The sequence below is a fragment of the Alicyclobacillus sendaiensis NBRC 100866 genome (assembly GCF_001552675.1).
Lineage (GTDB): Bacteria > Bacillota > Bacilli > Alicyclobacillales > Alicyclobacillaceae > Alicyclobacillus > Alicyclobacillus sendaiensis.
Map to the genome: position 1 here is coordinate 1 of NZ_BCRQ01000006.1, position 57,671 is coordinate 57,671.

Sequence of the window (57,671 nt, forward strand, 5' to 3'; positions counted from 1 at the left end):
CGAGGGCGATGGAACTCGTGCGCGTGGAACGCGGCGTGGAGCTTCGGAACGATGAAGGGGAGCGGATTGGCTACATCACCTGCACTGATCGGGGAGATGGCGTCTGGACCATCGACCACACGGTGGTCGATCCGGCCTATCAAGGTCAAGGGCTTGCCGCCAAGCTCGTCGACGAACTGGTGGCCATGGCCCGCGAGCGGGGTGTGAAGCTCACCCCCGTGTGCTCGTACGCGGTGCTTCGCTTCCGGCGAAGGCCGGACTACGCTGACGTGCAGGCTTGATCGGCGCGCCGGACGGTCACAGAGGGGTCTTCCCCGCCCGATTTCGGGAAGGGAAGACCCCTTGTGTCAGCGCACCAAGGCATCCAGCGCGGGAAGCGCATGCACGCCGTCGCCGATGTCGGTGACGTAAAACGAAGGCGCGCGGCCCGTGGCGCGTTGATACGCCGCCTCCACGTGCGTCGTGAACGCTTCCACCGCATCCTCTCGAACCAGGCTGACGGTGCATCCGCCGAAGCCAGCACCCGTCATGCGCGAGCCGATGCAGCCCTCCGCGCTCCACGCGGCCTCGACGAGCGCGTCCAGCGCTTCGCCGGTTACCTCGTAGTCCTCGCGGAGCGATTGGTGGGAAGCGTTCATCAGTTCTCCGAACGCCTCGATGTTCCCCTCTGCCAACAGCCGCGCCGCCTGCCGCGCCCGGTAGCTCTCCATGACGACGTGCCGCGCTCGGCGCACGAGTGTCTCCGCATCGAATCCCGGTGCGCCCTCGGCTCGCAGGATGGCCTCTACCTCGGCCCACCGGCTCGGCTCGATCTCGGCGAGCGCCTGAACCTCCGGGAAGCGGCGTTGGATCACGGCGAGCGCCGCCTCGCATTCCGCACGCCGCTCGTTGTATTTCGATCCCGACAACTTCCGCGGCACGTTGCTGTTGGCAATCACCAGGCGATACCCTTGCGAATGCACCGGAACCAATTCGTACGCAAGCGTGAGGCAGTTGAGGGAGAGCGCCATGTCCTTCTTCCCCATGGCGACAGAAAACTGATCCATCACACCACAGCTGACACCGACGAATTCGTTTTCCGCCTGTTGCGCAATCACGGCGAGCGTCTCGCGGTCCAAACCAGCGCCCACGAGGTCATTGATGGCGAACGCGGTGACCACCTCGACGGATGCACTCGAGGACAGGCCCGCGCCAATCGGGAGATCCCCGAGGAAATACAGGTCCATGCCCGGCACGTTCACGCCTCGGCGGTTCAGCACGTCGATCACGCCGAGCGGATAGTTGGCGAAGTCCTGCTCCGGGCGGAACCGCACGTCGTCGGCGTCCACCTCAACGACGTGGTGGGAAAACGTCGTCGCGAATCGAAACTGGCGGTCGGCGCGAGGGCGTGCCACGAGCCACGTGCCCATGGTGAGGGCGGCGGGCAGGACGTAGCCGCCGTTGTAGTCCGTGTGCTCGCCAATCAGGTTGACCCGCCCGGGCGCGAAATACGCCCGCAGTTCGCCAGGGTGGCCAGGCGAGAAGGCGAGGATCTGGTCCATCAGGTTAGGCCAGGGGATCGACATGTCGGTTCGCTTCCTTTCGCTTCTGAATCGCTTCCCGCAATTGCGGCGCGGTCGCCTCGACCGCCATCGGGTTGCACGGCGCCCATGCCCCTGTCTCCGACGACGCGAGGTATTTCAGGCGCGTGGCGGTTTGCAGCGGCGGGTAGAACTCGATGTGGAAATGGAAATCCACGGGTTTTTGCGCATTCACCGGGCTCTGGTGAAGCACCATCATGTACGGAAACTCGCGGTCAAACAGCGCATCCATGCCGCTCGTGACGCGCTTCAGGATGCGGGCGAGATCGGTCCGTTCGTCGTCCGTAAACTCCAGCAGGCTGCCGACGTGCCGCTTGGAGGAGATGAACGCACCGTACGGATAGTCCGTGAAGAACGGGATGTACGCGTAAAAGTGCTCGGTTTCTTCCAACATTCGCCGCCCGAATGCGACCTCCTCGCGGTTGATGTCGCACATGAGGCAGCGGCCGGTCTCCTCCCGGTGTGCCGCAAACGACTCCAATTCGACCCGCAGCTTCTGAGGCACGTACGGGTAGGCATAGATCTGCCCGTGCGGATGCGGCATGGTCACGCCGACCTCAGGGCCGCGGTTCTCGAAGATGAACACGTACTTGTGACGTGGATTCGAGGCCAGATGGCGGAAACGGTCCGTCCACAAGTCCACCAGCTTGCGGATGTGCGCCACCGGGAGCTCGGGCAGCGTCGTGGTGTGCTCCTTCGAGTATAAAATGACTTCGCATTTTCCGTAAGCGGGTTCAACGCGATAGAGCTCGGTCGCCACGTCGTCCGGCTGCGGTGGATTCGGAGACAACGCGGGAAAATCGTTGTCGTACGCCAGCACGTCGTAGTCGTCGGGCACCTTGCCCGAGCCAGGGCAGAACGGGCAGTTGTCTTTGGGCAGGTTCGGGCGCTTGTGGCGGTTCGACGCCACCATCGTCCAGTCGCGCAACAGGGGATTGTATCGCAGTTCCGTCATTTGGCATCACCTCGATGAGGGTTTGCGTTCGGCGCGTCGGCGATGATGAGATCCACGTCGGACTCCGCGAGGCTCGCGGCCTCCGCCTCGCCCGGCCATCGGTCGGTGATGAGCGCATCAATCTCGCTGAGCTTCGCGAAGCTCATCAGCGACTCCACGCCCCACTTCGTGTGGTCGGCGAGGACCACAACGCGCGCGGCGCGTTCCATCATCGCCCGGTTGACCGCTGCCTCCAGCACGTTCGGCGTCGATAGGCCGTGATCGACGTGCAAGCCGCTCGCACCGACGAACAGGATGTCCGCTCGAAATTGGCGGATCATGTGTTCCGCCACGGGGCCCACGAGGGCGTCGCTCGGCGTTCGAAACTGGCCACCTGTCAAAAAGATATCGCTGTACCCGTTCTTGGACAGCTCCGTGGCGACGTTCACCGAGTTGGTGAGAAACGTCAGGTCTCGAAAACCCGCGATGTGTTGCGCGAGGACCCACGTGGTGGTACCTGCGGCAATGGCGATGGTCATCCCAGACTCAATCTGACGAAGCGCGGCTTTGGCGATGGCGATCTTCTCCGGGATCTGGAGAATGCGCTTGTCGGTGTAGGGCAGCTCGCGGGCCGCGCGCGCCACCTGACCGCCGCCAAACGCGGTCTCGACGAGTCCCTGCGCTTCGAGCGCTTTCATGTCCCGGCGGACCGTGATCTCCGACACGCCGAGCCTTTCCGCCAATTGGCGGTACGACGCGAAGCCGTGCTGGGCGAGCAGTTCCAAGAGCACGCGCTGCCGCTCCTTCGGATACACCGTCCTCACCTCGCGCCCTATGATCATGGTTTATCATAACATAGTCGACTTATTTTCAACATATGATACTCTGTGAGATTCCGGCGCATGTTTCCACGGTTGGCCTACATACGGCTCGGTTTCCTGCGCATCCTAAGGCCGAAGACACCACAATCGCCTTATAGGAGGTCGAGCCATGCAACAACAGCCGAACATGCAGCCCTCCATGCAGGGCAACATGATGTCGAATGCCCAGGCGGGATCGCAGGGGCAGTCGCAAAACGCGCCCAACGCGCCGTTTGGCGCGCACGAGATCATCGGGATGAACGAGGTGCTGCAGGCCACGTCGGCGAACGCCGAGGTGCTGAACTTCCTCGCGCATCACGCGCAGGACATGCAGGTCCGGCAGCTGCTCGAGCGCCAGGCCCAGGCCATGCAGCAACACTACGTGGAGGGCGTGCGCGTCCTGCAGACCCAAAGCCCCATGGGCGGCCAGGGCTACCAGGCGTTCATGCACGCCCAGCCCAAGCTCGGGCTTCGCCATCCCACGTATCCCGCGCCCAACCTGCAGGCCCAGGCGCCGTCCGATCGCGCCATTTGCGCCGTCGCCCTGAACCTCCACAAGTTCGGGGCGATGATGTGCACGATGTTCGCGTTGGAATGCGCCAACCCGCAATTCCGGACGTTCCTCATGACGAGCGCGAGCCTTTGCGATCGCATGGCGTACGATCTGTTCGCCTACATGAATCAGAAGGGCGACTACCAGGTTGCGACCCTGCAGAAAAACACCACACAGACGATGATCGACTCGTACCAGATGCCCGGGGGGATGGCGCAGCCCGGCATGCCGCAGGCGCCGAACGTCCAATGAAGTGGGCGGCCCGCGCCGGGCCGCCTGCTTTCAATCATGATTCGAGAAATCGCGCGTATGCTGGTTTTTGGGGAATTTCGCGTTCCAGATCTCTCGCGCAAGGAGTCGATCGAGATGCTGACAACCGTGGATCACATGGTGGCGTACTGCTTTGGCAGAGCGGACATCTTGGACCGCGCACACAACCACTTTGAGCAGACCATCGACGAATTGCTGCAAGAAGGGGAGGTCATCTGGACGCGCGATCCCGTCGCAGGCGTGATTGTGCGCGACGGGCGCTGGTACGTGTGGTTCCGCCACGCGCGGGACAATGGGCAGGTCGAGGGGAAGCTCTTCGCCTGCGCGGATGAGATGCAGGTGGTGTCCCTCGTGGTGGAGGAGATCCCTTGGCTTGAGCCCGAGTGCCGCATCAAGCTGCTTCGCGCGCTGCGCGCAGCGCATCAAAGCGCTTGACGCGGCGCGAGACGCGCTCGTTCCCCTCGGCCCTGGGCGCAGGGCTTTTTTCATCGCCATGAAATCGCAGGCCCGATGGCTTTATCTGTCGAGGAGAATCGGATAGGATCGAACCATGTAGAAACCGAGGCTGTGCTTCGGGCCATTGCGAGGGGACGCTTGTGAAGACGCTCAAAGGCATGGACGCACTCGAAGTCGCCGCTCGATACGGCATCACACTTTATGATACATATTATGGTAATGAAGTGACCGTGCAGGAGGCGCGCGAGTTCATCGAGGCCAAGCGGGATCCGGATAGCTTCATTCTCAAGGACTGGCCGGATACCGAGGAAGAGGCCGAAGATGTGCTCCTCATGCACATCTACCAGGCGCTTCGCGACAAAAAGCAGGCGCACGGACGGGTCGATCTCGTCATCGAGCAGACCGAGGGTCCCGTCATCAACGTGGCCGCCGCCGAGCTCGCCGCGCTGCGCCTCGGCAGCCGCCGCATGCTGGAGGTGGACGATCGCGACGACGGCGTCTACTACCACGTGCCGCGGACTGCTCACCTGACGGACGAGTTTCTCGACAAGCTCGGTCAATTTGTCTGCGAGGAGTGCCGCCACTTCGATCTCGCCGGCCCCTATCACGAGGCGTGTCTGTACGCGCTCGTTCAGGCCATCCGGCGCGGCGAATTTGCGCTCGAGGACGTGGTGGAGGAACGGCCTGCGGACGCGAGCCCGCTCGGCCGACTGTTTGGCACCAACTTTGGCACGTGGTCCCGCCGCGTCTCGGAGACGAAATCGCGCTTGCAGCAGGCGTGGAAGAAGAGGCGCCGCGCCGTGTTGTCTCGCATGGAGGACAAGCGCCAGGAGGAGGCGGGCGATGGCCAGGCCCAGGAGCGCGCGCAGGACTGGGCCACCGCCACGATCCACCGGACGCTCGCCGGATTGAAGCGCACGCGCATGGCAGCCAAAGCCACGGCGCCAGCCACGGAGGCGGAGGTCGAGCGCCCCGCAGCGCAGGCGCCGCTTGATGGTGGCGAGATCGTCGATGCACTCAGCGAGCCGGCGCAATCCGGCGCGCGGCGCGAGCGAATCACGAAGCGGGCGCTCATTCGGTACTTGGAGCAAGTGGAGATTGTCGACGAGTCCGGAGAGGAAGCGCGAGAACTCGCGGATCTCCGCCAGCGCTGCATCGAGCTCGAGGCGCTGCTCGACTCCGCCAACACGCGTTACGATCGAGCGCGCGCCGAGATCGATCACTGGAAGCGCCAGTACGAAGCGCTGAAGAAGGACATGGACACCGTGCTGCAGGCGCTCCAAATTGCGCGCAGGCACGCGGGGGACGAGGCGGCGCCCACAGGCCGGGACGAGGCGTGATGAGGGCGTGCTGCATCACGGGGCAGGGGTGTGCGGCGTCTGCTCGCTTCGGGGCAGCAGGCTCGGGTGGCGCATGAGGGCGTATGCGCCCGCGGTGACGCTGGCGAGCAGGGCCCCGGTCACCCAGAACACACCGTGGATGCTCGTCGCGTCTGCGATGGCGCCGCCGACGAGTGGTCCGACCGTGTTGCCAATTTGGTTTGCCGTCTGATTGAGCCCGAAGGCGCGCCCGCGGAACGAGGCGTCGGTCGACCGCACAATGAGCCCGTTGATGGCCGGGTACACCGCGCAGAAGAAGGCGCCGTACACGAAGCGGACGGCCGCGAAGGCAATCACGCTGTGAAACGGAATCTGCATGAAGGTCCACACTGCGCCGCCCGCGAGGCCGATGGTGAGCACCCTGGCGAAGCCGATGCGGTCCGCGTATTTCCCCCAGAGTGGCGCAAAAACCACGCTCGCGATCCCGGCGAGCGAAAACACGAGGCCCGCGAGAAAGGACGCGTTCTTCGCGCTCACGGACGGATCGAGCTCGGCGATGTAGAGGGTCAGGACCGGCTCGATAGTCATGATGGAGAACGAGACGACCATATTGAGCGAAAGAGCCGTGATAAGTGGCTTGTTGTGAAGCGCACCGCCGATGGCCCGCACCACCGAGGGCCGAGAGGTGGCGCGCTTCTTGTTCACCTCGCGCACGAAGAAGAGAGCGAGCAGGGTCGAGATGAGCACGAGCACGGAAGCGCTCCCAAACGCCACGCGGTTTCCAAACAGGCGCGCGATGGTGCCGCCGACGAGCGGCCCGACAATGCCGCCCGCGGAACTCGCGGCCGAGATGGTTGACAGCGCATAACCCACCTTATCCTCAGGCGTGTTGCTGCCGACGAGCGCCACGGAACCGGGAATATAGCCCGACAAAAGGCCCTGCAGCGTGCGCAGGACGAGAAGCTCCCACGGGTGTTGGACAAACGCCGTGAGGCCGTAGATCACAAACAGCACAAAGCCCGCCCGGACGATCATCGGCTTCTGGCCGTATCGATCTCCGAGCGAGCCCCAGTAGGGCGCGGCAATGGCGCCGGCGACGAACGCCGCGCTGTAGAGTGCGCCGGACCAGATGTCGGTGTGCTGGTGCACCCCGATTTTGAGCAGAAACAATGGCAGGAACGGGATGACCATCGAGTAGCTCGCGGACGTGAGCAGCGTCCCAATCCACAGGACCACGAGGTTTCGTTGCCAAATTGCCATCTGCCATCACCAACGTTTTTCTTTTTATCTTACCGCTATCTCGATGACGCGGGGCAACGAATTTCAGCTTCTCGAAATGTGGTTCTCAATTCAGGTGGAAAGCGGTATCATAGGTCTAACATGATTAGGAATTTCATCGAAAACGTTGGATGGAAATTGTGCCTATAAGGGAGGGCGCCTGATGCCGCAGATTCGCCAAGTCATCAGCACGCTGAGTAACGACGGCAAGGAGATCATGGGTCCGGACGTGTTGGCTTATCATTATCCGGACAACAGCATTTTGAATGGCTCGCTGCTCACGGTGGAGTCGAATCACTTTGCGGTGTTGAAATCGCGTGGCGCCATTTTGAACGTGTACGAGACGGGGCAGTACGTCATCCAGACGCCGGATCGGCCCATTATCGGCGCCTTTCAGCAGGCGTTCTTCGGTGGCCAGAGCCCGTGGCAGTACGAGGTGATTTACATCAATCGGGCAAAACTCATCCTCGAGGTGTCGGGTGTGGCCTACTCGAAGGAGATGGCGGAGATGGGGTACCACGTGAGCTGCTATGTGCACGTGGACACCAAGGAGGACGCGTTAAAGCTCGTCCAGCACATGCCGCTCGTCGAGCTCGCGCGGATGGACGGCGAGATCGCGCAAAAGACGCAGGCGCTCTCGCCGGAGACCATCGGCGAGGTGGAACAGCTGCTGCGAACGCGGAACGAGCGGTGGCACGCGCTGGTCCAGCCCTGATCACAGGAGGCGCGGGGGCGTGCGCGGGATCATCGACTCCGCGAGCGCCTTCGCGGTCTCGTCCGCCGCGCCGCACGCTTCCAGGTAGAACTGCATCTGCGACGCTACCTTCGGTTCGCCAAGCTTCGGCTCGACCTTCTGGTACTGCCCGTTGGGTGATAGGATCCACCGATTGACATTGTCCCGGAGCTGCACATCCAGGATGTGCTTCAGTCGCTGTTTCAGGTTGTCCTGCAGCACCGGAAACAGGATCTCGACGCGGCTGACCATGTTGCGCGTCATCCAGTCCGCGCTCGAGAGGTAGTACTCCTCCTCGCCGCCGTTCAGGAAGTAATAGATGCGGCTGTGTTCCAGGAAGCGCCCGACGATGCTCGATACGCGGATGTGATCGCTCACGCCGGGGATGCCGGGGCGAAGGCAACAGATGCCGCGCACCAGGAGATCGATCTCGACGCCGGATTGCGACGCCGCGAACAGGGCGAGAATGAGGTCCTTGTCGGTCAGCGCGTTCATCTTGGCGATGATCCGAGCGGGCCGCCCGGCGCGGGCGTGATCGATCTCCCGTTGGATGAGCTTGAGAAACGCATCCTTCAGGCCGTGCGGGGCCGTTGCGATGCGCCGCCACGCGGGCGGATCGGCAAAACCTGTAAGGTGGTTGAAAAAGAGCGATGCATCTTCCCCGAACTCTTCGCGCGCGGTGAACATGCCGAGGTCCGTGTACAGGCGCGCGGTGTTGTCGTTGTAATTGCCGGTGCTGAGGTGGACGTACCGGACAATGCGCTCACCTTCGCGCCGGACGACCAACGCAATCTTGCTGTGGGTCTTGAGTCCCACGAGGCCGTAGATCACGTGGCAGCCGGCCTCCTCGAGTTTCTTCGCCCAGACGATGTTGTTCTCCTCGTCAAACCTCGCCTTGAGCTCCACCAGCACGGTGACTTGCTTGCCATTTTCGGCCGCCCGCGCGAGCGCCAGCACGATGGGCGAATTGCCGCTCACGCGATACAGCGTCTGTTTGATGGCGAGGACTTGTGGATCGTTCGCGGCCAGGTGGATGAAGTGAACGACGGGATCGAACGATTCGTAGGGGTGAAACAGCAGGATGTCCCGCTTGGCGATGGCCTCGAACAAGCCGGTTTCCCCGATGAAGTCCGGCGGCACCTGCGGCGAGATGGGCGGGAAGCGGAGGTGGGGGTATTCAGGCATCGCCGAAAAGCGCATGAGAAACGTGAGATCCAATGGCCCGTCGATGCCGTAGATGTCCTCCGCCTCGAGTTCAAGCCAATCGCGCAGGGTTTCGACGAGCTCGGACGACATGGAACTCTCGACTTCAAGCCGTACCGCGGCCCCACGGTTCCGCTTCTTGACCTCACGTTCGATCTCCTCGAGCAGATCTTCCGCACTCTCTTCGTCCACCGTGATGTCCGCGTTGCGCGTGATACGGAAACAGGCATGCTCAAGCACGGTATGGCCCGGAAACAGTGTGTCGATGAACATCTCGATCACGGCCTCAAGCAGCACGAACACGCGCTTGCGCCCGCCTGTGGGCAACTCCAAGTATCGCGGAAGGACGCTCGGCACTTGAACGACGGCGAACAGCGGAGACTCGTGAGGCAATCGAACGGCGACGGGTTCCAAGAGGACCGCGATGTTGAGCGACCGATTCGCGAGAAGCGGAAACGGGTGACTTGCGTCGACTGCAAGGGGCGTCAGGACAGGGAAAATATGGTGATGATAGTATTCTTCAAGATGCGCGCGTTGCGCGTGCGTCAGCTGGTTCGGTTGGACAAAGTCAATGCCTTCCTTTCGTAGCGCAGGGAGCAGCGTTTTGTTCCACAGGCGATACAGGTGAGTCACGTGGACGTGGGCGCGGTTGGCCACTTCGGCCAGTTGTTGCGCGGCGGTCATGCCGGTTTTATTATCAGGGCGTCCCACGCCGAGCTTGAGCTGGTCCTTGAGACCGGCGACGCGCACCATGAAGAATTCGTCCAAGTTGGACGCGCAAATGGCGAGAAACCGAAGCCGCTCGAACAGCGGATTGTCACCGCGGGCGGCCTCGTGCGCAACGCGCTCGTTAAAGAGCAGCCAGCTCACTTCTCGATTGATGAAATGGGTATGGTGGTCCAAGTTCATGGTGGTCCCCATCCTCGTGGGCATGGTGTGGGTTGGTCCGAAAGTTGGCTGTGGATGTATTGTGAGGGCAAACGCGGAGGAAATGCAATGGGGAAAATGAAAAAGCACGCCCGGAGGGGCGTGCGCTGCCATTTACGACACAGGCCACGGATCTTGCACCGCAACGTTTGAGGTAACTCCAGAGTGGGTGACGCTTGCGCTTGCAGCCGCAGGCGAGGCAACGAAAAGCGCTCCCATAGCCATAGCGGTCATCAAGAGTTTCTTCAATCTCCTCACGAGTCGTTCCTCCTAATCTTTCTCGAAGATATCTACGACCTTTAAAAACGCGTCTACGACGCGTGGGTCGTACAACTTACCTCGAAGAGCACGGATTTCATCAATGGCCTCTCGCTTGGACTTCGGATGCTGATAGGGTCGGTGAGAGGTCATCGCGTCGTAACTGTCCACGACAGCAACGATTGCAGCAGGCAGACTGATTTGGTCTCCTCTGAGGCCGTAAGGATATCCACTACCGTCATATCGTTCATGATGTTGCTCTGCGACTACGCTTCCCACGTGCAAGAACGGATGCTCCGGGGAGTTCATCATGTCGCGTCCGTAGATTGTATGCATCTTCATAATATCAAATTCTTCAGGCGTAAGTCTACCAGGCTTCCTAAGAATTTCGTCTGGTATACGAGTCTTTCCAATGTCATGAAACAGGGCCCCGCAACTGAGAGACAGTAATTCCCTTGCCGGTAGGTTCAATTCGCATCCTATGAGAACTGAGTACTTCCTGATTCTTTCGCAATGAGATGCGGTATCCCCATCTTTTTCTGCAATTTCGGTGGCAAGCTGATGAAAGTGGTCCACCCAATGTTTATACGATTCAAATATGCTCGTAGACGTGATGTAGAGAAATTCAACGTCGTTCATTGCGATGATACATACAGGCTCCCGCACTGGAGCCATGTGGACGAGCGATCCAGGCTGGAGATATTCGGTACGCGTATTCCATGTTACCCGGAGAGTGCCCTTGGTAAGCAGTATGGCTTCAAAATAATCTTGATTTGTAGGCGGATTAAACCCCATCAACCCATAACGCTTCAATTCGTGGCGAATGAGTTCCACGCCATCGTACGACCCAAGCAGCGTGATGGTCATGTTGTCCGTACTCGCGCTGTCCAAGCCTTCGCCGTCTCGCATGATTCGGAGCCACGGTGTGAGCCCTTGGTTCTCGAAGTTCAACGTTTGCACCCGCTTTGCGACAGATGTAATGGTCCTGCGACCACGACAATTGTAGACAACGTGCGACATCTCAAGCTTAAGGACGAGCTCGCCATTTCGTCAATAAGACGAACCGGCGAAGACTTGGCGTCTTTCAGTTTCTCATGTGGCGAGCGCGAGCACGTCAGGTGTACTCGCGCGACGACAGGAACGCGACCTCGACGAGAATCAGCAGGAGGTCAAACACGCCGTACATCGTCGAAAACCAAAGCTGCGTTCCCCCGTTGCCGAGGCCAATGATGAACAAGCTCACGACCGCAATGAGCACGATGAGCGCAACATGCACGGTCTGCGTGAAGCCGCTTGTGGTCCGCATGCGATAGACGAGAAGGAGGATGGTCAGTAGCGCCACGACCGTCAAGACCATGCCCGGATGGGTTGACAGATGGACCATCAAGGCCGTAATGATGATAGCGGCCATCAGAATATAGATAATCGCGAACGAACCAGCGGTAAACGGCTTCTTCATCATGTGTTATCCCTCCCCTAGGGCTTCCCGTTCGTGATCGACCGTACTTAGCCTAAGTATAGCCAAGATTTGCTCCACGGAGACAAGCTTTTTCTCATTTGCCTACCGCATGGCCTCAAAGGTTCGCGAGGTATACCGCAAGCGAGATATGCCGCACGAAAAAGCGGCAACGGTTGTTCCGTTGCCGCCTGCAGTGCCTTCTTGTCAGTGGACGTGCCCGGCCTTGCAGAGATCGTGGCACTTGCTTTCAAGGCTGCAGCAGAGTGAGCAAATGGGCGCCTTGTGGAATGGGCAATAGAGCATATCCATTTTCTCGTACTCAAAGCCGCAAGAAGCGCAGGTGAATTCGGTCGGTAACTCGGAGTGGCGGTGCGCCTCATGGTGCCGATCCGACTTCTCAAATGTGTTCTCCCGAGCAATGTAGTACTTGCCGCGCGTGACGATGGCAATCACGGGGGCCAGCACGAACGCCAGCACCAAGGAAAGGAAGGGCGAGTAGGCCTGAAGCACCGGCCCGAAAGCCCCGAAGAATGCGGCGATGGACAGCCCTGCCGCAATGATCATCGAGCCAAAGCCCACGGGGTTGAAGTTGTACAGATGGCCCCGCTTGAACTCGATGTACGAGGGGCTGATTTTGAGCAGCCCTTTGTTGATGACGAGATCGGACACCACCGCGCCAATCCACGCGACGGCGAGGTTCGAGTAGAATCCGAGCACGGTGTTCAAGAACCCGAAAACGCCGGCCTCCATCAAGCCGAGGGCGATCCCGACGTTCAAAAACAGCCACACCACGCGCCCTGGATGGGTGTGAAAGATGCGCGAGAAGAAATTCGACCACGACAGCGAGCCGGAGTACGCGTTGGTCACGTTGATCTTGATCTGCGAGAGAAGGACAAAGAAGGTTGCGAGCGCAAGCGCCGCATAGCTGCTGCCCAACACGGTGTGGAACGCCTGCGTGTACATATTGATGGGTTCGTCCGCGGCCTTCGTCCCCATGGTCGGTGCAATCCACGAGGCCAAGAGGGAACCACCGAGTTGCTTGATGGCTCCGAGAATCACCCATCCCGGCCCTGCCAACATGACGGCCCACCACCACTTGCGGCGGTTCTGCGGCGTCAGGTTGGGCATGAAACGGAGATAGTCGACCTGTTCGCCGATTTGCGCGATGAGGGACAGGGTGACGCCCGCCGCGAGCCCGAACTCGATGGCATTGAAGTGGCTGCCCGAAGCGGACGCGCCGCCAAAATGCGTCCACTGGCTGAAAGCCTGCGGGTCTCGGAGGGCAATAGCGATGAACGGGCCGAGCATGAGCACCAGCCAGATGGGTTGCGTGACGACCTGCAGCTTCGAGAGAGCCGTCATGCCGAACATCACGAGCGGAATGATGACCAAGGAACAGATCAAGTAACCAATAGGCAACGGGATGTGGAAAAATTCCTCGAGTGCCTGGGCCATGACGGACCCTTCGAGTGAGAAGTAGATAAACGTGAACGACGCGTACACCAGGGACGTCAGCGTGGACCCATAATAGCCAAACCCAGCTCCTCGTGTGAGAAGGTCCATATCGATGTTGTACTTCGCGGAATAGTACGCAATCGGGATACCTGTAAGAAAGATGATCGCGGCGACCACCAGGATGGAGGTCACGGCGTTCGCGAATCCGTACGCCAGGACGACAGAACCGCCGATGGCGAAGTCGGCCATGTAGGCGATCCCGCCAAGCGCCGAGTTCATGACCGTCCACTCGCTCCACCGGCGAAACGACTTGGGAGCATACCGCAGCGCGTAGTCCTCGAGGACGGGATTTTGCACCCAGCGATTGAAGGTGCGCTTGGGCGTGGGTCGCCCGCGTTCAGGTTGCAGGACGGACATCGAAACCCCTCCAAACTCCTCTGAAAATCAAAATTGTCTGTGTTTTGAACCGTACCACGCCTCCGCCCGCGCGAGCAACCTCTTTTGTCATACAAACTTACGCACTGCATGAAGTAACCGTTATCATTTTGGCGTGTTAAGAAATATACATTGACATAAGCTGTGTTCCGCACGCGATAATGAGGCTGTTCCTTCACACTGAAGCGAGGTGAATGTTAGGTTGTCGAACGTCTTGTTTCGCGTCGACTTGACCAAGCCGATGGATCAGCAGGAGATCCCGGGGCACAACCGATGGCACCCTGACATCCCTGCGGTCGTGAGTGTCAAACCCGGTGACGTGTTTCGCATCGAGATGAAGGACTGGACCGACGGTCAAATTCAAAACAACGACGACCCGTCCGACATCCGCGACGTGGACCTGTGCAGAGTGCATGTCCTGAGTGGGCCCATCTATGTCGATGGCGCCGAGCCAGGCGATCTGTTGGTGGTGGACTTGCTGGATATGGGGCCCTTGCCGGGCGCGGAGTGGGGATTTAACGGCATTTTTGCGCGGGAGAACGGCGGGGGATTTCTCGTCGACTACTTTCCAGAGGCGTGCAAGTCCATCTGGGAGTTTCAAGGGATTTACGCGGTGAGCCGCCACGTCCCGGGCGTCCGCATCCCGTCGTTGATTCACCCCGGTCTTATCGGCGTGGCCCCATCCGTGGAACTGCTGGACCGCTGGAACGCCCGCGAGCGAAAGCTTGTGGCAAAGGACCCAAATCGAGTACCTGTGCTCGCGAATCTTCCGGAACCCCGCAGTGCGGTGCTTGGCACGCTGCGCGGCGCCGAGTTCGATCGCGTCGCCAAGGAAGCCGCTCGCACCGTCCCGCCGCGCGAAAACGGCGGCAACTGCGACATCAAGAATCTGTCGAAAGGGAGCCGCATCTACTTCCCCGTGTTTGTCAAGGGCGCCAAGCTTTCCGTCGGCGATCTTCACTTCTGCCAAGGCGACGGAGAAATCACGTTTTGTGGCGCCATCGAGATGAGCGGTTGGATCGAGATGAGTGTCGACGTGATCAAAGGCGGGATGGCGAAATACGGGATTGTTCACAACCCGATCTTCGAGCCTGGGCCGATGGAGCCTAGGTTCTCGGAATATTTGGTGTTCGAAGGCGTGTCGGTGGATGAGCGGACGGGCGAGCAGCTGTACCTGGACGCGCACGTGGCCTATCGGCGCGCGTGCCTGAACGCCATCGAATATCTGCAGCGGTTCGGCTACACCGCAGAGCAGGCCTACATGTTGCTCGGCGTGGCGCCCGTCGAAGGGCGCATCAGCGGCATCGTCGACGTGCCAAACGCCTGCTGCACGCTCGCCATCCCTACCGCCATCTTCGATCGCGACATTCGCCCGAAAGGATGAGGCCAGGATGCCAACCTACCGGTTTGCGTGCCCAACCTGCGGAACGTTCGATCGCGACCTCCCCATGAACGAAGCGAGCTCTGCCGTGCGCTGTCCCTATTGCGGGTTGATGGCGCTTCGCCAGTTCACACCCTTTTACGTGGGAGCCGCTTCATCGGCTCACCGCGGCGCGCGCCCGATGGGCGCGGGGAGCGAACCCGTTTGCGTGGTTCGAGAGCGTGCGCCTTCGGACACCGTGCACCGGGGGCACCGGCACGCTCGAGCGAGCACAGGACGCCCCTGGCAGTTGGGACACGTGCACGGATGAATCGACGGGAATTTCAAGGAGGGCTGAATTCATGCGGCATGGAGACATCGTGAGCAGTCGAGATACTGTCGGCATTGCGGTCGTGAACTACAAGATGCCCAGACTTCACACGCGCGAAGAGGTGCTCGACAACGCCAGGAAGATCGGCGAGATGATTGGCGGATTGAAGCTCGGCTATCCGGGACTCGATCTCGTCGTCTTCCCCGAATACAGCCTCCACGGCATCATGTACGACGAACAAGAGATGTTCGAGACGGCCGCTTCCATCCCCGGACCCGAGACCGACGTGCTGTGTGAAGCGTGTAGGGCACACGGTGTGTGGGGCGTGTTTTCTGTGACGGGGGAGCGCCACGAAGAACACCCGCGCAAGTGGCCGTACAACACCGCCATTCTCGTGAACGATCGCGGCGAGATCGTGCAAAAGTACCGAAAGATCATGCCGTGGACGCCCGTGGAACCCTGGTATCCGGGGCATGAGACCTTCGTCTCTGACGGACCGAAGGGGCTCAAGATGAGTCTCATCATCTGCGACGACGGAAACTATCCCGAGATTTGGCGGGACTGTGCCATGAAGGGCGCTGAACTCATCGTGCGGCCTCAAGGCTACATGTATCCGGCCAAGGAGCAGCAGATCCTGATGGCCAAGGCTATGGCCTGGGCGAACAACTGTTACGTCGCGGTCGCGAACGCCACGGGGTTTGACGGTGTCTACAGTTATTTCGGTCACTCGGCCATCATCGGCTTCGACGGCCGGACGCTCGGAGAATGCGGGACGGAGGAGTACGGCGTCCAGTACGCGGAGATCTCCATCTCCCAGATTCGCGAGTTTCGGAGAACGGCACAGGCGCAAAACCACCTGTTTAAGCTCTTGCACCGCGGGTACACCGGTTATCTCCTTTCTGGGGACGGCGATCGCGGCGTGTCCGAGTGTCCGTTCGACTTCTACAAGACGTGGGTGACTGCGCCGGACGTTGCCCGGGCCAACGCCGAAGCGCTCACGCGTCCCTCGCTCGACACGGACGATTGTCCATATGCGCCTATCCGCGCGAAGACATCCGGCGTCGCGGTGGGGTGATGTCATCCCCGTCATTCAGGGCAAGGGATTGGCCAGGTCGGCCTGCTTCAAAAGCTGCATGAACTGACTCACATTCCCGGTGTTGATGAGCATCGTGATGGCTTGGGCTGCCGCCTGTTCGAACGCAGGATTGGCAGCCTCGCCGTTTGCAAGACTTGGCACTAGCGCATCTCTGCGAAACGCAGCGGCGGACGCCTGGCTGTAGGCGTCAAAGCCGGCGAGGGGCACGTCCGTGCGAGGAGGGATGGATCCCTTCCATAAATTAAACCGCTTTTCCGCTTCCCGAGACGCCACCACGCGCAGGAAGTCGAGTGCGCCTTCCGGGTTTTTGGACCCCTTCGGCATCCCGAACGTATCGATGACGTACTCGAAGTCTCCGCTCGTACCGGGGAACGGCGTCCAGCCAAAGTCTCGCCCTTCTTTTAAACCACTGGCCACGAAGTAGGCCTTGGCCCAGTCGCCCATTGCGTCGAACGCCGCTTGGCCCGAAGCCACGAGCGCGCATGCGCCGTCCCACGATAACTGCGCGTGATCCGCGTTGGTGTAGGGTAACAACTGCAGGAAGTTCTCCGACGCCTTGCGGATGATGGGTGACGAGATAGGCACGGTGCCGTTCCAGATGCCCTCGTACGTCTTGGGCCCCGCAGTCGCGAGCAGCACGTCCTCCCACAGCATCACGGATCCCAGTTGGTCCCGATCCCCGTAGGCGATGGGGATCACGCCGTGCGCCTTGAGGACTTTGCAGTCTTCGAGGAGTTGATCCCATGTCTGGGGCGGCTTGAGCCCGTACTCGTTTAACACATGCGGGTTGTACCATAGCACGTTGCCCCGCTCCACGTCGATGGGCACCGCGTACACGTGCCCTTGGTACGTCACGCCGTCCAGCACGACTTGCGGCAACACTTTGTAGAGATCCAGTTCGCGATACAGCGCGTCAAGTGGTTCCATCTTGCCCGCCTTCACCCACACCATCAGCTCTTGCCCTACGTGGACTTGAAAGGTCTCGGGCGGATCGCCCGCGGTGATGCGGCTCGCGAGGACGGCCTTGGCGTTGTCGCCGCCGCCTCCCGCCACGGCCTCATTCACGATATGCTCGTTCGGATAGCGGGAACGAAACACGGAGATGAGAGCGTTCAAGGCGTTGGTCTCGCCCTTTGCCGTCCACCAGCTGAAAATTTGCACGTCCTGATCCGCCTGCGCCTGAGACACGGGGCGAGGCGCGGCGCCGACGCGCTCGTCCGCTGCGCCACAGCCCGCGAGTGCGAGGCAGAGCGCGCTCCAACCAGCCGCCTGAGCGATTCTGCGCTTGGCCATCCTTGCACCTCCCTGTTCTACACTTCGAAGCTCGCCATCAGCTGATGGAGCTCGCTCGCCCGCTCACTCAGCCGGCCGGCTGTGCGGTTCACCTGCTGCACGGCGGACAGCTGCCCTCGCGCCGTCGTCGAGAGGCCGTCGAGATCGCGCATGACTTGCGTGAGGTCTTCGATGAGCCGGCTCAAGGTTCTCCGCATCGGCTCAAAGTCCGGCTCGCTGGTCCGCGAGCGGCGCGTTTCAGAAGTCGCTGCCGCCGCTTCTGCCATCTGACCGTCCAGCTGGCGCACGTTGGCCATGACGCGGTCGATCCCGTCGCGCACATGCTGCAGCACGTCTGCCATGTGCAGCGCGCCGTGGGCCGTGTAGTCGCCATTGTCAATCAGTTGCTTGAAATCGCTGTAGAGTTCTTCCGCCGTCTCGCCCATCTGCGCAATCAGCTGTTGCAGACTGCGCGCCATGCGCTCGAATCCGCGCGCGAGGCTTCCCAACTCGTCCCTGCGGCGGGACGCGTCGAGCGTGACGGAGAAATTGCCCGCGGCAATCTCATTCGCCGCATCCATCATGGATTGGAGCGGCTTCGACAGCACCTGCCGCGTAAACAGCCACGCGCACGCCACGGCCACGAGCAAGGCGCAGGCGCCAGCCACGAGGATGTCGGTGAGAAGCTCCTTCAGCGATGCCAGATCCGCCGCGATGGACAGGCGCACGTTGGCGCTGTACTGCATCCCGGCGTAGCCCGTGAGAGGCACGACGAGATCGATGGTGGAACCCTCGAGGGAGGTGAGGACCTTTCGCTCGCCCAGCGCGATGGTGCTGGAAGGCGATGCCTGGCTGCCGATCCGGAGCGGATCGGTCGACGCGATGTCGTACAAAAAGTCGTTCAACTTGTAAATATCGAACGAGACCAGATCTGGATTTTGCCGCTTGAGATTCAGAAGGACGGACTCAAATTGGTAATCCAGGACGTCGCTGAGGAGCGCCGAGTCGATGGTCTGGACGATGGAAACCGCTTTCTCCTTCGATAGATCGATAATGCTCTGCCGGCTCTTGAAATAGACGATGGTCAGCGTGGCGGAAAGGGTGCCGAGGATCACGACGCTGAACAGGATGACAAGTTTGCGAAACAGGGTCAAGCGGGCTCCTCCTCCGTCCCACTTCTGTTCAACCGCCGGACGGCGTATACTGATACGTAACGTGCCATTCTCGCATTCTATGACCTTCATGCTAGGGCATTCCGCGGGGCTTTGCAATAGACGGACGCGCGTCCGCCATGCGAGGCAATGGGGCCGCCAATTCGAGGGGTGACCGAGGGTTGCACGCCAACGTCGACGCTTCGGCCATGCGCCGAATGAACCGCGCCACGGTCCTCAAGCTGATTCGCGATCTCCGGACCACCTCGCGCATCGACATCTCGCAAATGACTGGGCTCAACAAGGCCACCGTGTCGAACATTGTGGACGAGTTGATTGCCGAAAAACTCGTCCTCGAGGTCGGGTACGGATCGTCGAGCGGCGGCCGCAAGCCCATTCTTCTTCGCTTCAATGCCAATGCGGCCTACGCCGTCGGTGTGGACGTGCAACTGTCGCACATGACGACGGTCGTGTGCAACATTCGGGGCGAGCCCGTGTATCGGCAGGTTCGTCCGCTTGCGCTTTCCGAAGCGCAGGATGTGCGCCCGGTGCTGCTCGAGGCGATTGAAGAGGAGCTGAGGAAGGCCATTGCGGCGGCGCCCCCGAGCCCATACGGACTCCTCGGCGCGTGTATCGCGTTGCCGGGCATGGTGGACTTCCGCCGAGGTGCCGTGTACTATCTCCCCAGCGCCTTTGTCGGCGAATGGGACATCCTTGCCGATCTCGGCCGGATCGTCGACATCCCACTCTTTCTCGACAACGACGCCAACTGCGGCGCCTGGAATGAGTACATGGCGCAGGCCATGAAGCTCAAAAACCTCGTGTTTGTCAACATGGGGCTCGGCATCGGGGCCGGGATCGTCATCGAGGGAAAGTTGTATCGCGGCCGGGATGGCATCGCGGGCGAGGCGGGGCATATGACCGTCAACCCGATGGGCTCCGCGTGCATGTGCGGCAGTTACGGATGCTGGGAGGAGTACGCTTCCGAGCGCGGCCTGATGCGGTATCTGCGCGAGGCCGGCGCGGATTTGTCCGCGTTAAATCCGCGCGAATCGCTGCTCGAACAGGCGCTGGAAGAGGCTCAGAACGACAATCGCGCGTGCATCCGCGCGTTCCATTCGCTGGGGCAGTATCTCGGCCTTGGCATCGCCAATCTGTTGAATCTGCTCAACCCCGACGAGGTGATCCTCGGGGGCAGTGTGGCGCGCGCCGCCACGTTCGTGCTGCCCGAAGTGGAGCGCGTCATCAAGCACCGCGCGCTGTTGCAAAACAAGCAAATCCCGGTGCGCGTGGGGAGTCAGCACGCCGTGGCCATCGGGGCATCGCTCCTCGCCGTGCACGAGACGTTGTTTGCTTCTGCGATGGAGCCGATGCCGACGTGATGGCGCACTGTGGCCATCGAAGTTCTTGGTCACCTGGTCTGCAAGGCAAGCGCCGAGCCAACGAGAGAAAAGGAGTCAGCGGGAGATGAGAGTATCGCTCTTCGTCGATGGCGCGAACTACTACTACATGCAGCGAGACAAATTGAAGTGGACCATCGACGCGCAGAAGTTATTGGAGTGGGCCAAGAGCAAGGGCGAACTGGTCGACGCATTCTACTATATAGGAAGAAGTTCGCCGAGCGATGTCAGGGAGCAGAAGTACCTCGACATGCTCGCGTACAGCGGGTACTCCATCGTCACCAAGGATATTAAGGAAATCGTGCAGGAGGATGGGTCCATCACGAGGAAGGCCAATCTGGACATCGAGATTGTGCTCGACATGTTCAACACCATCGACAACTACGATATGGCCATCCTCGTCAGTGGAGACGGCGACTTTGAGCGGGCCTTGCAGCTCCTGCGGGCCCGGGGCAAGAAGTTCATCGTGCTGTCTACCGCGGGATTCATCGCGTCCGAGCTGCGGATGGTGGCCGGGATGCACTTCATCGACGTGAATACGCTGCGGGATCAGCTGGAGCGCGTGACCACTTGACGCGCCGATCGCCCGGGCGCGAGCGCGAACGTGAGCGCGCAGGCGACGGCGCTCGTCGCGGCCACGGCCAGGAAGCCGCGGTTTAGGCCGACGTGATCGCCCAGCCATCCGACCAGCGCGGGCCCGCCGAACATGCCGACGGCGTAGATGGCCTGGTAAAAGCCCATCGCCGTCGCGCGGCGGCCCGCCTCGATGTGCCGGATGGCGAGGCCCATGAGCACCGGCATGCAGAGCCCTTGGCCAAAGCCGTTGATGGCTTGGGTGACATACAAAAGCGGCAGGGTGTGGCAGAGCGGAATGGCAGCGGTGAAGATGGCCGCAATGGCGAATCCGCTTGCCACGACGTTCCGCTCACCGATCCAACGCGAGAACAGGCTGCCGCTGAAGTACGAGGCGACGGCATTGGGGAGCGTGGCCGCGAGCGTGAGCCAGCTGAGATCGGCCTTGTTCGCGCCGAGGTGCGTGGCCTGCTCGGGCGTGAAGCCGAACATCGTGGTGAACGTCACCACTTGCGCGAGCACAGCGAGGAATGACACACCAAGCACGATGCGATCCCGCCCGACGGTCAGCATGTCGGCAACGCGGATGCCGCCGTGATCGCGCGCGGGAGGCTTGTCGACGACGAAGCAGGCGAGGAGGGTGGCCGCGAGTCCACCGAGCGCACCGAGCCAGAATGCCGCATGCCAACCATCGTGTTGCGCCATCAGGCCGCCGAGGGTTGACGCGGCGAGCTGGCCGATGGACGTATAGAAGCTCAGGATGCCCATGGCCTTCGGCGCCTCGTGCGGTTGGTGGTAGCTCGCGTAGAGCACGGTGAAGACCACCCAACAGCCCGCCGCAATGCCGGCGAGGAGGCGGAAGACGAGCGCCCATACCACGGCGTGGGTGACCGCGAAGCCGAGGCTCGACAGCATGCCGATGGCGCCGCCCGCGATGACGAACGGTTTGCGGCTGCGGATCTTGTCGGACCAGACGCCGATAGGGACGCGCACGAGCATCTGCGAGAAGCCGTACGAGCCCACCACCATCCCCGCCATGCTGAGCGAACCGCCGAGGGCGACGACGTAGGGCGACAGAAGGGGCACGTACGTGTAGGTTGAAAACCAGTAGAGCGCCGTCACGGCGTAAAACAAAGCGATGCGGTTGCCCACGGTGGCGCCATCCTTTCTATCGTTCTATTCGAGGTGTGTGCCATGCAAACCATGTTTGAACTCCTGGGCCTCGCACTGCTGGGTTGTTTTATCTGGCGAAGTGCGCAAGCGGAGCGCGAACAAAGAAAGAATCGGCGTTCATGACCCGCCCCATGGCGGGTTTTGTTGATCATCCCCGCGTTTCCGCTTGCGCTCGCCGATGCCAAAGCCCCACTGGAGAAATGCAGGCGTGATGCACAGGAACAAAAGGCCCCAGCGAGCCGTGATGGCCGAAACCACGAGGCAAGCCACCGGTACGGCGATGGAGAGAATCCGTAACCAATTGCGATTCATGGGTCTCACCTCGATATCGGTAACGGTTTCATTATAGCGCGGGATGGGAGGAGAATCGTGTTCTGTCCGCGAATACGCATGAAGAAGTCTCACGTCCTCATGAGGATGACGCGTTCCCCGAAAGGCGGAATCGAGCTTGGATCAAGCAATGGAGTATGAGAACTCCCACATCCTGCTCGCCCCCGATTCCTTCAAGGGCTCGCTCACCGCGCGCGAAGCGGCCGAGGCGATGGCCGAGGGCGTGAGCCGGGCGTGTCCATCCGCCCAGTTGGCACTTGTCCCCATCGCGGACGGCGGCGAAGGCACGCTTGCGGCCATCGCCACCTCGACCCGCGCGCGGTGGCTGTCGACCGAGGTGACAGCGGCAAGCGGCCAACTTAAGCAAGGCCGTTTCCTTGCCCTCCCCGACGGCACCGCCGTCGTCGAGTGCGCGGAGGCCGTCGGTCTGCCGGAGGCCCTTCGCTCGGGCGTGGACGTCTGGCACCGGACCACGCTCGGCGTTGGCGAGATGATCCGGCACGCGCTCGAGACGGGGCATCGCCGCATCGCGGTGGCGCTCGGGGGATCCGGCACGAACGACGCGGGTCTCGGTATGCTCGCGGCACTCGGTGTGCGTTTCCTCGATGATGCGGGCCGGGACGTGCCCCCGGTGCCGGCGGAGTTTCACCGCGTGGTGCGCGTCGACGTGTCTGGCCTCGACGAGCGCCTCCGTGGCGTCGAGATGCTTGCCGTGTGCGACGTGGACAATCCGCTCACGGGCGAAAACGGGGCCACCGCGGTCTTCGGGCCGCAGAAGGGCGTGTCGACGCACGACCTGTCCCACCTGGACGCTGCGCTGGCGCACATCGCGGCATTGTGCGAGGCTGCGTTCGGGCGCCAGGCGGCGGTGCTGCCCGGCGCGGGCGCCGCAGGCGGCTTGGGCTTCGCGCTCTACCTGCTTGGCGCCTCGCGGATCTCCGGCATCGACTTCGTGCTCGACGCGGTCGGGTTCGATCACGCCCTCGAACGTGCCGCGCTCGTCCTCACCGGCGAGGGCCGCACCGATGCCCAGACCGCGCGTGGCAAAGCCGTGGCCGGTGTGGCGCGCCGGGCCCAAGCCCGCGGCGTGCCCGTGTTCTGTATCTCCGGGGCCATCGGCCCGGGCGCCGAGCGCCTGTACCATCACGGCGTCACCGCCCTCTTCTCCATCGCGCCTGGGCCCATGGCCCTCGAGGACGCCATGGAAAACGCCCGGGCGCTTCTCGCGGCGGCCGCCGAAAACGCCGTGCGGGCATGGCTCGCGGGCCGTGCGGGGGTCTGCCGCAGCGGTGTCTAGGCGGGGCACTCGAGCCCCGCGTGCGGCGCCTAGATGGCCGCACACGCCGTACGGCGACGTTCGCCGCACAGGCTGCGCGCCATCCAACCGGCGACGGGCCGTAACCGCAAAGCTTGGGCGACGGCCGAACCGAAGCCGCCGCGTTCGTGTTACAATGTCCCTGTGGGCGATCTCGCCCGCATTCTTTCACATCTTCTAACACACAAGTATACAAGAGCTGGCACGGCGAAACCCGCGGTGGCTCAATCCTCGGTGGCCGCCGCGGCGGAACCGGACCACGTGGATGAGGAGGAGCGAAGTTTGGAGGAGCATCGCGAACGCGCGCGGCGCGTGCTGACCTTTGGCGAGCCGCTCGTGGTGTTTGTGCCGGATCGGCCGGGGAAGCTGCATCAGGTGCGGGGGTTCCACGCGGCCTGTGCTGGTGCGGAGTTGAACACGGCGGTGGGGATCGCGCGGTTGGAGGTTCCCGTCGCATACCTCGCCAAGGTGGGGGATGATCCTTTCGGCGAGCAGATCCGCCGCGCGCTGCGCGAGGAAGGTGTGGAGGATCGGCTGGTCACCGTGTCCCACCGGTTCCCGACGGGGATTTACTTCAAGCAGTGGTCGGGCCTCGATGGGCGGACCGAGGTGTTCTACTACCGAAACCAGTCCGCCATGGCCCAGGAGGGCTTTCCCACCGAGCTTGCCGAGGAAGACCTCCAGGCGGGCGACATCGGCTGGGTGCACGGCACCGGCATCACCTGGATGATTGGCGATCCGGCGCGTGCCGCGAGCGATGCGCTCGTGGAGGCGGCCGCCCGGGCGAGCGCGACGGTTTCATTTGACATCAACGTCCGGCTGAAGCTGGCGCCTGCGGACGCGTGGCGGGCGCTGCTCGCGCACATGGCGCCGAAGAGCGGCTGGCTTTTCATCGGGGACTCCGAGGCAGAGTTGCTCCTCGGCACGTCGCGCGGGACCGACGTCTGGACCGCCCTGCGAGACATGGGCTTTGCCGGTGAGGGCGTGATCGTCAAGCGGGGCGCGGAGGGCGCCGAGTGGCTGTCGGAAGAGGGCGCGCTTCAGGTCCCGGCCTGGCCCGTTTCGAACGTGGTGGATGCGGTGGGCGCCGGGGATGGGTTCAACGCCGGGTTCATCGCCGGACGGATGAAGGGCTGGAGCGTGGCGGATGCCCTGCGATTGGCGGCGCTCGTCGGCGCGTGCGCGGTGACGGCGGAAGGCGACTATGACGGCTATCCGACGTGGCGAGAGGCCATGTCGTATCTCGAGGGCCAGGGAGGCGTGGAGCGATGAACGTGGTGGAGATGCTGCAAGAGGAGAAAGTGGTGGCCGTCCTGCGGCGGCTGCCATCGGAGACGTTTCTCGATGTGGTGAGAGCGCTTGCGGAGGGCGGCGTGCGGGCCATCGAGGTCACCATGGACGCGCCGGATGGCGCGGAGCTCATTCGTCGGACGCGGGAGGTTCTTGGCGATCGCGTCCTTCTCGGCGCGGGCACGGTGTTCACACGCGAGCAGATGCAGGCCGCGAAGGAGGCGGGCGCCACCTTCTTTGTGTCGCCACACCTCGATCCCGACCTGATGCACGCCGCGCGGGAGTGGGGAGTGCCCATGGTCCCCGGCGTGCTCACGCCGACGGAGGTCGCGGCCGCGCTTCGGCTCGGGGCAGAGGCGGTCAAGATCTTCCCCGGGAGCCTCGTCGGCCCGGGCTATCTGCGCGATCTCCGCGGCCCGTTCAAAGACCTGAAGGCCATGGTGACGGGCGGCGTCAGCGAGGACAACGCGCGCGCCTTCCTCAACGCGGGTGCCGTGGCCGTTGGCGTGGGCAGCTCCCTCTTCCCGAAGGCCGACCTCGAGGCCCGCGACTTTGCGTCCATCACAAAGCGCGCCGAGCGGCTGGTCCGCGCCGTGCGCGGTTGAGAGGAGGATCCGTGGATGCAGCTCTCCTTTCGCTGGTACGGCCCGGATGATCCCGTCACGCTCGCGAAAATCCGCCAGATTCCCGGCTGCGTGGGCATTGTCTCCGCGCTCTACCACGTGCCGCCGGGCGAGGCCTGGCCCGAGGACGAGATCCGCGAACTGGTTCGGCAGGTGGAGTCCTTCGGCTTCCGCCTGACGGTGATCGAGAGCGTGCCGGTGCACGAGGACATCAAGCTCGGGCGGCCCACCCGCGAAAAGTACATCGAGGCGTACCAGGAGACGCTTCGGCGCCTTGCGAGGGCCGGGATCGACACGGTCTGCTACAACTTCATGCCGCTCTTTGACTGGATGCGGACCTCGCTCGCGTATCCGCTGCCGGACGGATCGAATTCGCTCGCCTATTTCCACGACGAGGTGGACGAAGAGGCGCTCCTCTCGGGGCGGGTCAAGCTGCCCGTCTGGAACATCGACGAGGATGGCCAGAAACTGCGCCGCCTGCGTGACGAGTACCGCGAGCGGGGCGACGAGGGGCTCTGGGACAGCCTCGCCTACTTCTTGCGCTCCGTGGCGCCGGTGGCGGAAGAGGTGGGGATTCGCCTGGCCATCCATCCGGACGATCCGCCCTGGCCCATTCTCGGCATCCCGCGCATCATCGGGCGGCACGCGTCGTTTGTGCGCATGTTCGAGATCTGCGACTCGCCCGCAAACGGCGTCTGCTTCTGCTCGGGCTCGCTTGGCGCGAGCGCGGAGAACGACCTGCCCGCCATATTGCGCGATCTCGGCGCGCGCAATCGGCTACACTTCGTCCATCTGCGGAACGTGAAGCGCGTCGGAGAGAAGTCGTTCTACGAATCCGGGCACCTGTCGCGGGACGGATCGGTCGACATGGCGGAGCTCGTGGCCATCCTGGCGCGGCTCGACTACCGTGGCCCGGCGCGGCCGGATCACGGGCGGATGATCTGGGGTGAGACGGGCATCCCGGGATACGGGCTGTACGATCGCGCCCTGGGCCTCACGTACCTGAACGGCCTCTGGGAGGCGTCGCGGGCCTTCGTCGCGGGCCGCGCGTAACCTCATTCTCCATGGATCAATGTGCGCTCATCCGGGCGGCACTTTACACCTCGGCTATAATGGAAAACGGGTACGAATCGGCGCACGCAGTGCCACACCATTTGGAGGAGTGCATGGAGAAGGCATGGCTGGATGGCCTGGCGGCGGTGGTCGCAGAGGCCGGTCGCTTGGTGGAGGACATCGCCAGGCAGGGCTTTGACACGCAATTCAAGAATCCAGACGAGCGGCGAGATCCGGTCACCACGGCCGATCTCGCCTGTGATGCGTTTCTGAAAGAGCGGCTGCTCGCGCTCCTTCCGGAGGCCGGCTGGCTGTCCGAGGAGACGAAGGATCGGCCGGATCGCCTCACGAAGCGCTGGGTGTGGATTGTAGATCCCATCGACGGGACGCGGGAGTTCGTCCGCCGGATTCCCGAATACGCCGTGTCGGTGGCGCTCGCGCGGGACGGTGAGCCGGTGGCGGGCGCGGTGGTGAATCCCGCGACGGGGGATCGATTTCTCGGCGCGGTGGGCGTCGGCGCGTGGCGGAATGGGAAGCCCATCACCTGTTCGCGCGATCGCGGCGAGCGCCTCATCATTCTGGGCAGCCGGTCGGAGATGAACCGCGGGGAGTTCGAGCCGTTTGCGGATGTTCTCGACGTCCGCGCGGTGGGCTCCATCGCGTACAAGCTGGCGCTCGTCGCAGCGGGCGAGGCGGACGGCACGTTCAGCCTCGGGCCCAAGCACGAGTGGGATATCGCCGCGGGTGTCGCGCTCGTCCTGGCCGCCGGGGGACAGGTGCACGACGGGGCCGGGCTCCCGTTTCGATTCAACCGGCCGAACACGCTCACCCACGGCATCCTGGCGGCCACGCGCGAAGCGCACGCGGATCTCGCCCTGCTGCTCGAGCGGCACGCGCCGCGGCGCGCCTAGCCGTGGAGGTGGAGGCGCGCGGCGAGGATGCCGAGATCTTCGTGCAGCGCGGCCGCCGTCTCGTCGAGGCCTGTCTCGGAGGGCAGGAGTGCGTGCGCGAGGGGCGTGGGCACCTCGCTCACGGTGTAGCCCACCGGATAGGGCGTCACGACAAGCCCCACGCGCCGAAAGTCCATCACGGCCCGCGCCATCTGCGCCGCCGATGCGACGAGAATGGGGTGCGACCGATGCAGCCTGCGCAGGATGAGGGCGGTGTGTTCGGCGTTCTCCTCCGTGGTGCGGCTTGTCGGGTCCACGTACATATCGCGCCGCGGCACGCCGAGTGCGGCGAGATCGCGCGCGGCGATGAGCGCAAACGCGTACGATTTCCCGTTTGCGCGGATGAGCGGACCGCCGGAGAGCACGATGGGGAGACGCTGCTCGGGGTACAGCGCGGCGGCGGCGAGGACGCGCTCGCCCGAGTCGCCGTACAGGGTGCCGGTGTCAAGGCCGGGATCGGCAAAGTCCGGCGTGGCCGCGGAAAAGCCTGCGCCGAGCACGACGATGACGTCGCCCACGGGGCGGGCGGGCGGCGCGTACGCGCGTTCAAGGGGCGCGAGCAGGAGATTGCCGACGGCCGGGGTGCACATAGCGGCGAAGGACAGGGACACGGCGGCCAGTGCGAGGGCGAAGCCGCGGCGATGGCGGGCGAGGAGCACGGCCAAGAGAAGCGCGAGGGTGGCGAAGAGGCCCGGCGGCAAGGCGAGGCTCTCCGCCAGCTTGACCATCCACAGCATGGGAGGCGTCAGTCCTCGTCGTCCTCAAACAGCTTCAGGTATTCGCCGTACCCTTCTTTTTCGAGGTCCTGCTTCGGGATAAAGCGGAGCGCCGCCGAGTTGATGCAGTAGCGAAGGCCACCTTTGTCGATGGGGCCGTCGGGGAACACGTGGCCGAGGTGTGCGTCCGCCTCACGACTGCGGACCTCCGTGCGGATCATGCCGTGGCTGGTATCGAGTCGCTCCATCACCGCATCTTCGGAAATCGGCTTGGTGAAGCTCGGCCAGCCGCAGCCGGAGTCGAACTTGTCTCGAGACGAGAACAGCGGCTGCCCGGAGACGATGTCGACGTACAGGCCCTCCTCGTGGTGGTTCCAGTACTCATTGCGAAACGGCGGCTCCGTCGCGTTCTCCTGGGTCACGGCATATTGAAGCGGAGTCAGGCGCTTGCGCAACTCTTCCTGGGTCCATTTGCGCTTGGATTCGGCCATGGCCATCCCTCCTTGGTGTCAGGCGGGGCGATCGCGCCCGTGTGGCCGGACGCGATCGCCAAAAGGCTCAATGGTGGCCGTGAGACTCGTCTTTGCCGAGTTCCTCGAGCATCGCGGAGACGATGCGGAGGTTCTTCTGAACCACCGGCTCTTTCAGCAGTTTCAGCAAACTGAACACGCTGTACGTGGTGGTGTCGTGTTCCGCGCGCTCCTTGGCCACCTTGTACGCGTCGAGCACCTTCTTCGCGGGGCCCACGGCGGGCTCGACCATCTGCTTGGCGAGCTTGCCGAACCCTTCGAGCGAGTCGCCATCCGTGATGACGTCCTCCACGGCCTGGGAAACGCGGCTCACGAGGTAGACCAACTTTGCGAGTTGGGGTAAGTGCTCGACGATGGCGGTCAGGCTTTCGAGCGTGCGCTCATCGGCCGTCAGCGCCTCCACCAATTGGGCAATCTTGGGCAGCCGTTCAAGGACATGGTTCAACGACCGTTGAACGGACGGATCCAGCAGAATGTCCGACACATCCAGCGTCTCTTGCATCTGTTGCGTCTCACTCACGACGGATGAGCCTCCTTGCGCCTTGCACCATAGAACTGCGTGCTTGGTTGTGATTGTCTGGGACTCTCGATTCCACTGCTCAGTATAGTGGACGCGAGGCCCGATGTCTAATAGAGGATGAGACGAAACGGGCGAGGTCCGCATGGTGAGATGGCCTCGTTGGAGGAGTGAATGGCTTCGTGTCTTTTGGAAATGGCGGAAGCCGAGAGCCGGAGGCGTGGCTCGTCGGCGCAGGATTTGCGGAGCACGATACGCCGTTCGTGCAGGCGGTGCATCAAGGGCTCGACTGCTATCTGTTTCGCCTTCAGCTCGACGGTCGCGCCGTCGTCACGACGTCCGGGACGTCTGTGGTGGTTGGCGCGGGGGATCTGCTCCTCTTTCCGGCCGGGGAACCGTACGAGCTGCGCATCGAACCGGATGACAACCATCGGCCGGGCGAGCATTTGTCGACGGATCTCTATCTGTTCTGCAACGGCCCCTGGGTCGATCAGTGGTGGAATCATCGGCCGAGAAAGCGGCATCTGCGACTCGCGCTGCACGAAAACTGCGTGTACCTCTGGCGCCAACTCATCGAAGAGTACCGGCGGCCGGGCCAGCCGGATGGCGAACTGTGCGACTATCTCCTCCGAGCGCTCTGCCTCACGTTTGACAAATACGGGTACGATCCGAAGCGCGCCACGCCGGTGCCCATTGCGGCGGAGCGGATCCGAGCCTACATCGAGCGGCACGCGGCGGAGGATCTGTCGCTGGCCGACATTGCCGATGCCGTCGGGCTCTCGGTGTCGCGCGTGGTGCACATGTTTAAAGAGGCTTATGGTCAAACGGTCGTCCAATACTTGCAGAACGTGCGCCTGCAGATGGCGTGTGACCGCATGCGCTTCAGCAACCTGAACTTAGAAGAGATTGCCGATCGATGCGGCTTTCACTCGTACTCGTATTTCTATCGCGTATTTCGCCAGAAATATGGTATTTCGCCTCGGGAATTTCGAAAGCGCGCGACGTGATCGGCGCGTGAGCCGCCTGTGGCAATGGGCACCGTGTGTTCGTTCTGGTCCAGATCGGCGGTGTTTGCGCGCCAGCCACATCCGGAAAAAGATGACCAGATTCGTCATCCCGTTTCGCGGCCGACTGTGATTCAATGTCTGGCGTGCGACTGATCCGGCTCCGGCCGCGAAAAAGGGAGAGACCTGATTTGGCTGGCGTGTATCGACGATTATCTCGCTTTTATCGGCCGTACCTGTCGCTCCTTTGGGTGAGCCTCGGCTTCCTCGTCTTGACGGCCCTCTTGCAGCTCGCGTATCCCTATTTGCTGAAGGCCATTGTGAATCGCGTGATCCTCGGACACCGCGAGGAGCTCCTCTTCCCGCTCTCGGTTGCCATCCTCCTCGCGTCCTTCGTCAAGGGCGTCTGCAACTTCACGCAGGCGTATCTGGCGCAGGTGTTCGGCGCGCGCACGGCCTTCGATTTGCGCAACGAGCTCTACCGGAAGCTCAACCAACTCTCCTTTCGGTTCTACGACGAAATCCACACGGGCGACCTCATGTCTCGCCTCACGGCCGATCTCGACGCGTTCCGCATGTTTTTTGCCTTTGGCATCAACAATCTTCTGAACTTATTCCTGACCATCGTGTTCAGCATTGGCATGATGCTGACGCTCGATGTCCGGCTGGCGCTCCTCCTCTCTATCGTGATACCGGTGCTCGCCGCCATCGCCATCCGATTCGATAAGAAGGTGGGGCCGGTCTTCATGGCCATCCGGCAGACGCTCGGTCGACTCAATTCGGGCGTCCAAGAGAGCCTCATGGGCGTGCGCACCGTGAAGTCGTTCGCGCGTGAGGCGCACGAGATCGACAAATTTCGCGAGCGGAATCAGGCGTACTACGACGCCAACATCCGCGCGACCAAGCTGTGGCGCGCCTTCTTTCCCGCCATCGAGCTGACCGGCAATCTCGGTGTCGTGCTGATTCTCATCGTCGGCGGATGGCTCGTGATGTCGGGCCACATGAACCTTGGCGATCTCGTCGCCTTTCTCTCGCTCATCTGGTACATGATCTGGCCCATGTCCCAGCTCGGCTTCTTCCTGAACAACTGGACGCAGGCCACCGCCGCCGGCGCACGCCTCCTCGAGATCCTCGAGCAACAGGACGATCTCGACGCGTCTCAGGAGGAGGTGGACCGCCCGATGGAGGGGCTCGTCGAGTTTCGCGGCGTGAGCGTGAAGCTTGGCGGCGAATACGTCCTGCGCGACATCACGTTCACCGCGCGGCCCGGGCAGACGGTGGCGATTGTCGGCCTCACCGGAAGCGGCAAGTCCACGCTCGTCTCGCTCATTCCCCGCTTTCGCGACGTCGACGAAGGCGCGGTGCTCGTGGACGGCGTCGACGTGCGCCAGTGGAAGCGCGCATCGCTAAGGCGGCAAATCGGCTTCGTGTTTCAGGAGGCGTTTCTCTTTTCCACGACGCTTTTCGCCAACATCGCCTACGGGCGCCCGGACGCGGATCTGGCGCGCGTGGAAGAGGCGAGCGAAGTGGCCGACGCGGCCGAATTCATCCATCGGCTGCCCGAGGGGTATCTCACGCTCGTCGGAGAGCGCGGGCTTGGCCTTTCCGGCGGCCAGCGGCAGCGCGTCTCCATCGCCAGGGCGCTCGTGCCCGAGCCCCGCATCCTCATCCTTGACGACGCGACGAGCGCCGTCGACATGGAGACGGAGGAAGTGATTCAGCAGCGCCTCGCCGCTCGCGCCGGTCGCGCCACGACGTTTCTCATCGCCCAGCGACTGAACGCCGTGAAAGATGCGGATGAAATCCTCGTGCTCGACGGAGGCCGGATCGTCGAGCGAGGCCGTCACCAGGAATTGCTCGATCTCGGCGGCCTGTATCGGCACATCTACGACATGCAGTTTCGCGACCTCGAGGCCTTGCGCCAAATCGAGAATCCCTGTCTCGCGGAAGGAGAGCGCTGAAATGGCACAGACGCAAGACGCACAAGGCGGTGGCGAAGCGCTCCTTCGGGCGCCGTTTATCTACCGAGATGACGAGGCGCTCGAGAAAAAACTGCAACTGTCGCTCATCCTGCGGCTTGCCTCCTACATGCGGCCCTATCCAACGCTCATCGCGTTTGCGCTCCTCGCCACAGGCGGCAACCTCGTCGTGACGCTCGTCGCGCCGTATCTGGTGGGCCAAGCGGTCGACGCGCTCGTGGGTCATCGCCACGCGCACCTGCTGTTCGTGTACGCGGGGGTGCTCATCGCGCTTTATCTCCTCAACTTCGCCGCGTCGTTCTTTCGGATTGATCTCACCAATCGGCTCGGGCAGCGCGTCATTCAACGTCTGCGGGATGAGCTGTTCGTCCACGTGCAGGGGCTGTCGTCCGACTTCTTCGACGCACGCCCCGCGGGCTCCATCCTGGTCCGCATCCTGAACGACGTGAATTCGCTTCAGGATCTGTTCACAAACGGCGTCATCAATTCCATCACGAATGTGTTCACGTTGATCGGCATCATCGCCATTATGTTTTCGCTCAACTGGCGTCTCGCCACGGTCGCGCTGGTTGTCGTGCCGTTCATGTTCCTGCTCTCGCTGCGGCTGACCGTGCAGATCCGGCGGGCGTGGCAGCAGGTCCGCCTGCGCCTCAGCCGCCTGAACGCGCATTTGGCCGAGGCCATTCAGGGCATGCGCGTGACGGAGGCGTACGTCCGCGCGGACGAAAATCAGCGATTTTTCGAGGCGATGAACCGCGATTACATGCGCACCTTCCTGCGCGCGCAGCGCTTCAGCATTCCGTTTGGCCCGCTGGTGGACCTCACCGGTGCGCTCGGATCGGCGCTTCTTTTCTGGTACGGCGTTCACCTCGTGCACACGGGCGCGGTCACCGTCGGGCTTCTCGTCGCGTTTGCGAACTATCTGGGCAGCTTTTGGACACCCATCAGCCAGCTCGGACAGCTGTACAATCAGGTGCTCGTCGCCATGGCGTCATCGGAGCGGATCTTTCAATATCTCGACACCCGGCCGACGGTGACGGATCGCGCGGTTGTGCGCGAGCTGCCGCCTGTCAAAGGACACGTCGAGTTCTGCCATGTCACCTTCGCCTACGAGCCGTCCCGCCCCGCCATCGAGGACGTCTCCTTCGTCGCCCGCCCCGGCGAGACCATCGCGCTCGTCGGCCACACCGGGGCCGGGAAATCCACGGTGGTCAACCTGCTCGCGCGCTTCTACGATCCGACCTCGGGCGAGATCCGAATCGACGGGCACGATCTCCGCTCCGTCTCGCTCGCCAGCCTGCGCCGGCAGATGGGCATGGTGTTGCAAGAGACGTTCCTCTTCTCGGGGACCCTCATGGACAACATTCGCTATGGTCGGCCCAACGCGACGGACGAGGAATGCATCGCGGCGGCGAGAGCCGTGTACGCGGATGAGTTCATCCGTCGCCTCCCAGACGGTTACTTTACCGAGGTGCAGGAGCGCGGGGCCAGGCTTTCCCAGGGGCAGCGCCAGCTCATCTCGTTCGCTCGCGCCATCCTCGCCGACCCCAGGATCTTGATTCTCGACGAGGCCACGGCGAGCATCGACACCTACACGGAGCACCTCATTCAGCGGGCGCTCAAGGTCCTCCTCGAAGGGCGCACCTCGTTCGTCGTCGCGCACCGGCTGTCCACGATTCGCGAGGCAGACCAAATCCTTGTATTCGATGCAGGTCGCATTGTCGAGCGCGGCCGCCACGACGAGCTCATGCGCCGCCGCGGCGCCTACTACAAGCTCGTTCAGGCGCAGTATCGAAGCATGGTGAACGGTTGACGCTGGGCCGCGCGGAGCCCGTGCGGCCGGCCCATGGGGCCCGGCTGATGGCGGTCGCCTAAGGTTTCTTTACGCGATGGATCCTGTTCTGTCTCCTTGAGTCAAGGATGCAAGGACGTCGTGTAAATATGACGAGATCGGCGTATGCTGTCAGTGTGCAAGGAAGGGGGCGCACACCGCATCGCGTTCCTTTTCTTTTACGGATTGAACATTGTATACTGTCGTTGGCCCGGCGAGACAGGCCGGGCCTTATGCGTTCATGACGGACTCATCCATCCGCTTCGAGACAGATTGCGGGGGGCGAATGATGCAGAATCACGCACAGGTGAACGAGCGCTTTTCTCCCTTTTTGACGCTGTCGCGCGAGGAGTGGAGCCGGCTCCGGGACTCCACGCCGCTTCTTCTCTCCGAGGACGATCTCGCCCAGCTTCACGGCTTGAACGAGCCCGTGTCCCTGGAAGAGGTGGAGGAGGTCTATCTGCCACTCTCCAGGCTTCTCAATCTGTACGTCGCCGCCACGCAGAACCTGTACGAGGCCACGCACGCCTTCTTGGGCCATCAGTCGCGCAAGGTCCCGTACATCATTGGCATTGCGGGCAGCGTTGCCGTCGGCAAGAGCACGACGGCCCGCATCATCCAAGCGCTCTTGTCGCGCTGGCCCAACCATCCGAAGGTCGATCTCGTCACCACCGATGGCTTTCTCTACCCAAACGCTGAACTCGAGCGGCGAGGCTTGATGCAGAGAAAGGGCTTTCCAGAGAGCTACGACACGCGCCGGTTGATTCGGTTTTTGGCCGACATCAAATCCGGCAAACCGCGCGTCGAGGCCCCCGTGTACTCGCACATTGAATACGACATTGTGCGCGGGGAGCGCATCGTGGTGGAGCAGCCCGACATCCTCATCCTCGAGGGCTTGAACGTGCTTCAGACGCGCATGGCTTCGAGCGGACGCCCGATGACTATTTTTGTCTCTGACTTCTTTGATTTCTCCATCTACGTGGATGCGCCGGAAGACCTCATCCGCGGCTGGTACATCGATCGGTTTTTGAAGTTGCGGGAGACGGCGTTCCGCGATCCGAAGTCGTACTTTCGCCGCTACGCGGATTTGTCCGACGAGGAAGCCGTGGCGACGGCGCTGCGCATCTGGGAGGAGATCAACGCAAAAAATTTGCGAGAAAACATCGCACCGACCAAATCCCGGGCCGACCTCATCCTGGCGAAAGGCGCGCATCACCGCGTACAGGAGGTCCATCTGCGCAAGATATGAACGAGCCAGGGCGCACGGCACCTGGACTGCCAATTCCCCCGGGACGCATTGCGCCTGTGCTGCAAACGCGCTACACTGAAAGTGATGGGACGGTATGAGGAACCCTCGGGACGGAAACTGTCCCTTAGGATCCTCCCCGACGATAGGCGTTGTGGCGACACGACCGACCAGTGACGATGAGGAGAAGAGGCATGGAGTGGACGGTGTGGGCCGCGGTTGAACGGGTCGCGCCTGAGTTGGTCAGGGCCATGGAACACCGCGTGCGGGTGATGCAGCGCATTGACGCACACGCGCCCATCGGCCGACGAGCGCTCGCGCACGCCATGGGCCAGTCGGAGCGCACGCTTCGAACCGAACTGGAGTATCTCAAGCAACTCGGGCTCGTGGCGACGTCCTCGTCCGGGGTGTCGCTGACGCCGGAGGGCAAGGCGCTTTTGACCGAGCTCGAGCCGCTCGTAGCGGAAATCGCCGGGCGCTCCGATTTGGCCTGGCGCGTCTCTTCGCTCCTTCGCATTCCTCGGGTCATCGTGGTGGAAGGCGATGCGGACGAGGACGCCTGGGTGACGGACCGCATTGGTCAGGCGGGCAGCGAGGTGCTCGCCGAGGTGCTCCAGGACGGGGATATCATCGCTGTGACGGGCGGCACCACCGTCGCAGCGGTCGCGAAGGCCATGAGTGCAAAACCGCTTCGGCAGGGCATCACCGTGGTTCCGGCGAGAGGCACGGTCGGCGAAATCGTGGCGTACCAAGCCAACACCATCGCGTCCGAGCTTGCGGCGAAACTCGGAGGCTCGTCCATTCTCCTGCAGATCTCCGACAGCCTGTCGCAGAAAGCGCTCGAGCAGTTGCTGGACGATCCGTACATTCAGGAGCGCTTGCCCATCATTCGCCAGGCGACCGTCGTGGTGCACGGCGTCGGGGACGCCCTTGCGATGGCCCGGCGGCGCCACGCGACGGAGGAGGAGGTCCAACTCCTTCAAGCGCGCGAGGCGAAGGCTGAGGCCTTCGGGCACTACTTCAACGCGCGAGGAGAAGTCGTCTACGCGATGCGCACCATCGGGCTTCGGCTCGATGACGTCGCTCGGGCGAGGGTCGTGATCGCGGTGGCCGGCGGACAGAGAAAAGCGCAGGCCATCGCCAGTGTGGCAAACGCCTATCGAATTGACGTGTTGGTGACGGATGAAGGCGCAGCGCGCCGCATTTTGCAACTCGAAACTCCAGCAGGCAAGGAGAGGGTCGAACATGGCAGTGAAGGTTGGCATTAACGGCTTTGGCCGCATTGGCCGCAACGTGTTTCGTGCGGCGCTTCACAATCCGAACATCGATATCGTGGCGGTGAACGACCTGACGAACGCCGAGACGCTCGCCGCACTCCTCAAGTATGACTCGGTGCACGGCATCCTGCCCGAAGATGTCCGGGCCGAAGGCAACGATCTCGTCGTCGCCGGCAAGACGGTCAAGGTGTTCGCGGAGCGGGATCCGGGTGCGATTCCCTGGGCCGAGATCGGCGTGGACATTGTCATTGAGTCGACGGGGCTGTTCACCAACCGCGAGAAGGCCGAGGTGCACATCACCAAGGGCGGCGCGAAAAAGGTGATCATTTCGGCGCCGGCCAAGAACGAGGACATCACCATTGTGATGGGCGTCAACCACGAGATGTACGATCCGGCCAAGCACCACGTGATCTCGAACGCGTCCTGCACGACGAACTGCCTCGCGCCGGTGGCGAAAGTCATCGATGATGAGTTCGGCATCGTGAAGGGCCTCATGACGACGGTGCATTCGTACACCAACGACCAGCGCATCCTTGACCTGCCGCACAGCGATCTGCGCCGCGCCCGCGCCGCTGCGCTCAGCATCATCCCAACCACCACGGGCGCCGCGAAGGCCGTGGGCCTCGTGCTGCCTCACCTGAAGGGGCGCCTGAACGGCATGGCGATGCGCGTGCCGACGCCGAACGTGTCGCTCGTCGACTTCGTCGCGCAGACGAAGAAGCCCGTGACGGTGGAAGAGGTCAACGCCGCGTTGAAGCGCGCCGCAGAAGGGCCGCTGAAGGGGATTCTCGCGTACAACGAGCTCCCGCTCGTCTCGAAGGACTACAACGGCGACGCGCATTCGTCCACGGTCGACGGCCTGTCCACGATGATCATCGACGATATGGTGAAGGTCATCGCCTGGTACGACAACGAGTGGGGTTACTCGAACCGCGTGGTCGATCTCGCCTGCTACATCGCGTCGAAGATGTGACGTTGGCGAACCAGGAGCCCGCGCCCACCGTGCCCGATGGCACTGGCGGCGCGGGCTGTTTCTTTGCACGCGTTTGTGCCGGCGCCTTGAGGCGGGAGGGATTCCGACGCGCCTGACCGAACTTGATGGGGGAGGTGGCGATCTCGGCCGACGACCTGTCGTCTGGGCGAGATCCGGCATTGGCACAGGCGCTCGAACTTCTTGCGAGCGACGACTAAGCACCTGGTGAGGAGGACGACGTTGAGGCTTGTGTCGTGGAATGTCAATGGGCTTCGCGCCTGCGTGAACAAGGGTGCGTTTCTGCCGTATTTCGAGGCCGTCGGGGCGGACGTGTTTTGCGTGCAGGAGACGAAGCTCCAACAAGGGCAGATTGAGCTTCCGCTTGGCGAAGAATATCAGCAAATCTGGAACTATGCGGAGCGCAAAGGCTATTCGGGCACGGCCGCGTTCACGCGCATCCCGCCGCTTGACGTCCGCTACGGGTTGGGCGACGGGATCGATCCAGAGGGGCGGGTCATCACGCTCGAATTCCCGTCCCTGTATGTGGTGACCGTGTACACACCAAACGCGAGGCGGGACCTGTCGCGCCTGCCATATCGCTTGGAGTGGGAGGACAGGTTTCGCGCGTATCTTTGTGCGCTGGATCGCGAGAAACCCGTGATCGCGTGCGGCGATTTTAACGTGGCGCATCAGGAGATTGACATCAAAAACGCGAAATCGAATCGCGGCAACTCCGGATTCACCGATGAGGAGCGGGCTAAGATGACGGAGCTGCTTGCCGCGGGCTTCGTGGACACCTTTCGCGCGCTCCACCCAGACGTGACGGACAAATACACGTGGTGGTCCAACATGCCGGGTGTGCGAGAGCGGAATATCGGATGGCGAATTGACTATTTCTTGGTCAGCCATCGCCTGCGGGATCGGATCCTCGAAGCCCGCATCGACGATCACGTCCTGGGGAGCGATCACTGTCCGGTGGTGCTGGAGGTGGAGGTCTAACTCCGCGGGCTTGGCATGTGAGTTGTTACCTGCGAAGTGCCGGATCAGTGGGTGAGGGACTTTCCCCTCACCTCACAATCGTCTGCTCTCGGCTTGGCCCCACGCTGACGTACCGGATGCTGACCCCCACCTGTTCTTCGATAAACGCGACATACTGCCGCGCCGCGCTCGGCAAGTCGTCAAACGTTCGGCAGTCGGAAATGTCCTCCTGCCACCCTGGAAGGGCGTGATAGACGGGCTTCGCGCGCTCCATGTCGTACGCGGCCGGCGGCCAGTCGAGCCGATGGCCGTCCAGCTCGTAGGCGACGGCGACCTGGATCTCGTCAAGGCCCGACAGGACGTCAAGCTTCATGAGCGCGAGCTCCGTGTAGCCGTTGATCCAGGCGCCATACCGCAACGCCGGGAGATCGAGCCAGCCACATCCACGCGGCCGCCCCGTGGTGGCGCCGTATTCGTGGCCGCGATCGCGCAAAAACGCGCCGTACTCGTCGTGCAACTCCGTCGGGAACGGGCCCTCGCCGACCGCCGTGGTGTACGCTTTGGTGATGCCCGTGATGCGCTCGATTTGGGTGGGCGGTACGCCCGCACCGCTGCACACGGCCCCCGCGATGGGGTTGGACGACGTGACGAACGGATACACGCCCCAGTCGAGATCGCGCATAATCCCGAGCTGCCCTTCGAACAGCACGTGCTTGTTCGCCTTGGCGGCCTCGTACAAAAGCGGCGTCGTGTCCGTGATGTACGGAAGCAGGACGTCGCGGGATGCGGCGATGGGCTCCCAGACGTCTTCCCAGGTGCCGTAGCGGTCGAGGCCGGGCAGGCGCCGGCATTTCGCCTCGAACGCCGCGCGCACGCGCTCCTCGAGGCGGGCGACGTCGCGCATTTCGCCCATCTGGATCCCAAAGCGTCCGACTTTATCCTGATAGGCGGGGCCAATGCCCTGCAGTGTCGTACCGACTTTTTTCGATCTCGCCTCTTCTTCCCACTGGTCCTGCCAGATGTGATACGGCAGCACCATGTGCGCCCGGTCCGAGATGACAATGCGCCTCGTGTCGATCCCGGCCTCCGCGAGCGACGTGAGCTCCTCCACGAGTTTGGGCGGATTGACCACGACGCCAGCGCCAAGCACGCACAGCGTGTGCGGGTGAAAAATCCCCGAGGGCACGAGATGAAGCGCAAACTTTCCATACGTATTCACGATGGTGTGGCCCGCATTGCCGCCGCCCTGATACCGGACGACGATGTCCGCCTCTTCCGCCAGGTAATCGACCATTTTCCCCTTGCCTTCGTCGCCGTACTGAGCACCCACAACTGCATGAAACATCGCGCGTTCCCTCCTCAACACAACTCCAGTGTACGACGCGCCTCTTCTATGTGTAAAATGAATGATATGTATCATTTTCATGCTCATCGTGTATGGAGTGATCACCATGTTTGAATCCCTGCGGGCGCTGGTCACTGTGGTCTCGCTGGGGAGCGTGTCAGAGGCGGCCCGGGCGCTCCACGTGACGCAGCCCACGGTGACGCGCCAGATTCAACAACTGGAGCGCCACTTCGGGCAGGCGCTCTTTGATCGGAGCGGCAAACGGCTCGCGCTCACGCCCGCCGGCGAGCGCGTTCACGCGTACGCGCTTGAGGTGCTTCGGAAGCAGGAGGAGTTGGCCGAGTCGCTCCTCGAGATGTCGAATCCGGAGGCGGGATTGGTGCGCATGGGCGCGGGGCTCTCCCCGACGCTCTATCGCCTGCCTGCGATGGTCGCCCGCTACGCGTCGAAACATCCGCGCGTGCGCTTCCAGGTGGTGACGGGATCGTCCAAAGTGACGCTCGAGCGGCTCGCGTCGCGCACGGTCGATCTCGCCATTGTGACGACGCCTCCGGATGAGGAGGCGGGTGTCGAGCAGGTGGCGCTCTGGCGCGACGAGCTCGTCGCAGTCGCGCCGGCCTACCATGCGCTCGCGGGCAAGCGCGCGACCATTGTGGAGTTGGCCCAGTATCCGCTCGTGGTCATGCACGGCGAGTCGGGCCTGAGGAAGCAGATCGACGACCTCCTGCACGGCGCGGGGGTCGAGCGGCCTGCTCCGCCGGTGATGGAAACGGACAGTCTGGAAGCGATGAACCGTTTCGTGCAGGCGGGGCTGGGTGTCGCGGTGGTGCCTTGGCCGGCAGTGGCGGACGATGTGACCCAGGGCCGCCTGAAACTCGTCCATATCGTGGGTTGCGATCTCGGCCAGCGCACCGTGACGCTCGTCTGGCGCAAGGAATCGCACATCCCGGCGGCTGCGCGCGCATTCATCGAGTGGCTCGCGTCGGCGGGAGCGGCGGCCACCGAATTGCGGTAAGATGAGGGCGGTGATCAAGCGATGCGGGTCCTGATTGTCGAGGACGAGCCCGGGCTCGTGGAGTTTCTGCGCTTAGAATTGCAGTTGTCGGGCGTCGAGGTGGACGTCGCGATGGACGCCGAGACCGCGCTTGAGCGGGCGAGGTTGGAGCTGTACGACCTGTTGCTCGTCGACATCGTCCTGCCGGGCATGAGCGGTGTGGAGTTGTGCCGCGAGGTGCGCAGGTTTTCGAACGTCCCCATCATGATGCTGACGGCGCGCGGCGCGGTGGCGGATCGCGTCGACGGCCTCGACGCGGGCGCGGACGACTACCTGGTCAAACCGTTTGCCATCGAGGAGCTTTGGGCGCGCATCCGTGCCATCAGGCGCCGGTATGAGGTGAATGGCGCACCCTTTCGCTTTGGAGAGGCAACGGTGCACCTCGACGCGCACCGCGTGGTGTACCGCGGGCAGGAAGTCGATCTCACGGCGCGGGAGTATGACCTGTTGCTGTACCTGTTGCGCAACGTGAATCGAACGTGTTCCAGGCAGGAGCTGTTGGAGCGCGTATGGGGATTTCAGGCGCCTGGCGACACCAACGTGGTGGACGTGTACATCGGCTACTTGAGGCAGAAGTTGGATCCTGAGCGGCGATACATCAAGACGGTTCGCGGGCAGGGGTATCGGCTCGAGGTCGAGGAGACATGAGGTTTGGGAATCGTGCGCTTCGGCGCAGCATCGAGGGGACCTTGCTCATCTGGAGCACGGTGTGGTGCGCGGTGGTGCTGCTTCTCTTCACGGCTGTGTTCATGGTGTCGTACGAGGCGACGAGCCTGGTCGGTCAAAAGCGCATCATGGAGCTCGAGATGGCGACGCTTCTCGGGCAGGGGGCGGATCGGCTTGCCGAGGAGGCGGTCACCACGACGTGGGACCGATACTCCGCCGCGACAGACTCGGTCATTCGCCTCACCGACGCCCAGGGGGACGTGTTGTTTCAGATCATGGGGCCGGTGTTCACGGCGGGGGTGGTGGACGACATCGCGGCGCGAGTGCCGATGCCTGCGCAGGGCCCGAACTTCACCAAACCTCACTGGAGTAATCCGTACGCGTGGCGGGACGCAAACGGGTATCACCGGGTGCTTGCGCTCACCGAAGGCGTGCGATTCGAAAACGGAAGCTACGGCCAGCTTTCTATCTTCGCCTTGCTCGATCCGATTCGCCAGGCGGGGCTGCACATGCTCGAGGTGTTCCTGGTCCTGGACGCGGCGGTCATCGCCCTGTTCGCCGTCGGCATGCGCGTGCTCATCGAGCGGGGATTTCGCCCGCTCGCGCGGCTGATGGGGGGCATCCAGCAGGTGGAGTGGCGCAAGGCGGGCAGGCTCACCTTCCCGGATTTGCCGCCCGAGTTGATGCAGCTGCAGGAGTCGGTCAATCAGATGCTGGACCGCATCGACGTGGCGATGGACGAGCAGCGCCGGTTCGTGGCGGACGCGTCGCACGAGTTGCGCACGCCGCTCGCCATCATCGCGGGGCATGCTAACCTCCTGCGCCGATGGGGCAAGGATAATCCGCACGTGTGGGAGCCCGCGGTGCGAAACATTGTGCTCGAGGTCGGGCGCCTGCAACGGCTGGTGGATGAACTCCTCGCTCTCTCGAACCTGGATCAGGTCGACGAGTTGCCGGTGGGTGGCGGGATTGGGCAGGAGGAGATGGACGAGTTGTTTGCGCGGCTGCGCGATGACGCGCTCGTGCTGCGCCCGGATTTGGAGATTGAGGTGAGTGTCCATCTGACGCGCGGCGGGCGGGTCGCGATTCAGTCGGATCGGCTGCGGCAGGTGCTCGTGGGGCTCGTGGACAATGCCATGCGCCACACGCCTGAGGGCGGTTGGATTCGGCTCATGGCTCGCGAGGAAGTCACTACCGCGCGCATCTCGGTATCCGACAACGGCGAGGGCATTCCGGAGGACGTGTTGCCGCACGTGTTCGAACGGTTTTATCGCGGGGAGGCCGCGCGCCGCGAGGGACAGGGCGCCGGGCTTGGCCTCGCCATTTCGAAACAGGTCATTGAACGGTACGGAGGACAAATTTACGTGCGCAGCGCCGTCGGGAAGGGCACGACCGTCGTGATGGTCCTTCCGCTGGTCGGCCAGGAGCGCGCGCTGGGAGGCATAGACACATGACAGCATGGGATTCGCTGTGGCCGCCCGAGGTGGAGGTCTCGGTGGAGGAGGTGCCGGTTTCGCCGCTCGACAACATTCTGCTCGACGATCACCTGGGCCAGCAGGTGGCGCACCGAGAGCGGCTGCCCGTGGTGCGCGTGTGGCGCCATCTGCCCGTGACGGGCCTCGTGGTCAGTCGCCGAGACGTGGCCGGTTCGACTGGTCAGGCGGCGATGGCGCGCATGGCCGCCGAGGGGTGGCCGCTCTTCGTGCGCTCCACCGGCGGCACCGCCGTGCCGCACGGCGAAGGGATGCTCAATCTGTCGCTCATCTTCCCGCGCCAGGCCGAGGGCGCCACAACGGACAGGTACTATCGCATCCTCTGTCAGCCGCTCGTCGAGTGGCTTCAGGCGCTCGGGCTCGAGGCCGAGATGACGGACGTCCCCGGGGCCTACTGCGACGGGAACTACAACGTCGCCGTTGGCGGGCGGAAGGTCGTGGGCACGGCACAGGCGTGGCGCGGCGGCTTGGCTGGCATGGCGTCCCGCCACCCTGGCTATGTGCTCGCGCACGGCTGCATCAGCGTTTCGCCCGATCTCGACGCCGCCATCGCCGCCATGCAGAGGTTCTACCACTACGCCGGGCGAGACGACGTGCGGATTGAGCGCGAGAAGGCGACGACGCTCGCCGAGGCGTCGCGCGAGCCCTGGACGAGCGCCGAGGCCAAGGTCTCCTTGCTGGAGTTTTTCCTGAGGCGCCTGCCGGAGGTGGGCGTCACGCCTCGCTTTTCGCCGTGACGTCGCCCTCGTCCCATCCGGCGGCGCGCTTGGGCGAAAGTGGCAGTTCCACCCGCACGGTGGTCCCCTTACCAATGCCCTCGCTCGCGATGGAAATTCGGCCGCCGTGCGCCTCCACAATCCACTTGGCGATGGACAGCCCGAGCCCCGTCCCTTTCGCCTCTCCATGGCGCGATCGCGCCGTGTCCACGGTGTAGAACCGGTCGAAGACGCGCTCCAAATGCTCCTTCGCGATGCCGATGCCTGTGTCTCGAACCGACAGGACGGCCTGATTCCGGCTTCTCGTCGCCGCAATTTCGACCTTGCCGCCGGCATCGGTGAACTTCATGGCGTTGTCGATGAGGATGACCAGGAGCTGGTGCAGGCGGTCGCGATCGCCCAGCACGACGAGCCCGTCTTCCGCGCGCACGCTGAGCTCGATGCCGCGCATCTCCGCGATGGTCTCGTAGAGATCATGGATGCGCTCGAGCAAGTCGCCGAGCGCCACGGGGCGGCGCTCGATGGGCATGCGCTCGGAGTCGGATCGCGCCAAGGTGAGCAAATCCTGCACGAGTTTGGCCAGCCTGCGCGCCTCGCCGTGCGCGTTGTTCAGCCACTCCAAATTTTCCTCGACGGTTTGGTCGGTGTGTTCCATCACAATGCCGAGGTTGGACTGGATGACGGCAAGCGGCGTCCTCAGCTCGTGCGAGGCGTCGGCGACAAATTCGAGCTGGCGCTGAAACGCGCGGCGAATGGGTTGAAGCATGCGTTCCGACAGAATGAAGCCGACGAGCGTCGCTCCGCAGATGCCAAACAGGCCCACGATCACGATGACGGAGCGCAGGTCGCTCATGGCCCGCACGGTCTGCGTGTCGTCAAGCACGGTGGCCACGTAGGCCGGCTCGCCGGAGCCAGCTGCGATGGGCAAGTCGAACACGCGGTAGTGCTCGCCCTGGTACGTGAAGTTGAAAAACGTCGGCCCGTCCATGGGCCGGTTCAGGCGATTTTCCAGCGCGCTCGCGAGGTCAGGGTCCGCAATCGAGGTGTAGATGCCGTTGTCGGCCAGCACGAAGCTGATCTCGGGCGATCCGGTCGAGGCAAAGCTCGGAATGCCCGTCAGGACGGCTGTATTCGCCACGCGGTAGGCGGCCTGGCGCAGGTTGAAGTCGATGCTTCGCATCACAAACCCTCGAATGATCCCGTAGAGCGCGAGCGACGTGATGCTGTACAGGATCACCAAGAGGACGACGGTCAAGAGGGTCAGCCGGAGGCTCAGTCGCTTAAACAAGCCGCACGTCCCTTCTCACGCCTTGCGGCCCGCTGCCGGATCCGGGTGAAACATGTATCCCACGCCCCGCACGGTCGTGATGTAAGACGGCAGGTCGGGTTCATCGATTTTTTTCCGCAAGAAGTGCACGTAGTTTTCGACCGCGTTGCCAATGACGTCTGCATCCGGGCCCCAGACGCGATCGAGAATGACCTCTTTGGACAACACCTTGTTCGGATTGCGCATGAACAGTTCGAGCAACTGGAATTCCTTCGCGGTCAGCGCCAAGGGTTCCCCGTTGCGCGTCACCGTGCGAGTGTTAAGATCGAGTCGAAACGGGCCCGCCTCAATGGCGTCTCCGCCTGCAAGCTGGCCGGTGCGCCGGGAGAGGGCCCGCACGCGCGCCAAGAGCTCCTTGTTGTCAAACGGCTTGACCAGGTAGTCGTCGGCGCCCGCGTCGAGGCCGGTCACGCGGTCCTCGACTGTGTCTTTGGCCGTGAGGAGCAGCACGGGCGTCTGCAGGCCAGCCTTGCGCATGGCGCGCAGGATGTCGAGGCCGCTCATCTTCGGCAGCATGATGTCGAGGATGGCGATGTCGTAGCTGTCGGTAAGGGCGAGATCGCAGCCGGTTTCGCCGTCGTGGGCGACGTCGACCGCATATTGGTGTTCCTTGAGAAGCTGTTTGAGTGCGGACGCGAGCCGCACCTCATCTTCGACGAGCAAGATGCGCATCGGATGACCTCCCGCGTGGTTCCGTGGATCGGACTGGACCGCTTTTATTGTACACCGCAGGATTGAACGCCGCTTGAATTGCCGCATGCAACGCGGAGGAGAAATTGGGGGCGTGTCCGAATGTTTGCGCTTTCGTAAGATTTCTTACCGCATCGGTCGCGTGATTCGATGTTGCCGAGGCTCCGAGGCTAAGAGAATTCTTACTTTCCTACGAAAGTCGGTGAAAGCGGCGAAAGTTCGCGATTCTCGTCACACCCCGGTGGAAAAACGTGAGGAGCCTGCCTGTCGTGCTCCTTTACACTGGGGATGGCCGTCGATACAATTTGCGCTATACTAGGCACGGTGCGTGCAGGGTACCGACGATTTCGGACGCGCGACGAGCTTTGAATGCACTCATGTGACGTTGTCATACAGGTTCCGAAATCGAACCGTGATTTCGACATTTTCAACAGATGGGAGGGGCAGATCTTGGCCGAACCGCTCCTCGCGATTCGCGACTTGAAGACCTACTTTGTGAGCAAGCAGGCGACGGTCAAGGCGGTCGACGGGATCGACATCGAAGTCGACCGGGGACAGGTCGTCTGCATCGTGGGCGAGTCGGGCTGCGGCAAGAGCATGACGTCGCTGTCTATCATGCGGCTCGTGCCTCGGCCGTACGGGAAGATTGTCGGCGGTCAGATTTTGTTTGACGGCCGGGATCTCCTGCAGTTGAGCGAGCGCGAAATGGCGGACCTGCGCGGCAGCGAGATCGCGATGATCTTCCAGGAGCCCATGACGGCGCTCAACCCCGTGCTGAGCATCGGCACGCAAATTTCGGAAGTTTTGGTTCGCCACCGCGGCGTGCCGAAGCGGGAGGCGCTCGATCGAGCCGTGGAGATGCTCAAGTTCGTGGGCGTCCCGCGCGCGGAGCAGATTGTGCGCGAGTATCCGCATCAGCTGTCGGGCGGCATGCGGCAGCGCGTGATGATCGCCATGGCGATGATCTGCGAGCCGAAGTTGCTCATCGCGGACGAGCCCACCACGGCGCTCGACGTGACTATTCAGGCCCAGGTGCTCGACCTCATGAAGAAGATGCGGCGTGAGACGAACACGTCCATCATCCTCATCACCCACGACCTCGGCGTCGTGGCCGACATGGCTGATCACGTCGTGGTGATGTACGCCGGCCAGGTGGTCGAGTCGGTTGACGCGGATACGCTGTTCTCGGAGCCCAAACACCCCTATACCCGAGCATTGATGGAGTCTATCCCGTCGCTCGACGAGGACAAAGATGTGCTCTACTCCATCCCGGGTACGGTGCCGAGCGCGGCGAACTTCCCGAAGGGCTGCCGGTTTGCTGAGCGCTGTCCCATCGCGAAACCGTCCTGCTTCGAGAAGATGCCCGAGTTGCGCGAAGTGGCCCCGGGTCACTGGGTTCGCTGCGATCTCGTCTGACGGAAAGGAGGGAGCGCATGAGCGAGTACGTGCTCGAAGTTCAGGATCTGAAAAAGTACTTTCCCATCAAGTCGGGCCTCCTGAAGCGCACGGTCGGGTACGTTCGCGCCGTGGACGGCGTCTCGTTTCAGGTGAAACCAGGTGAAACGCTTGGTATCGTCGGCGAGTCGGGCTGCGGCAAGTCGACGACGGGCCGCATGATCATGCGGCTGACGACGCCGACGTCCGGGAAAATCATTCTGGACGGGAAAGACATCACCCATGCCAAGGGTGAAGAACTGCGGGCCAGCCGGCGCAAGTCGCAGATGGTGTTTCAGGATCCGTACGCCTCGCTGAATCCGCGGATGTCGGTCGGCGAGAGCATTGCAGAGCCGCTGATTGTCAACAAGGTGCTGCCGAAGTCCGAGGCGTTCGAACGCGCGGGCGAACTGCTGAAGACGGTGGGCCTTCGGGCGAGCGATATCAACCGCTATCCGCACGAGTTTTCGGGCGGTCAGCGTCAGCGCATCGGGATTGCCCGCGCGCTCGCATTGAACCCGAAGCTGATTGTCGCGGACGAGGCCGTGTCGGCGCTCGACGTGTCGATCCAATCGCAGATCCTGAATCTGTTGATGGATCTGAAACACCAATTCAACCTGTCGTATTTGTTCATCTCGCACAACCTCGCGGTCGTCCGGCACATCAGCGATCGCGTCGGCGTGATGTATTTGGGACATCTCGTCGAGATCGGCCCGAAGCACTCCCTGTACCAGGATCCGCTGCACCCGTACACGCAGGCGCTTCTCTCGGCGGCGCCCGAGCCCAGGCGCACGAAGCGGCGCGAGCGAATCATCCTGCAGGGCGACGTGCCGAGCCCCGCGAATCCGCCGTCCGGCTGTCCATTTCACACGCGTTGCCCGCGGGTGATGGACGTCTGCCGGCAGACGATGCCCAAGCCGGTCCAGGTGCATCCGGATCACTGGGTCGCTTGCCACCTCCACGGGTGAGCGTCGGCGGTCGCCGTGCATGAACTTCTCCCGGTTTCGAGACCCTAGTTTCAGGGTTCGTCAAAGGGGGAAGTGACATGAAGCGGAAAGCGAAGATGGTTTCGGGCGGACTGACGGCGGTGGTGGCGCTCGGCGCCGTGGTCGGCTGTGGCGGCGGCTCTCAAAACGCGGCGGGAACCGGTGGGACCGGCGCACAAAAGGGGGGCACGCTGATTTACGCTCTGCCGCCCGCGACGAACATCACCTGGTACCTGCCCATCACGAACGCGGGCAACGCGAGCCTGTACAACGCGCAGCTGTACACGCAGCTGTATCCAGGCGTCATCTATATCGATCATCGGTACCAGATCGATTACGCCGACAGTTTCGCGCAGAACATTACGTACAACCAGGCGGGCACGGTGTACACCATCTCGCTGAAGAGGAACTGGAAGTGGTCGGATGGCCACCCGGTGACCGCGGATGACGTCGTCTGGGACTACGAGCTCATTCAGGCGACTGACGCCAAGGACGCGCCCCCGCCATGGCCGAATTACAACGCGGGCGCAGGCGGCGTGCCGGACAACGTCCAGAGTGTTGTGGCGAAGGATCCGTACACGGTCGTGATCACGCTGAAGAAGCCGGTGAACCAGCAGTGGTTCATCTACAACGGCATCGGGCAACTGACGGCTTTGCCGAAGCACGCGTGGAACAAGTACCCGAACGACATCCGGCAGGAGATCATTTATCTGGCGAAGCAAGCGACGAACCCAGCGTTCTTCACGGTGGTCGACGGGCCGTTCAAGCTGCAGAGTGCAAAGAACAGTCAGTCGTGGACACTGGTGCCAAACCCGATGTTCGGTGGGCACAAGAGCACGCTCGACAAGCTGATCTTCCAGTATGAGGCGACCAACGACGCGGAATTTGCGGCGCTGAAGACCGGTGCGGTGAATTTGGGATACCTCGACCTGTCGCAGTACGCATCGCGTCAGTCGCTCGTGTCGTCGGGCTATACCATCACACCGGCGTACAATTTTGGGTACAACTTCATTGAGCTCAACCAGCAAAAGGGCTCCCCGATGTACGCGGCATTCAGCGATGTGAAGGTGAGACAGGCGCTCGAGTACGCGATCGACCAGAAAGCCATCAACCAGGACGTCTATCACGGCTTTGCACCGCCGCAGTACGGGCCCATACCGACGATGCCGAGGACCATCTTCTTCGATCCGAATCTCGTCAAGCCGCTCTTTCCGTTCAGCTTGGCGAAAGCGCGGCAATTGCTGGAGTCGGACGGCTGGAAGATGCAAAACGGCGTGATGACCAAAAACGGCTTGCAGCTCAAGTTCCAGGTCATCTACCCGAGTGGCACCCAGTCGACGACGCAGATGATGGAGCTCATTCAGCAGGATTGGAAACAGATTGGTGTCCAGATTTCGCTGAAGCCCATGCCGCTGTCCGAGATCTTCGGGATCATTCAGGACACCTCCAATCCGGGCAAGTGGGCGGCCGCGGCGGGAACCGGCATCACGTACGGCGGATCGTATCCATCCGGTGAGCAGTTGTTTGAACCGGGCGGCTTGGACAGCTTCGGCTATAACGATCCGGTGCTCGACAAGCTGATTGCCGCGACCACATCGCCGGCGCCCTCGCAGCAGGCGTCGCTCAAGGCGTTCTTCGCGTACGAGGAGTACTGTGCGAAGCAGGTGCCGGTGCTTTGGACGAACGGCGTGGCGAGCCTCATTGCCGTGGCGCCGAACGTGCACAACGCGACCGAGCAGTACCTGAATCCGACAACCGGTTATCCACTCTTTAACTATATTTGGATGTCCAGGTGACAGGAATCTATCATGAAGAGCGCGGCTGGGCTTTCTGGCCGCGCAGAAGAAGGGAGGGAAAGGCGTGGTCACAGAAACGCAGGTGGCTAATTCCGCTGGCGAGCCGCGCGTGCAGGCCACGAAGTGGCGCACGTGGAAGCGGTTCTGGCGGTATCCGCTGAGCTCGATTGGCGTGATCGGCATGGTCCTTTTGTTTGCGTTCTGCTTCGTGGGGCCAATGCTCTATCACGTCAGCCCGACGCAAGGCGATTTCACCGCGCTGCTCCAACCGCCGAGCGCCAAGCATCCGCTGGGCACGGACGATGCGGGTCACGACGTGCTCGCCCGCATGATGGTGGGTGGTCAGGCGTCGCTTGAAGTCGGCTTTCTATCTGCGTTCGTGGCAATGGCGTTTGGAACGCTGTACGGCATGGTGAGCGCGCTCGCGGGCGGCTGGGTGGACATCATCCTGATGCGTATCGTGGACATCCTGCTGTCCATTCCGAGCATCTTCATCTTGCTGTTCCTGAACGCAACGTTCAAGCCGAACGTGGGTCTCATGATCTTCGTCCTTGCTGCGACGAGCTGGCTCGGCGTGAGCCGTATCGTCCGCGGTGAAGTGTTGAAGATCAAAAACGAGACGTACGTCGAAGCGGCGCTCTTGGCGGGCGTGCGAACGTGGCGGCTGATGACCAAGTACCTGGTTCCGAACTTCATCGGGACCGTGTTGGTGACCACGACCTTCGCAGTCGCAGACTCCATTCTCTCGATTGCAGGTCTATCATTCCTCGGACTTGGGTTGCCGCCCCCGGCGCCGAACTGGGGTGCCGATCTGTCGGCTGCGATGAACTACATCTTCCAGAACGCGTGGTGGCTGATTTACCCGCCAGGCATTCTGATTCTGTGCTCGCAGCTGTTCGTGAACTTCATCGGCGATGGCCTGCGCCATGCGCTTGAAACGCGCACGGACTGATGGCGCGAGTCGATCACGGAAGCGAGGTGGGCCCGAGTGCTGAGTTACATTGTGCGCCGCATCCTGCAGGCCATTCCGTCGCTCATTGGCATTTCGATTATCACGTTCGTTTTGCTCCATATCGTGCCGGGCAATCCGGTCCGCATTCTGTTGGGCCAGCACTACACGCCGCAGCGGGCCGCGGCGCTGGCGCAGTCGCTCGGCCTGAACAAGCCGCTGTACATGCAGTATCTGATCTGGCTGTGGAACATTCTCCACGGCAACCTCGGATACTCGTACAATTACACGGAGCCGGTGACGTACCTCATCGGGCACGCGCTGCCGAACACGTTGTCGCTCGTGTTGATTGCGACCATCTTCGCGCAGTTGTTCGCGATGCTCATTGGCACGGTGCAGGCGTACTTCGAAAATAGCATTGCCGATCACGTCATCACCGTGCTGAACTACTTCTTCTATTCGATGCCGTCGTTCTGGTTGGGCATCCTGATGGTGATGTTTTTCTCTATCCAGTTGCACTGGTTTCCGTCCGGCGGCGTGGTGAACCCGCAGGATCCGAATCCGGGCTTCTGGGATTGGCTGCACCACCTGGTCCTGCCCGCCGCGACGTTGACACTGGTCACCCTGGCCGGCTACTCGCGCTACATGCGCTCGTCCGTGCGCGAGACGCTTCTCATGGACTACATTCGCACGGCGAGAGCCAAAGGCTTGCGGGAGTCGCAGGTGTTGTGGCGTCACGTCCTGAGGAACTCGATCCTTCCGCAGATCACGCTTTTTGGCCTGTCGTTCCCGGCCCTCTTCGCTGGCGCGCTGTTCATCGAAGAGATCTTCAACTACCCGGGCATGGGGCTTTTGTACTGGAATGCCGTGGGCACACTGGATTATCCGGTGCTATTGGGCGTGACGATGTTCCTCGGTGCGCTGACCATCATTGGCAACCTGCTGGCGGACATCCTGTACAGCCTGGTGGATCCGAGAATCAGCCTTGAGTCGATGTCGTGACGACACGGTGCGGTGCTGGGGCGAAGCGGGCCCTGGCGCCGCACCGTTCTTTGATACCCCTTATTCTTAGAGAATTCTTAGAGTTGGGGCGGAACGCGAGAAATGCAGGCGTGATGCGGCATCCGAGGTTTTCACCACTCACATGGTGGGTTATGTAAGCTGACACGGCCTTTACAAGAGCCCCGAGGGCTCGTAGGATGAGCTTATCGAAAGCCAGAAATCAAACAAAGAGTCTGTGAATTCCGATCCTGTCGGAACACAGACGCCATAGGGGGGTTATCATGACACGTCAACGTCAGCGCAAGTGGTCGTCAAGGCGGCTCGGTGTGGCTGCGGTCACCGTGGCGCTGGGCGCCGGCATCATCGCCGGATGTGGAACGCAACAGAGTACGTCGAACACGACCACCAACAGCACGCAAACCACTACGCAACAACCGCAGAAGGGCGGCACGCTGGTCGTCGCTTTGCCGCCATCGACGAACATCAACTGGTATCTGCCAATCACGAACTCATCTAACGCGAGTATTTACAATGCGGCGTTACAAATTCTGCTCTATCCCGGCGTCATCTACATTGGAAGCAATTATGCGATTGATTGGAACGACAGCTTCGCGAGCAGCATCGACTACAACGCCACCGGTACTGTGTTCACGATTCACCTGAAGAAGAACTGGGTGTGGTCCGACGGCAAGCCGGTGACCGCTCAGGACGTGGTGTGGGACTACAACCTCATCAAGGCGACGGATGAGTCCAACGTGCCGCCTTGGCCGAACTACAACGCGGGTTCGGGTGACGTGCCGGCGAACGTCAAGAGTGTGGTGGCGCTTGACAAGTACACGGTGCAGATCACGCTGAAGAAACCCGTCAACCAGCAGTGGTTCATCTACAACGGCATCGGCCAGCTCACGGCTTTGCCTGAACACGCGTGGAACAAGTATCCGAACAACATGGCACAGGAAATCGCGTACCTGGGCAAAGAGGCCACCAACCCGAGCTTCTTCACCGTGGTGGACGGCCCGTTCAAGCTCGTGAGCGCGAAGCAGGGCCAGGCCTGGGTGTTGGTCCCCAACCCGACGTTTGCGGGCCACAAGAGCACGCTGGATAAGCTCATCTTCCAGTACGAGGGTTCGGCGGACGCGGAGTTTGCCGCGCTGCGCAGCGGCTCGGTCAATCTGGGGTATCTCGATCCATCGCAGTGGAACGCGAGAAAGAGCTTGCTCCAGATGGGTTACAAGATTGTTCCAGCCTACAACTTTGGCTACGATTTCATCGAACTGAACTTGCAGAAGGGTTCGCCGCTCTACAGCGCGTTCAACGACCTCAAGGTTCGCGAGGCGCTCGAGTACGCGATGAACCAGAACGAGATTAACCAGACGATTTACCACGGCTTCGCGCCGCCGCTCTACGGCCCAATCCCTGCCCAGCCGAAGACGGTGTTCTATGATCCGTCGCTCAACAACCTGTTCGCCTACAACCCGGCGAAGGCGAAGCAGTTGCTCGAGTCGGACGGCTGGAAGATGGAAAACGGCGTGATGACGAAGAACGGCCAAAAGCTCCAGTTCACCATGCTCGTGTCCTCTGGCTCTGAATCGACGCTGCAGGAGGCGGAGCTCGTTCAGCAGAATTGGAAGCAGATTGGCGTCGACGTCACGCTTCAGCAGATGCCGTTCAACCAGGAAATCGCGATCATGAGCGACACGAAGAACCCCGGCAAGTGGGCGGCGGCGGCCGGCACGGGCATCACGTACGGCGGATCGTACCCGTCCGGTGAGCTTCTCTTCAAGCCCGGCGGCCTGGACAACTTCGGTTACAACGATCCGACGGCCGACAAGCTGATTGCGAAGACCACCGAGCCGGTCTCTTCGCAGGCCGAGAACATGAAAAACTTCTTCGCGTACGAGGATTACATCGCAAAGCAGCTCCCGGTCTTGTGGCAGAACGTTCCGGCCGGCATTACGGTCATCGGGCCCAACGTGCACAACGCGACGACGCAGGTGCTGAACCCGACGACCGGGTACTCGCTCCTCAACTACATCTGGATGTCCTCCAACAAGTGATTCCTCTCACTCGGGCAAGCCGTCGTCGGCTTGCCCGAGTCCATGTTGGACTACCGCGGTTTGAAGCTCCTGTGGAATCCTCGTCCTTTCTTCATACGTCCTTCCTCGCACGGAATGGTAGCGCATCCGGATCTCGGCGGGTACCATCGCGCGCGCCTGTTCGCGACACCGCGGATGGGCCGTGAGCACCACGCGTTTCGCCTCGGCCGGTGCGAGATGCAGGCCCGTCACTTGGCGTCCGTCCACCAGCGGCGCAACCGGCGCGGCGTCCTGCCCCTCCATCATCCACAACTTGATGTCGAGCGCCGGTCCCGTGCCGTAGTTTCGGATTTGCGCCACCAGATTTCCACCACTCCACGCGAAGTCGTCGATCACGACCATCGGTACGAACATGAGCTTGGTATCGCGCCGGATTTGGTACCAGGCCGTGACGGCGAGGGCCAGCGTGCCGATAGAGGACAACACGCTGCACGCTTCCATGAGGTCCAGTTCCGCCACGCCGAGCACGCGATATTCCCCTCCCTGAAGTATGTCTTTCCTGATTTGGAGGACACTGTGGAAGGGTGCAGGGAGGAGGGTCAACATGCATGGATCGATCGCATCCATTGTGCCGTTTCTCGTCATTATCCCCGTGGCGGTCCTGACCAAACAGGTGATTTTGGGGCTCGCGCTCGGGCTGTTCGTCGGCTGTTATATCGAACACCCCCGACCACTCGCGGGGCTCGAGGCCGCCATCGCGTACGTGATCCGCGAGGTGGGGCTCGCCGGCAACGTGAGTCTGATTCTCTTTCTTTACCTGTTCGGATCGTTCGTCGGCCTCCTGCGCGTCTCGGGCGGCGTCAAGGGGTTCAGCCGATGGATGGAGACCCGGATTCGTTCACCGCGAGGCGCCTTCGCATTCACCTGGCTGTCGAGCCTGTTCACCTTCATGGCGCCTGACTTCCGGATTCTTACAGTTGCGCCCATCGTGAGCCGGGTCTTCGAGCGGTTTCGCGTCCGGAAGGAGCAGGTGGCGTTCACCATCGATGTGACGGCCACGCCGATGTGCGCCGTGGTCCCCATTGGAACTGCGTTTGTCGCGTACATGGTCGGACTCATGCACACGTCGGCGCATCACGCCGGCGCGGCTTCTCCGTATACCCTGTTCCTCGCCACCATTCCATACAATTTCTTCGCCTGGGCCATGCTCATCATGGGCGCGTTCCTGACGTTTTTCCGCTTCTCGCGACAGGTGCAGGCGTCGACTCGGACGACTAGACTCCTGCCGGATCGCCCGGAAGACCGCTCCTTGCCTCGCCTCGCACGCGAGCAGCGCGGGGCGTTGGCGCTCGAAGCCGGGGCCATTGGCCTTCCGCAGGATGCCGCGGTCCAGCGTGGCATGCGCCGCCCCGACGACAGAGGGGAGGAGGTGCCCGATCCCGTCGAGGCGCTGGCGAAGCGCGCGCATCCATCGGCGCTCAACCTCGTCCTTCCCTTGGGACTTTTGCTCGCGAGCACGCTCGCGCTGACGGTCCTCTCGGGCTACGCGCCGGGGCGATCCTTGGTCCAAGCGTTCGTTCAGGCGAACGCGGCAAAGGCCATGCTCGAGGCGCTCGTGCTCACGGTGGTGGCGATGATGGTGCTCTACGCCGTCCGCGGCACGCCGCTCAATCGAATCATGGTGGGCTTTTTGCAGGGCGGCAACGAGATGATGCCCGTCATCGTCCTCCTGGCGCTCATCTGGGCCGTCTCCGCGGTCGCGTCCGATCTCGGCTTTGCGCAGTTTTGCCAGCGCGAAATCGTCCAGTACGTGCCGAGATCGCTCATCATTCCGGCGCTCTTCGTGTTCGGATGCGTCATCTCCTACGTCCTCGGAAGTTCGTTCGGCACGTGGGCCATCCTGATGCCCCTCGCGTTTTCGCTGGCCCAGGGCGGCGCGGGGACCCTCGCCATCGCGGCGGGTGCCGTGTTCGCGAGCGGCACGTTCGGCGGTTTTGTCTCGCCGTTGAGCGACAACACGGTGGCGATGGCGACCGTGATGAAGGTGCCCGTCATGGACTACGCCAACTTCAAGCTGAAGACGGCGCTCATCCCGGTGGCAGCCTGCGCAGTCGGGTACTTCTTGCTGAGCGAGATGGCCCGCTGACAAAACCGCGGGGATAGTCCTTTTCGGGCCTTCCGAAAGGCGCCTTCGCTCACTTGCTGGGCGCGAATGGGTGAGGTATCGTAAGGGGGCTGACGACCGAAGTGGAGGAAGGTGATGTCCCATGCGCCCGCAATCGCTGCTGAAGTCGTATCTGTGGGAGCATCGCTTCGGCTATGTCGGATCGACGCTTTCCATTCTCGTCTCGGAATGGATCTTCGTTCAATTTCCCAACGTGCTCGGCCGCTTCACCGACGCCTTGAGCGCGCATCGGTTGAGCGGCCGAGGCGTTTTCATGTATGCGCTGGTCCTCATGGCCATCGGCACGCTGTACGTCTTCTTCTACGGCATTGGCCAATCGCAGAACGGCCGCGCGGCCCGCGGGTTTGAGTACCTGCTGCGAACGAAATTGTTCGATCATTGGGAGAAGATGGACGTCGACTATTTCCGCCGGCGCAGCATCGGGGATTTGCTGAGCCACGCCATGAACGACGTGCAGCAGGTCCGCGAGGCGCTCTCCGGGGGGCTCAATATCCTCACGAACGCCGTGTTTCTGCTCATCGCCACGCTCGTGATGACCTTCACCACCGTGAGCTTGAAGCTCACCGTCCTCAGCATGATTCCGCTCTTGGCCATCCCGTTTTTCGTCGTGTGGATAGGTCCCAAGGTGCGAGCCTCCTCAAAACAGGTGCAGGAGGCCCTTTCGTCGATGTCCGAGCTCGCGGAGGAGAGTTTCACGGCGATTCGGCTGGTCAAGGCGACGGCCAACGAGCCCATTGAGGTGAAACGGTTTGCCGATCGCGTCGATCACATCGTGTCGCAACAGGTGTCCTTGGTCCGCAAACAGGCCGCGTTCCAGTCCATTATCCCGACGGCGAGCTCGGTCGCATTCGGGATCGCGCTGCTCTACGGGGGCTGGCTGACGATCCGGCACGAGATTCCCATCGGCGCCTTCGTGGCGTTTACCCTCTACCTGGGGCAACTCGTCGTGCCGCTCCAACAGATTGGCCAGGTCATCAACTCGTATCAGCGCGCCTCCGCGTCCATGGCGAGGCTGGATGTCCTGCTGCAAGAAAAGCCTTCCGTCGCTGATCCGCCACATCCCGTGCGCCTGGAGCGGATTGAGGGCGCGGTGGACATCCATCTCGACGCCTTCACGTACCCGGATGGGAAGCGTCCTGTACTGATGGACATTCATCTGAGCGTTCGCCCGGGGCAGACCTTGGGCATCGTGGGGCGCACAGGCTCCGGCAAGACCACCCTGGTCAGCCTTTTGCCCCGCATCTACGATCCGCCGCCGGGGGCCATTCGGATCGACGGCTGTGATGTCCGCGATCTGTCGCTTG

The 57,671-nt window shown here is 62.4% G+C and carries 53 protein-coding genes (1 of these 53 running past the window's edge); 34 read left to right on the forward strand and 19 right to left on the reverse strand.

Going from position 1 to position 57,671, the window contains the following annotated elements; translation table 11 throughout:
- Window positions 1–281 (forward strand): GNAT family N-acetyltransferase (locus AS26_RS02105; RefSeq protein WP_306303045.1); only part of this gene is annotated, 281 nt, incomplete at its 5' end.
- A gap of 66 nt (window positions 282–347) precedes the next feature.
- Here AS26_RS02105 and AS26_RS02110 read toward each other — a convergent pair.
- Genes AS26_RS02110 through AS26_RS02120 form a run of 3 tightly spaced genes read right to left on the reverse strand, consistent with a single transcriptional unit; the run spans window position 348 to window position 3,329 of the window.
- Window positions 348–1,565 (reverse strand): galactokinase, encoded by a 1,218-nt coding sequence (locus AS26_RS02110; protein WP_062305739.1) that lies wholly within the window; start codon window positions 1,563–1,565, stop codon window positions 348–350.
- Complete coding sequence (galT, locus tag AS26_RS02115; protein ID WP_062305740.1) at window positions 1,546–2,535, reverse strand: galactose-1-phosphate uridylyltransferase; 990 nt, start codon at window positions 2,533–2,535, stop codon at window positions 1,546–1,548. The genes AS26_RS02110 and galT overlap by 20 nt, the downstream gene beginning before the upstream one ends.
- Window positions 2,532–3,329, reverse strand: a complete 798-nt coding sequence (locus AS26_RS02120) for a DeoR/GlpR family DNA-binding transcription regulator (protein WP_062305742.1) — start codon at window positions 3,327–3,329, stop codon at window positions 2,532–2,534. The genes galT and AS26_RS02120 overlap by 4 nt, the downstream gene beginning before the upstream one ends.
- Before the next feature lie 175 nt (window positions 3,330–3,504).
- Here AS26_RS02120 and AS26_RS02125 point away from each other — a divergent pair, with 175 nt between their 5' ends.
- From AS26_RS02125 to AS26_RS02135, 3 genes are all read left to right on the forward strand, one after another.
- Window positions 3,505–4,179 (forward strand): spore coat protein, encoded by a 675-nt coding sequence (locus tag AS26_RS02125; protein WP_062305743.1) that lies wholly within the window; start codon window positions 3,505–3,507, stop codon window positions 4,177–4,179.
- A gap of 114 nt (window positions 4,180–4,293) precedes the next feature.
- Window positions 4,294–4,632, forward strand: coding sequence for a hypothetical protein (locus AS26_RS02130; RefSeq protein WP_062305818.1), 339 nt, complete (start codon window positions 4,294–4,296; stop codon window positions 4,630–4,632).
- 161 nt (window positions 4,633–4,793) lie between these two features.
- A complete protein-coding gene (locus tag AS26_RS02135) occupies window positions 4,794–5,993 on the forward strand; it encodes a hypothetical protein (RefSeq protein ID WP_062305744.1) in 1,200 nt (399 codons plus the stop codon).
- A 15-nt stretch (window positions 5,994–6,008) separates the two neighbouring features.
- On the opposite strand, the gene AS26_RS02140 is transcribed toward AS26_RS02135, so the two are convergent.
- The gene (locus AS26_RS02140; RefSeq protein ID WP_062305746.1) at window positions 6,009–7,232 is read right to left on the reverse strand and encodes an MFS transporter; all 1,224 of its coding nucleotides are present in this window, start codon (window positions 7,230–7,232) and stop codon (window positions 6,009–6,011) included.
- A 181-nt stretch (window positions 7,233–7,413) separates the two neighbouring features.
- On the opposite strand from AS26_RS02140, the gene AS26_RS02145 reads away from it, so the two are divergent.
- A complete protein-coding gene (locus AS26_RS02145) occupies window positions 7,414–7,965 on the forward strand; it encodes an SPFH domain-containing protein (protein WP_083515948.1) in 552 nt (183 codons plus the stop codon).
- Here the strand turns inward: AS26_RS02145 and AS26_RS02150 are convergent, their stop codons facing one another.
- The 4 genes from AS26_RS02150 to AS26_RS02165 all read right to left on the reverse strand — a co-directional run bounded on the left by AS26_RS02150 (window position 7,966) and on the right by AS26_RS02165 (window position 13,702).
- The gene (locus AS26_RS02150) at window positions 7,966–10,107 is read right to left on the reverse strand and encodes an RNA degradosome polyphosphate kinase (RefSeq protein WP_281176933.1); all 2,142 of its coding nucleotides are present in this window, start codon (window positions 10,105–10,107) and stop codon (window positions 7,966–7,968) included.
- Between the two features lie 276 nt (window positions 10,108–10,383).
- Window positions 10,384–11,238, reverse strand: a complete 855-nt coding sequence (locus AS26_RS02155; RefSeq protein ID WP_245629566.1) for an HD-GYP domain-containing protein — start codon at window positions 11,236–11,238, stop codon at window positions 10,384–10,386.
- A 247-nt stretch (window positions 11,239–11,485) separates the two neighbouring features.
- A complete protein-coding gene (locus tag AS26_RS02160; protein ID WP_062305753.1) occupies window positions 11,486–11,833 on the reverse strand; it encodes a hypothetical protein in 348 nt (115 codons plus the stop codon).
- Window positions 11,834–12,034: 201 nt separating this feature from the next.
- A complete protein-coding gene (locus AS26_RS02165) occupies window positions 12,035–13,702 on the reverse strand; it encodes a purine-cytosine permease family protein (RefSeq protein WP_062305754.1) in 1,668 nt (555 codons plus the stop codon).
- 220 nt (window positions 13,703–13,922) lie between these two features.
- On the opposite strand from AS26_RS02165, the gene fmdA reads away from it, so the two are divergent.
- Genes fmdA through AS26_RS02175 form a run of 3 tightly spaced genes read left to right on the forward strand, consistent with a single transcriptional unit; the run spans window position 13,923 to window position 16,486 of the window.
- Window positions 13,923–15,104, forward strand: a complete 1,182-nt coding sequence (gene fmdA, locus AS26_RS02170; RefSeq protein ID WP_157068429.1) for a formamidase — start codon at window positions 13,923–13,925, stop codon at window positions 15,102–15,104.
- 7 nt (window positions 15,105–15,111) lie between these two features.
- On the forward strand, window positions 15,112–15,411 hold the full coding sequence (locus AS26_RS14910; protein ID WP_083515950.1) for an FmdB family zinc ribbon protein: 300 nt from the start codon (window positions 15,112–15,114) through the stop codon (window positions 15,409–15,411).
- A gap of 31 nt (window positions 15,412–15,442) precedes the next feature.
- Window positions 15,443–16,486: an aliphatic amidase gene (locus AS26_RS02175; RefSeq protein ID WP_062305755.1), complete on the forward strand. Its 1,044-nt coding sequence runs from the start codon at window positions 15,443–15,445 to the stop codon at window positions 16,484–16,486.
- 15 nt (window positions 16,487–16,501) lie between these two features.
- Here the strand turns inward: AS26_RS02175 and AS26_RS02180 are convergent, their stop codons facing one another.
- Together AS26_RS02180 and AS26_RS02185 are read right to left on the reverse strand one after the other, a co-directional pair.
- Window positions 16,502–17,800: an ABC transporter substrate-binding protein gene (locus AS26_RS02180; RefSeq protein ID WP_062305757.1), complete on the reverse strand. Its 1,299-nt coding sequence runs from the start codon at window positions 17,798–17,800 to the stop codon at window positions 16,502–16,504.
- A 17-nt stretch (window positions 17,801–17,817) separates the two neighbouring features.
- Window positions 17,818–18,933: a HAMP domain-containing protein gene (locus AS26_RS02185; RefSeq protein ID WP_062305758.1), complete on the reverse strand. Its 1,116-nt coding sequence runs from the start codon at window positions 18,931–18,933 to the stop codon at window positions 17,818–17,820.
- 179 nt (window positions 18,934–19,112) lie between these two features.
- Here AS26_RS02185 and AS26_RS02190 point away from each other — a divergent pair, with 179 nt between their 5' ends.
- On the forward strand, window positions 19,113–20,312 hold the full coding sequence (locus AS26_RS02190) for an ROK family protein (protein WP_062305760.1): 1,200 nt from the start codon (window positions 19,113–19,115) through the stop codon (window positions 20,310–20,312).
- Between the two features lie 85 nt (window positions 20,313–20,397).
- The gene (locus AS26_RS02195; RefSeq protein WP_062305761.1) at window positions 20,398–20,904 is read left to right on the forward strand and encodes a LabA-like NYN domain-containing protein; all 507 of its coding nucleotides are present in this window, start codon (window positions 20,398–20,400) and stop codon (window positions 20,902–20,904) included.
- Here AS26_RS02195 and AS26_RS02200 read toward each other — a convergent pair.
- On the reverse strand, window positions 20,880–22,055 hold the full coding sequence (locus AS26_RS02200; protein ID WP_062305763.1) for an MFS transporter: 1,176 nt from the start codon (window positions 22,053–22,055) through the stop codon (window positions 20,880–20,882). The two genes, AS26_RS02195 and AS26_RS02200, sit on opposite strands and share 25 nt — an antisense overlap.
- A 138-nt stretch (window positions 22,056–22,193) precedes the next feature.
- Complete coding sequence (locus AS26_RS02205) at window positions 22,194–22,388, reverse strand: hypothetical protein (protein ID WP_062305764.1); 195 nt, start codon at window positions 22,386–22,388, stop codon at window positions 22,194–22,196.
- A gap of 136 nt (window positions 22,389–22,524) precedes the next feature.
- On the opposite strand from AS26_RS02205, the gene AS26_RS02210 reads away from it, so the two are divergent.
- The 5 genes from AS26_RS02210 to AS26_RS02230 all read left to right on the forward strand — a co-directional run bounded on the left by AS26_RS02210 (window position 22,525) and on the right by AS26_RS02230 (window position 27,598).
- Window positions 22,525–23,703, forward strand: coding sequence for a glycerate kinase (locus tag AS26_RS02210; protein WP_245629567.1), 1,179 nt, complete (start codon window positions 22,525–22,527; stop codon window positions 23,701–23,703).
- 300 nt (window positions 23,704–24,003) lie between these two features.
- Window positions 24,004–24,993: a sugar kinase gene (locus tag AS26_RS02215; RefSeq protein ID WP_062305823.1), complete on the forward strand. Its 990-nt coding sequence runs from the start codon at window positions 24,004–24,006 to the stop codon at window positions 24,991–24,993.
- A complete protein-coding gene (locus AS26_RS02220; RefSeq protein WP_062305766.1) occupies window positions 24,990–25,616 on the forward strand; it encodes a bifunctional 4-hydroxy-2-oxoglutarate aldolase/2-dehydro-3-deoxy-phosphogluconate aldolase in 627 nt (208 codons plus the stop codon). The genes AS26_RS02215 and AS26_RS02220 overlap by 4 nt, the downstream gene beginning before the upstream one ends.
- A gap of 15 nt (window positions 25,617–25,631) precedes the next feature.
- Window positions 25,632–26,687, forward strand: a complete 1,056-nt coding sequence (locus AS26_RS02225) for a mannonate dehydratase (protein WP_062305767.1) — start codon at window positions 25,632–25,634, stop codon at window positions 26,685–26,687.
- 113 nt (window positions 26,688–26,800) lie between these two features.
- Window positions 26,801–27,598 (forward strand): 3'(2'),5'-bisphosphate nucleotidase CysQ, encoded by a 798-nt coding sequence (locus AS26_RS02230; protein WP_062305770.1) that lies wholly within the window; start codon window positions 26,801–26,803, stop codon window positions 27,596–27,598.
- Here AS26_RS02230 and AS26_RS02235 read toward each other — a convergent pair.
- From AS26_RS02235 to AS26_RS02245, 3 genes are all read right to left on the reverse strand, one after another.
- A complete protein-coding gene (locus AS26_RS02235) occupies window positions 27,595–28,374 on the reverse strand; it encodes a YdcF family protein (protein WP_062305772.1) in 780 nt (259 codons plus the stop codon). The genes AS26_RS02230 and AS26_RS02235 overlap by 4 nt on opposite strands.
- Before the next feature lie 8 nt (window positions 28,375–28,382).
- Window positions 28,383–28,844 (reverse strand): peptide-methionine (R)-S-oxide reductase MsrB, encoded by a 462-nt coding sequence (msrB, locus tag AS26_RS02240; RefSeq protein ID WP_062305773.1) that lies wholly within the window; start codon window positions 28,842–28,844, stop codon window positions 28,383–28,385.
- A 67-nt stretch (window positions 28,845–28,911) separates the two neighbouring features.
- Complete coding sequence (locus tag AS26_RS02245; protein WP_062305774.1) at window positions 28,912–29,403, reverse strand: helical membrane plugin domain-containing protein; 492 nt, start codon at window positions 29,401–29,403, stop codon at window positions 28,912–28,914.
- Between the two features lie 179 nt (window positions 29,404–29,582).
- Between AS26_RS02245 and AS26_RS02250 the strand changes: the two genes are divergently transcribed.
- From AS26_RS02250 to AS26_RS02280, 7 genes are all read left to right on the forward strand, one after another.
- Window positions 29,583–30,407, forward strand: a complete 825-nt coding sequence (locus AS26_RS02250) for a helix-turn-helix transcriptional regulator (RefSeq protein WP_062305776.1) — start codon at window positions 29,583–29,585, stop codon at window positions 30,405–30,407.
- Between the two features lie 197 nt (window positions 30,408–30,604).
- Window positions 30,605–32,365 (forward strand): ABC transporter ATP-binding protein, encoded by a 1,761-nt coding sequence (locus AS26_RS02255; protein WP_245629569.1) that lies wholly within the window; start codon window positions 30,605–30,607, stop codon window positions 32,363–32,365.
- A gap of 1 nt (window position 32,366) precedes the next feature.
- A complete protein-coding gene (locus tag AS26_RS02260) occupies window positions 32,367–34,196 on the forward strand; it encodes an ABC transporter ATP-binding protein (RefSeq protein ID WP_062305779.1) in 1,830 nt (609 codons plus the stop codon).
- 307 nt (window positions 34,197–34,503) lie between these two features.
- On the forward strand, window positions 34,504–35,463 hold the full coding sequence (coaA, locus tag AS26_RS02265; protein WP_062305780.1) for a type I pantothenate kinase: 960 nt from the start codon (window positions 34,504–34,506) through the stop codon (window positions 35,461–35,463).
- Window positions 35,464–35,654: 191 nt separating this feature from the next.
- Entirely contained in the window at window positions 35,655–36,728 is a 1,074-nt protein-coding gene (locus tag AS26_RS02270) for a sugar-binding transcriptional regulator (RefSeq protein ID WP_062305781.1), read from the forward strand.
- The gene (gap, locus tag AS26_RS02275; RefSeq protein ID WP_062305783.1) at window positions 36,706–37,710 is read left to right on the forward strand and encodes a type I glyceraldehyde-3-phosphate dehydrogenase; all 1,005 of its coding nucleotides are present in this window, start codon (window positions 36,706–36,708) and stop codon (window positions 37,708–37,710) included. Before AS26_RS02270 ends, gap begins: the two co-directional genes overlap by 23 nt.
- 240 nt (window positions 37,711–37,950) lie before the next feature.
- Window positions 37,951–38,709, forward strand: a complete 759-nt coding sequence (locus AS26_RS02280; protein WP_062305784.1) for an exodeoxyribonuclease III — start codon at window positions 37,951–37,953, stop codon at window positions 38,707–38,709.
- A 67-nt stretch (window positions 38,710–38,776) separates the two neighbouring features.
- Here the strand turns inward: AS26_RS02280 and AS26_RS02285 are convergent, their stop codons facing one another.
- The gene (locus tag AS26_RS02285) at window positions 38,777–40,033 is read right to left on the reverse strand and encodes an adenylosuccinate synthase (RefSeq protein ID WP_062305786.1); all 1,257 of its coding nucleotides are present in this window, start codon (window positions 40,031–40,033) and stop codon (window positions 38,777–38,779) included.
- Between the two features lie 106 nt (window positions 40,034–40,139).
- On the opposite strand from AS26_RS02285, the gene AS26_RS02290 reads away from it, so the two are divergent.
- From AS26_RS02290 to AS26_RS02305, 4 genes are read left to right on the forward strand one after another with little or no spacing between them, the layout of a single operon-like run.
- Complete coding sequence (locus tag AS26_RS02290; protein WP_062305825.1) at window positions 40,140–41,048, forward strand: LysR substrate-binding domain-containing protein; 909 nt, start codon at window positions 40,140–40,142, stop codon at window positions 41,046–41,048.
- Between the two features lie 21 nt (window positions 41,049–41,069).
- Window positions 41,070–41,735 (forward strand): response regulator transcription factor, encoded by a 666-nt coding sequence (locus AS26_RS02295; protein WP_062305787.1) that lies wholly within the window; start codon window positions 41,070–41,072, stop codon window positions 41,733–41,735.
- Window positions 41,732–43,207, forward strand: coding sequence for a sensor histidine kinase (locus AS26_RS02300; RefSeq protein WP_062305789.1), 1,476 nt, complete (start codon window positions 41,732–41,734; stop codon window positions 43,205–43,207). The genes AS26_RS02295 and AS26_RS02300 overlap by 4 nt, the downstream gene beginning before the upstream one ends.
- The gene (locus AS26_RS02305; RefSeq protein WP_062305790.1) at window positions 43,204–43,983 is read left to right on the forward strand and encodes a lipoate--protein ligase family protein; all 780 of its coding nucleotides are present in this window, start codon (window positions 43,204–43,206) and stop codon (window positions 43,981–43,983) included. The genes AS26_RS02300 and AS26_RS02305 overlap by 4 nt, the downstream gene beginning before the upstream one ends.
- Here the strand turns inward: AS26_RS02305 and AS26_RS02310 are convergent.
- Together AS26_RS02310 and AS26_RS02315 are read right to left on the reverse strand one after the other, a co-directional pair.
- Window positions 43,961–45,250 (reverse strand): sensor histidine kinase, encoded by a 1,290-nt coding sequence (locus AS26_RS02310; RefSeq protein WP_062305791.1) that lies wholly within the window; start codon window positions 45,248–45,250, stop codon window positions 43,961–43,963. The genes AS26_RS02305 and AS26_RS02310 overlap by 23 nt on opposite strands.
- Before the next feature lie 15 nt (window positions 45,251–45,265).
- Window positions 45,266–45,961, reverse strand: coding sequence for a response regulator transcription factor (locus AS26_RS02315; protein ID WP_062305793.1), 696 nt, complete (start codon window positions 45,959–45,961; stop codon window positions 45,266–45,268).
- 468 nt (window positions 45,962–46,429) lie between these two features.
- Between AS26_RS02315 and AS26_RS02320 the strand changes: the two genes are divergently transcribed.
- The 6 genes from AS26_RS02320 (at window position 46,430) to AS26_RS02345 (ending at window position 54,203) form a co-directional block, all read left to right on the forward strand.
- Window positions 46,430–47,395, forward strand: a complete 966-nt coding sequence (locus tag AS26_RS02320; RefSeq protein WP_062305794.1) for an ABC transporter ATP-binding protein — start codon at window positions 46,430–46,432, stop codon at window positions 47,393–47,395.
- Window positions 47,396–47,412: 17 nt separating this feature from the next.
- Window positions 47,413–48,381 (forward strand): ABC transporter ATP-binding protein, encoded by a 969-nt coding sequence (locus tag AS26_RS02325; RefSeq protein WP_062305796.1) that lies wholly within the window; start codon window positions 47,413–47,415, stop codon window positions 48,379–48,381.
- A 77-nt stretch (window positions 48,382–48,458) separates the two neighbouring features.
- A complete protein-coding gene (locus tag AS26_RS02330; RefSeq protein WP_062305797.1) occupies window positions 48,459–50,195 on the forward strand; it encodes a peptide ABC transporter substrate-binding protein in 1,737 nt (578 codons plus the stop codon).
- Between the two features lie 64 nt (window positions 50,196–50,259).
- Complete coding sequence (locus AS26_RS02335; RefSeq protein ID WP_062305799.1) at window positions 50,260–51,147, forward strand: ABC transporter permease; 888 nt, start codon at window positions 50,260–50,262, stop codon at window positions 51,145–51,147.
- A gap of 36 nt (window positions 51,148–51,183) precedes the next feature.
- Complete coding sequence (locus tag AS26_RS02340) at window positions 51,184–52,146, forward strand: ABC transporter permease (RefSeq protein WP_062305800.1); 963 nt, start codon at window positions 51,184–51,186, stop codon at window positions 52,144–52,146.
- 281 nt (window positions 52,147–52,427) lie between these two features.
- A complete protein-coding gene (locus tag AS26_RS02345; protein WP_062305801.1) occupies window positions 52,428–54,203 on the forward strand; it encodes a peptide ABC transporter substrate-binding protein in 1,776 nt (591 codons plus the stop codon).
- A gap of 6 nt (window positions 54,204–54,209) precedes the next feature.
- Here the strand turns inward: AS26_RS02345 and AS26_RS02350 are convergent, their stop codons facing one another.
- Window positions 54,210–54,710 carry a DUF8453 domain-containing protein gene (locus AS26_RS02350; RefSeq protein ID WP_062305803.1) on the reverse strand — a complete coding sequence of 167 codons (501 nt, stop codon included), beginning with the start codon at window positions 54,708–54,710 and terminating at the stop codon, window positions 54,210–54,212.
- A 76-nt stretch (window positions 54,711–54,786) separates the two neighbouring features.
- Here AS26_RS02350 and AS26_RS02355 point away from each other — a divergent pair, with 76 nt between their 5' ends.
- A complete protein-coding gene (locus tag AS26_RS02355; RefSeq protein ID WP_062305804.1) occupies window positions 54,787–56,328 on the forward strand; it encodes a Na+/H+ antiporter NhaC family protein in 1,542 nt (513 codons plus the stop codon).
- A 121-nt stretch (window positions 56,329–56,449) separates the two neighbouring features.
- A protein-coding gene (locus tag AS26_RS02360) for an ABC transporter ATP-binding protein (protein WP_062305806.1) crosses the window boundary here: on the forward strand, window positions 56,450–57,671 show its 5' portion. Its footprint extends 521 nt past the window's final position; 1,222 of the gene's 1,743 nt are visible here — the first part of the coding sequence; it begins with the start codon at window positions 56,450–56,452; its stop codon lies off the right edge, out of view.

Coding starts and splice junctions, on each gene's coding strand:
- AS26_RS02110 (WP_062305739.1), bottom strand. CDS start 1,565: ATGTCGATCCCCTGGCCTAACCTGATGGACCAGATCCTCGCCTTCTCG.
- galT (WP_062305740.1), bottom strand. CDS start 2,535: ATGACGGAACTGCGATACAATCCCCTGTTGCGCGACTGGACGATGGTG.
- AS26_RS02125 (WP_062305743.1), top strand. CDS start 3,505: ATGCAACAACAGCCGAACATGCAGCCCTCCATGCAGGGCAACATGATG.
- AS26_RS02130 (WP_062305818.1), top strand. CDS start 4,294: ATGCTGACAACCGTGGATCACATGGTGGCGTACTGCTTTGGCAGAGCG.
- AS26_RS02140 (WP_062305746.1), bottom strand. CDS start 7,232: ATGGCAATTTGGCAACGAAACCTCGTGGTCCTGTGGATTGGGACGCTG.
- AS26_RS02145 (WP_083515948.1), top strand. CDS start 7,414: ATGCCGCAGATTCGCCAAGTCATCAGCACGCTGAGTAACGACGGCAAG.
- AS26_RS02150 (WP_281176933.1), bottom strand. CDS start 10,107: ATGGGGACCACCATGAACTTGGACCACCATACCCATTTCATCAATCGA.
- AS26_RS02155 (WP_245629566.1), bottom strand. CDS start 11,238: ATGACCATCACGCTGCTTGGGTCGTACGATGGCGTGGAACTCATTCGC.
- AS26_RS02160 (WP_062305753.1), bottom strand. CDS start 11,833: ATGATGAAGAAGCCGTTTACCGCTGGTTCGTTCGCGATTATCTATATT.
- AS26_RS02165 (WP_062305754.1), bottom strand. CDS start 13,702: ATGTCCGTCCTGCAACCTGAACGCGGGCGACCCACGCCCAAGCGCACC.
- AS26_RS14910 (WP_083515950.1), top strand. CDS start 15,112: ATGCCAACCTACCGGTTTGCGTGCCCAACCTGCGGAACGTTCGATCGC.
- AS26_RS02175 (WP_062305755.1), top strand. CDS start 15,443: ATGCGGCATGGAGACATCGTGAGCAGTCGAGATACTGTCGGCATTGCG.
- AS26_RS02180 (WP_062305757.1), bottom strand. CDS start 17,800: ATGGCCAAGCGCAGAATCGCTCAGGCGGCTGGTTGGAGCGCGCTCTGC.
- AS26_RS02195 (WP_062305761.1), top strand. CDS start 20,398: ATGAGAGTATCGCTCTTCGTCGATGGCGCGAACTACTACTACATGCAG.
- AS26_RS02205 (WP_062305764.1), bottom strand. CDS start 22,388: ATGAATCGCAATTGGTTACGGATTCTCTCCATCGCCGTACCGGTGGCT.
- AS26_RS02220 (WP_062305766.1), top strand. CDS start 24,990: ATGAACGTGGTGGAGATGCTGCAAGAGGAGAAAGTGGTGGCCGTCCTG.
- AS26_RS02225 (WP_062305767.1), top strand. CDS start 25,632: ATGCAGCTCTCCTTTCGCTGGTACGGCCCGGATGATCCCGTCACGCTC.
- AS26_RS02230 (WP_062305770.1), top strand. CDS start 26,801: ATGGAGAAGGCATGGCTGGATGGCCTGGCGGCGGTGGTCGCAGAGGCC.
- AS26_RS02235 (WP_062305772.1), bottom strand. CDS start 28,374: ATGCTGTGGATGGTCAAGCTGGCGGAGAGCCTCGCCTTGCCGCCGGGC.
- msrB (WP_062305773.1), bottom strand. CDS start 28,844: ATGGCCGAATCCAAGCGCAAATGGACCCAGGAAGAGTTGCGCAAGCGC.
- AS26_RS02260 (WP_062305779.1), top strand. CDS start 32,367: ATGGCACAGACGCAAGACGCACAAGGCGGTGGCGAAGCGCTCCTTCGG.
- coaA (WP_062305780.1), top strand. CDS start 34,504: ATGCAGAATCACGCACAGGTGAACGAGCGCTTTTCTCCCTTTTTGACG.
- AS26_RS02270 (WP_062305781.1), top strand. CDS start 35,655: ATGGAGTGGACGGTGTGGGCCGCGGTTGAACGGGTCGCGCCTGAGTTG.
- gap (WP_062305783.1), top strand. CDS start 36,706: ATGGCAGTGAAGGTTGGCATTAACGGCTTTGGCCGCATTGGCCGCAAC.
- AS26_RS02285 (WP_062305786.1), bottom strand. CDS start 40,033: ATGTTTCATGCAGTTGTGGGTGCTCAGTACGGCGACGAAGGCAAGGGG.
- AS26_RS02290 (WP_062305825.1), top strand. CDS start 40,140: ATGTTTGAATCCCTGCGGGCGCTGGTCACTGTGGTCTCGCTGGGGAGC.
- AS26_RS02295 (WP_062305787.1), top strand. CDS start 41,070: ATGCGGGTCCTGATTGTCGAGGACGAGCCCGGGCTCGTGGAGTTTCTG.
- AS26_RS02300 (WP_062305789.1), top strand. CDS start 41,732: ATGAGGTTTGGGAATCGTGCGCTTCGGCGCAGCATCGAGGGGACCTTG.
- AS26_RS02305 (WP_062305790.1), top strand. CDS start 43,204: ATGACAGCATGGGATTCGCTGTGGCCGCCCGAGGTGGAGGTCTCGGTG.
- AS26_RS02315 (WP_062305793.1), bottom strand. CDS start 45,961: ATGCGCATCTTGCTCGTCGAAGATGAGGTGCGGCTCGCGTCCGCACTC.
- AS26_RS02325 (WP_062305796.1), top strand. CDS start 47,413: ATGAGCGAGTACGTGCTCGAAGTTCAGGATCTGAAAAAGTACTTTCCC.
- AS26_RS02330 (WP_062305797.1), top strand. CDS start 48,459: ATGAAGCGGAAAGCGAAGATGGTTTCGGGCGGACTGACGGCGGTGGTG.
- AS26_RS02345 (WP_062305801.1), top strand. CDS start 52,428: ATGACACGTCAACGTCAGCGCAAGTGGTCGTCAAGGCGGCTCGGTGTG.
- AS26_RS02355 (WP_062305804.1), top strand. CDS start 54,787: ATGCATGGATCGATCGCATCCATTGTGCCGTTTCTCGTCATTATCCCC.